Source organism: Streptomyces sp. 2P-4 (genome assembly GCF_030167965.1).
GTDB classification, from domain to species: domain Bacteria; phylum Actinomycetota; class Actinomycetes; order Streptomycetales; family Streptomycetaceae; genus Streptomyces; species Streptomyces globosus_A.
Genome location: NZ_CP095011.1, coordinates 3766750 through 3823022, shown reverse-complemented (window position 1 = coordinate 3823022; position 56273 = coordinate 3766750). Strand labels below are relative to the sequence as shown.

At 73.8% G+C, this 56273-nt stretch carries 53 protein-coding genes, 4 tRNA genes and 1 pseudogene (2 of these 58 only partly in view); 30 read left to right on the top strand and 28 right to left on the bottom strand.

The window, feature by feature from the left end:
* The 12 genes and pseudogenes from MUK52_RS16835 to MUK52_RS16780 all read left to right on the top strand — a co-directional run.
* A protein-coding gene (locus tag MUK52_RS16835; RefSeq protein WP_284577560.1) for a universal stress protein crosses the window boundary here: on the top strand, positions 1–295 show its end. The gene continues 650 nt to the left of window position 1, outside the view; the window shows 295 of its 945 coding nt (coding positions 651–945); the start codon falls outside the window, past its left edge; it ends in the stop codon at positions 293–295.
* Positions 296–406: 111 nt separating this feature from the next.
* Positions 407–601 carry a hypothetical protein gene (locus MUK52_RS16830; RefSeq protein ID WP_114058232.1) on the top strand — a complete coding sequence of 65 codons (195 nt, stop codon included), beginning with the start codon at positions 407–409 and terminating at the stop codon, positions 599–601.
* A 398-nt stretch (positions 602–999) separates the two neighbouring features.
* Entirely contained in the window at positions 1000–1545 is a 546-nt protein-coding gene (locus tag MUK52_RS16825) for a tRNA adenosine deaminase-associated protein (protein WP_114058233.1), read from the top strand.
* An 80-nt stretch (positions 1546–1625) separates the two neighbouring features.
* The gene (gene tadA / locus MUK52_RS16820) at positions 1626–2054 is read left to right on the top strand and encodes a tRNA adenosine(34) deaminase TadA (protein ID WP_114059017.1); all 429 of its coding nucleotides are present in this window, start codon (positions 1626–1628) and stop codon (positions 2052–2054) included.
* Positions 2055–2123: 69 nt separating this feature from the next.
* A tRNA-Ser gene (locus MUK52_RS16815) sits at positions 2124–2208 on the top strand.
* Positions 2209–2423: 215 nt separating this feature from the next.
* Complete coding sequence (locus MUK52_RS16810; protein WP_114058234.1) at positions 2424–2708, top strand: hypothetical protein; 285 nt, start codon at positions 2424–2426, stop codon at positions 2706–2708.
* A gap of 260 nt (positions 2709–2968) precedes the next feature.
* Entirely contained in the window at positions 2969–3130 is a 162-nt protein-coding gene (locus tag MUK52_RS16805; RefSeq protein ID WP_284577557.1) for a hypothetical protein, read from the top strand.
* Positions 3131–3368: 238 nt separating this feature from the next.
* Complete coding sequence (locus tag MUK52_RS16800; protein WP_114059018.1) at positions 3369–4232, top strand: RNA polymerase sigma factor SigF; 864 nt, start codon at positions 3369–3371, stop codon at positions 4230–4232.
* A 220-nt stretch (positions 4233–4452) separates the two neighbouring features.
* Positions 4453–5301: an RNA polymerase sigma factor SigF gene (locus MUK52_RS16795; protein ID WP_114058236.1), complete on the top strand. Its 849-nt coding sequence runs from the start codon at positions 4453–4455 to the stop codon at positions 5299–5301.
* Between the two features lie 109 nt (positions 5302–5410).
* Positions 5411–6250: a hypothetical protein gene (locus MUK52_RS16790; protein ID WP_162793318.1), complete on the top strand. Its 840-nt coding sequence runs from the start codon at positions 5411–5413 to the stop codon at positions 6248–6250.
* A 242-nt stretch (positions 6251–6492) separates the two neighbouring features.
* Entirely contained in the window at positions 6493–6948 is a 456-nt protein-coding gene (locus tag MUK52_RS16785; RefSeq protein ID WP_114058238.1) for a MarR family winged helix-turn-helix transcriptional regulator, read from the top strand.
* A gap of 104 nt (positions 6949–7052) precedes the next feature.
* Positions 7053–8549 (top strand): annotated as a pseudogene (locus tag MUK52_RS16780) (MDR family MFS transporter); the annotation flags it as partial.
* A 102-nt stretch (positions 8550–8651) separates the two neighbouring features.
* Here MUK52_RS16780 and MUK52_RS16775 read toward each other — a convergent pair.
* The 10 genes from MUK52_RS16775 to MUK52_RS16730 all read right to left on the bottom strand — a co-directional run bounded on the left by MUK52_RS16775 (position 8652) and on the right by MUK52_RS16730 (position 17553).
* A complete protein-coding gene (locus tag MUK52_RS16775) occupies positions 8652–10826 on the bottom strand; it encodes a glycosyltransferase family 39 protein (protein ID WP_284577546.1) in 2175 nt (724 codons plus the stop codon).
* On the bottom strand, positions 10823–12091 hold the full coding sequence (locus tag MUK52_RS16770) for a bifunctional glycosyltransferase family 2/GtrA family protein (RefSeq protein ID WP_284577544.1): 1269 nt from the start codon (positions 12089–12091) through the stop codon (positions 10823–10825). The genes MUK52_RS16775 and MUK52_RS16770 overlap by 4 nt, the downstream gene beginning before the upstream one ends.
* 25 nt (positions 12092–12116) lie before the next feature.
* The gene (locus tag MUK52_RS16765) at positions 12117–13724 is read right to left on the bottom strand and encodes a sensor histidine kinase (protein ID WP_284581718.1); all 1608 of its coding nucleotides are present in this window, start codon (positions 13722–13724) and stop codon (positions 12117–12119) included.
* A 44-nt stretch (positions 13725–13768) separates the two neighbouring features.
* Complete coding sequence (locus MUK52_RS16760) at positions 13769–14539, bottom strand: response regulator transcription factor (RefSeq protein WP_114058241.1); 771 nt, start codon at positions 14537–14539, stop codon at positions 13769–13771.
* Between the two features lie 100 nt (positions 14540–14639).
* Positions 14640–15560, bottom strand: coding sequence for an amidohydrolase family protein (locus MUK52_RS16755; RefSeq protein WP_114058242.1), 921 nt, complete (start codon positions 15558–15560; stop codon positions 14640–14642).
* Complete coding sequence (locus tag MUK52_RS16750; protein WP_246042745.1) at positions 15544–15882, bottom strand: antibiotic biosynthesis monooxygenase family protein; 339 nt, start codon at positions 15880–15882, stop codon at positions 15544–15546. Before MUK52_RS16750 ends, MUK52_RS16755 begins: the two co-directional genes overlap by 17 nt.
* Before the next feature lie 96 nt (positions 15883–15978).
* A complete protein-coding gene (locus MUK52_RS16745; protein ID WP_114058243.1) occupies positions 15979–16854 on the bottom strand; it encodes a DUF2797 domain-containing protein in 876 nt (291 codons plus the stop codon).
* Complete coding sequence (locus MUK52_RS16740) at positions 16851–16997, bottom strand: hypothetical protein (protein WP_246042746.1); 147 nt, start codon at positions 16995–16997, stop codon at positions 16851–16853. Before MUK52_RS16740 ends, MUK52_RS16745 begins: the two co-directional genes overlap by 4 nt.
* A 105-nt stretch (positions 16998–17102) precedes the next feature.
* A tRNA-Arg gene (locus MUK52_RS16735) sits at positions 17103–17175 on the bottom strand.
* Positions 17176–17462: 287 nt separating this feature from the next.
* Positions 17463–17553 (bottom strand) — tRNA-Ser (locus MUK52_RS16730).
* A gap of 201 nt (positions 17554–17754) precedes the next feature.
* On the opposite strand from MUK52_RS16730, the gene MUK52_RS16725 reads away from it, so the two are divergent.
* The 3 genes from MUK52_RS16725 (at position 17755) to MUK52_RS16715 (ending at position 22350) form a co-directional block, all read left to right on the top strand.
* Positions 17755–18180, top strand: coding sequence for an SSI family serine proteinase inhibitor (locus MUK52_RS16725; RefSeq protein WP_114058244.1), 426 nt, complete (start codon positions 17755–17757; stop codon positions 18178–18180).
* A gap of 119 nt (positions 18181–18299) precedes the next feature.
* Positions 18300–21761, top strand: a complete 3462-nt coding sequence (locus tag MUK52_RS16720) for a PAS domain-containing protein (RefSeq protein WP_284577539.1) — start codon at positions 18300–18302, stop codon at positions 21759–21761.
* 13 nt (positions 21762–21774) lie between these two features.
* Positions 21775–22350, top strand: coding sequence for an antibiotic biosynthesis monooxygenase (locus MUK52_RS16715; RefSeq protein ID WP_114058246.1), 576 nt, complete (start codon positions 21775–21777; stop codon positions 22348–22350).
* Positions 22351–22368: 18 nt separating this feature from the next.
* Here the strand turns inward: MUK52_RS16715 and MUK52_RS16710 are convergent, their stop codons facing one another.
* From MUK52_RS16710 to MUK52_RS16675, 8 genes are all read right to left on the bottom strand, one after another.
* Positions 22369–24018 (bottom strand): long-chain fatty acid--CoA ligase, encoded by a 1650-nt coding sequence (locus MUK52_RS16710; protein WP_284577535.1) that lies wholly within the window; start codon positions 24016–24018, stop codon positions 22369–22371.
* 292 nt (positions 24019–24310) lie between these two features.
* Entirely contained in the window at positions 24311–24844 is a 534-nt protein-coding gene (locus tag MUK52_RS16705) for a SigE family RNA polymerase sigma factor (RefSeq protein ID WP_114058248.1), read from the bottom strand.
* Positions 24845–24969: 125 nt separating this feature from the next.
* Positions 24970–26136 carry a lipid-transfer protein gene (locus MUK52_RS16700; RefSeq protein ID WP_114058249.1) on the bottom strand — a complete coding sequence of 389 codons (1167 nt, stop codon included), beginning with the start codon at positions 26134–26136 and terminating at the stop codon, positions 24970–24972.
* Positions 26133–26555, bottom strand: a complete 423-nt coding sequence (locus MUK52_RS16695) for a hotdog family protein (protein WP_114058250.1) — start codon at positions 26553–26555, stop codon at positions 26133–26135. The genes MUK52_RS16700 and MUK52_RS16695 overlap by 4 nt, the downstream gene beginning before the upstream one ends.
* On the bottom strand, positions 26552–27655 hold the full coding sequence (locus tag MUK52_RS16690) for an acyl-CoA dehydrogenase family protein (RefSeq protein ID WP_284577531.1): 1104 nt from the start codon (positions 27653–27655) through the stop codon (positions 26552–26554). Before MUK52_RS16690 ends, MUK52_RS16695 begins: the two co-directional genes overlap by 4 nt.
* Entirely contained in the window at positions 27655–28614 is a 960-nt protein-coding gene (locus MUK52_RS16685) for a bifunctional MaoC family dehydratase N-terminal/OB-fold nucleic acid binding domain-containing protein (protein ID WP_284577529.1), read from the bottom strand. Before MUK52_RS16685 ends, MUK52_RS16690 begins: the two co-directional genes overlap by 1 nt.
* Positions 28611–29768, bottom strand: a complete 1158-nt coding sequence (locus MUK52_RS16680; RefSeq protein WP_284577527.1) for an acyl-CoA dehydrogenase family protein — start codon at positions 29766–29768, stop codon at positions 28611–28613. The genes MUK52_RS16685 and MUK52_RS16680 overlap by 4 nt, the downstream gene beginning before the upstream one ends.
* A gap of 173 nt (positions 29769–29941) precedes the next feature.
* Positions 29942–30385, bottom strand: a complete 444-nt coding sequence (locus MUK52_RS16675) for a DUF6344 domain-containing protein (RefSeq protein ID WP_114058254.1) — start codon at positions 30383–30385, stop codon at positions 29942–29944.
* 409 nt (positions 30386–30794) lie between these two features.
* On the opposite strand from MUK52_RS16675, the gene MUK52_RS16670 reads away from it, so the two are divergent.
* A complete protein-coding gene (locus MUK52_RS16670; protein WP_114058255.1) occupies positions 30795–31079 on the top strand; it encodes a DUF1540 domain-containing protein in 285 nt (94 codons plus the stop codon).
* A gap of 110 nt (positions 31080–31189) precedes the next feature.
* Here the strand turns inward: MUK52_RS16670 and MUK52_RS16665 are convergent.
* The 6 genes from MUK52_RS16665 to MUK52_RS16640 form a co-directional block, all read right to left on the bottom strand.
* A tRNA-Ser gene (locus MUK52_RS16665) sits at positions 31190–31277 on the bottom strand.
* 39 nt (positions 31278–31316) lie between these two features.
* On the bottom strand, positions 31317–32285 hold the full coding sequence (locus tag MUK52_RS16660) for a trypsin-like serine peptidase (protein WP_114058256.1): 969 nt from the start codon (positions 32283–32285) through the stop codon (positions 31317–31319).
* 171 nt (positions 32286–32456) lie between these two features.
* A complete protein-coding gene (locus tag MUK52_RS16655; protein WP_114058257.1) occupies positions 32457–33515 on the bottom strand; it encodes a YeiH family protein in 1059 nt (352 codons plus the stop codon).
* Entirely contained in the window at positions 33515–34069 is a 555-nt protein-coding gene (locus tag MUK52_RS16650; RefSeq protein ID WP_284577521.1) for a cysteine dioxygenase family protein, read from the bottom strand. Before MUK52_RS16650 ends, MUK52_RS16655 begins: the two co-directional genes overlap by 1 nt.
* Before the next feature lie 114 nt (positions 34070–34183).
* A complete protein-coding gene (locus tag MUK52_RS16645; RefSeq protein WP_114058259.1) occupies positions 34184–35089 on the bottom strand; it encodes a LysR family transcriptional regulator in 906 nt (301 codons plus the stop codon).
* A gap of 115 nt (positions 35090–35204) precedes the next feature.
* Positions 35205–36773, bottom strand: a complete 1569-nt coding sequence (locus MUK52_RS16640; protein WP_114058260.1) for a S1C family serine protease — start codon at positions 36771–36773, stop codon at positions 35205–35207.
* Between the two features lie 252 nt (positions 36774–37025).
* Between MUK52_RS16640 and MUK52_RS16635 the strand changes: the two genes are divergently transcribed.
* The 3 genes from MUK52_RS16635 (at position 37026) to MUK52_RS16625 (ending at position 39615) form a co-directional block, all read left to right on the top strand.
* Positions 37026–37826 carry a glycerophosphodiester phosphodiesterase gene (locus MUK52_RS16635; RefSeq protein WP_284577518.1) on the top strand — a complete coding sequence of 267 codons (801 nt, stop codon included), beginning with the start codon at positions 37026–37028 and terminating at the stop codon, positions 37824–37826.
* Positions 37827–37911: 85 nt separating this feature from the next.
* Entirely contained in the window at positions 37912–38514 is a 603-nt protein-coding gene (locus MUK52_RS16630) for an ATP-binding protein (protein WP_114058262.1), read from the top strand.
* A gap of 126 nt (positions 38515–38640) precedes the next feature.
* Entirely contained in the window at positions 38641–39615 is a 975-nt protein-coding gene (locus MUK52_RS16625) for a DUF5926 family protein (RefSeq protein ID WP_284577515.1), read from the top strand.
* Between the two features lie 196 nt (positions 39616–39811).
* Here MUK52_RS16625 and MUK52_RS16620 read toward each other — a convergent pair whose 3' ends face one another.
* Entirely contained in the window at positions 39812–40429 is a 618-nt protein-coding gene (locus MUK52_RS16620; protein WP_284577513.1) for a hypothetical protein, read from the bottom strand.
* A 123-nt stretch (positions 40430–40552) separates the two neighbouring features.
* Entirely contained in the window at positions 40553–41302 is a 750-nt protein-coding gene (locus MUK52_RS16615) for a bifunctional DNA primase/polymerase (RefSeq protein WP_284577511.1), read from the bottom strand.
* 413 nt (positions 41303–41715) lie between these two features.
* Between MUK52_RS16615 and MUK52_RS16610 the strand changes: the two genes are divergently transcribed.
* Both MUK52_RS16610 and MUK52_RS16605 read left to right on the top strand, forming a co-directional pair.
* Positions 41716–43257: a PP2C family protein-serine/threonine phosphatase gene (locus MUK52_RS16610; protein WP_284577509.1), complete on the top strand. Its 1542-nt coding sequence runs from the start codon at positions 41716–41718 to the stop codon at positions 43255–43257.
* Between the two features lie 85 nt (positions 43258–43342).
* Positions 43343–44809, top strand: coding sequence for an aminopeptidase P family protein (locus MUK52_RS16605; protein ID WP_114058267.1), 1467 nt, complete (start codon positions 43343–43345; stop codon positions 44807–44809).
* A gap of 91 nt (positions 44810–44900) precedes the next feature.
* On the opposite strand, the gene MUK52_RS16600 is transcribed toward MUK52_RS16605, so the two are convergent.
* Positions 44901–45389, bottom strand: a complete 489-nt coding sequence (locus tag MUK52_RS16600; RefSeq protein WP_284577506.1) for an ATP-binding protein — start codon at positions 45387–45389, stop codon at positions 44901–44903.
* A gap of 216 nt (positions 45390–45605) precedes the next feature.
* Here MUK52_RS16600 and MUK52_RS16595 point away from each other — a divergent pair, with 216 nt between their 5' ends.
* The 9 genes from MUK52_RS16595 to MUK52_RS16555 all read left to right on the top strand — a co-directional run bounded on the left by MUK52_RS16595 (position 45606) and on the right by MUK52_RS16555 (position 55441).
* Positions 45606–46409: a hypothetical protein gene (locus MUK52_RS16595; protein WP_284577504.1), complete on the top strand. Its 804-nt coding sequence runs from the start codon at positions 45606–45608 to the stop codon at positions 46407–46409.
* 110 nt (positions 46410–46519) lie between these two features.
* Complete coding sequence (locus MUK52_RS16590) at positions 46520–47218, top strand: YcnI family copper-binding membrane protein (RefSeq protein WP_284577502.1); 699 nt, start codon at positions 46520–46522, stop codon at positions 47216–47218.
* A gap of 104 nt (positions 47219–47322) precedes the next feature.
* Positions 47323–47976, top strand: a complete 654-nt coding sequence (locus MUK52_RS16585) for an SCO family protein (RefSeq protein ID WP_114058271.1) — start codon at positions 47323–47325, stop codon at positions 47974–47976.
* A complete protein-coding gene (locus MUK52_RS16580; protein WP_114058272.1) occupies positions 47973–48491 on the top strand; it encodes a copper chaperone PCu(A)C in 519 nt (172 codons plus the stop codon). Before MUK52_RS16585 ends, MUK52_RS16580 begins: the two co-directional genes overlap by 4 nt.
* A gap of 23 nt (positions 48492–48514) precedes the next feature.
* A complete protein-coding gene (locus MUK52_RS16575) occupies positions 48515–50566 on the top strand; it encodes a copper resistance CopC/CopD family protein (RefSeq protein WP_284577497.1) in 2052 nt (683 codons plus the stop codon).
* Between the two features lie 5 nt (positions 50567–50571).
* Positions 50572–51837: an iron uptake transporter deferrochelatase/peroxidase subunit gene (efeB, locus tag MUK52_RS16570; RefSeq protein ID WP_114058274.1), complete on the top strand. Its 1266-nt coding sequence runs from the start codon at positions 50572–50574 to the stop codon at positions 51835–51837.
* Between the two features lie 59 nt (positions 51838–51896).
* Positions 51897–52832 (top strand): prephenate dehydratase, encoded by a 936-nt coding sequence (pheA, locus tag MUK52_RS16565; RefSeq protein WP_114058275.1) that lies wholly within the window; start codon positions 51897–51899, stop codon positions 52830–52832.
* Between the two features lie 522 nt (positions 52833–53354).
* Positions 53355–54632: a serine--tRNA ligase gene (gene serS / locus MUK52_RS16560; RefSeq protein WP_114058276.1), complete on the top strand. Its 1278-nt coding sequence runs from the start codon at positions 53355–53357 to the stop codon at positions 54630–54632.
* Positions 54629–55441, top strand: coding sequence for an HAD family hydrolase (locus MUK52_RS16555; RefSeq protein WP_114058277.1), 813 nt, complete (start codon positions 54629–54631; stop codon positions 55439–55441). Before serS ends, MUK52_RS16555 begins: the two co-directional genes overlap by 4 nt.
* Before the next feature lie 279 nt (positions 55442–55720).
* On the opposite strand, the gene MUK52_RS16550 is transcribed toward MUK52_RS16555, so the two are convergent.
* Positions 55721–56273, bottom strand: the 3' portion of a protein-coding gene (locus MUK52_RS16550) for an ABC transporter permease (RefSeq protein WP_284577493.1). The gene runs 167 nt beyond the window's last position; 553 of the gene's 720 nt are visible here — the last part of the coding sequence; the start codon falls outside the window, past its right edge — the gene reads right to left on this strand; its stop codon occupies positions 55721–55723.

The following is a 56273-nucleotide window of genomic DNA, read 5'->3' as shown; positions in this document are numbered from 1 at the left end:
CGCGGACGGCGCCGACACCGCGCCCGCCGAACGCGAGATGCTGCGCGCCCAGAGCCGGCGCCTGGCCCCGCACCGGGAGCGCGCGCCGGACACCGCAGTCGCCCAGGCCGCCGTACCCGGCGACGCGGCGGGCGGACTGGTCGAGGCCTCCCGGTCCGCGGCCCTCGTCGTGGTGGGCCGCCACCACCCGAGGCGCAGCGTCCGCGGCCTCGCGATCGGCTCCGTCGCGCACGCCGTACTGCACCACGCGCACGGCCCCGTGGCCGTCGTCCCGGCTCTCTCGGACGACGTCTGACCTGCACGGGGGTGGCGTCAAGGGGGCCTGCGGGGGGAAGGTGGGTGCGGAGGGGTTTCCTCCGCACGGGCGGAGGAGGAAGACCTGACCAGCCGGGGTGGGTGGTGGCCGATGCCCGACACGCAGCCGAGCCGAGACAGCGGCGAGGACGACGCGCCGGAAACCGCGGCGCAGCGCCGGGCGCGCCGCGCGCAGTTCCTGCGCGACCTGATGGAAGCGCGCGCCCTGCGCGACCGGGTCCAGCCCCGCCGGGCCCGCGCCGCGCGCATGCGCCAGCAGATGCGGATGCGCACATTCCGCTGGTGACGCGCGTGCCCTGGCGGTGACGCCTGCGGCCTGAGGGGCCCGTGTGACGCCCGTGACCACCGGGCGGATTTCGGCGCGCCCGCAGGCCCGCGGCACGGCCACGCGCGCGGGCGACCGCCGGTCGGCCGTACGCCGCGCACCCCCGGAACGCCCCCGGGACGCCCCCGCCGGGCGCCGGCCGCCCCGCGCCGCCGTGGCCGACGGGCCGCCCCGCGCCCGCCGCCGCGGGCGGCACGGCACGACGCAAGCGCGGAAGACCTCTCGCAAAGCCGCTGTTTCTGCCACGATGCCGATTGGGCGGGGCACGAAACGGCGAGCAGCACGGCCGTTCCAACCCTCCCCACCTCCGGCCGGGGGGACCTCCAACCGGCACGCCTATGACCAGTGGGAGAGTCACGGTGTACTTCGCCGCACTGCTCGCGCGCACCGAAGACGGGTGGGAAGCGAGCGACATGGAACTCGACGACGTCGAGTCCCTCAGCGATCTGATCGATCTCGCCCGTGCCGCCGCTGTCGACGACGACACGGTGGTCGCCCTCATCGAGCAGGAGGACGCCTGGTTCGGCGTCGTCCGCGTGGACGGCGAGGAGGACCCGCGGTACTTCGTCTCGAACGCCGCCGCCGCCTCCCGCAGCTCCTACGGCTCGATGCTGACCGACGAGCTGCTGGGCAGCGACGAGGAGGACGACGAACTCGACGAACTGGACCTTGACGGCACCGAGGACGGCGAGGAGGAGGCGATCACCGCGTACGGCGGGTCGGACGACGGGGACGACGGGCCCGGCTCCGGTGCGGAGCCGGTTCCGGCCGGGCCGCTCGGCGACCCCCGCCTGCTGGACGACCTCGGGGTGACCCACAAGCAGCTGATGACCCTCGACGGGGACGCGCTCTCGGAGATCGCCGAGTCCCTCGGCGCGACCGAGGTGCTGGAGGCAGTGCGCTAGTGACCACCGAGCACCACCCCCCGCACCCCTCCGCGCCAGGCCCCGCCCCCGATCCCGTACGGGACCCGTGGCGGGACCCCATGCGCCTGGCGCTGCGGGAAGCCGCACGGGCGGTGCCGGCCGGCGACGTGCCGGTCGGCGCCGTCGTGCTCGGCCCGGACGGGGAGCTGCTCGCCGCCGGGCACAACGAACGGGAGGCCGCCGGCGACCCGACAGCGCACGCCGAGGTGCTGGCGCTGCGCCGGGCGGCCGCCCGGCTGGGGGAATGGCGGCTTCCGGGGTGCACCCTGGTGGTGACCCTGGAGCCGTGCGTGATGTGCGCGGGCGCGCTCGTCCAGGCGCGGGTGGCGCGGGTCGTGTACGGCGCGGCGGACGAGAAGGCGGGCGCCGCCGGCTCCCTGTGGGACCTCGTTCGGGACCGCCGGCTCAACCACCGACCGGAAGTGGTCCGCGGGGTCCTGGCGGAGGAGTGCGCGCGGCAGCTGACGGACTTCTTCCGGCAGCTGTGAGGCCCCCCGGCGGGGCCGTCCCCGGAGCGGATTTCGGAACTGGGCCGACCTTGGGCTAGGATCTCTCTCGGTAGCGTGTCCGAGTGGCCGAAGGAGCTCGCCTCGAAAGCGAGTATGGGGCAACCCATCGGGGGTTCAAATCCCTCCGCTACCGCTCCGATCGAGAGCCTCGTCCCGCAAGGGCCGGGGCTCTCGGCGGTTTCCGGGGTGCGGAGCGCCTGGTGCCGGGGGATTCGTACGGGAGGACCTCGTACGGGAGCGCCTCTCAGCGGGTCCGCGGCCGCGGACCCCCGTACTCCGCACCGGTGAGCGCGGGACGCCCCCGGCGCCCCCCGCGTGACCGCACCGCCCGCCGGGCGTTGTCACGGCATGACCAAGACCCAGCGCATGCTCGCCGCCATCGCCCTCGCGGGGGCCGCCGCGGGACTCGCCGCACCCGCCGCCTCCGCCGCGCCCGTGGCGCCTCTCACCCTTCCGGACCTGCCGCGTCCCGCGGGGATGCCGGAGGGGGCCGTGCCGGGCTCCGTCCAGGAGATCGGCGGGCAGCTCAACGAGCTGAACCAGCTGAACCAGCTGGCGGAGCTCCCGAACCACCTGGAGCCCGTCGTCGCGCCCGTCGCGCCGGTACTCGGGCTGCTCGGCGCCATCCAGTAGCGCGCGGCGGGGCCGCGGGCCGGGACTCTTCCGGGGGAGGTGCGGTCCCGGGCCCGCGGCGGACCCGCCGGGCTGGGCCCGCCGGTCTCCTGCCGCAACCGGCGGACCCGCCTCCATCGTGCGGGGCCGCGCCCGAAGCACGGCGCGGCAAAAGGCCCGCGCGGCAGGGCCATTGGTCCCGAAGCCCAGACCGGCGCGCCGGGCCGACCGGATAGACTCACCCGACCTGGCAGGACCGGTTGGGGAGGCCGACACCGCTGATGGAGACCAAGAAGATGATCACGGGAGGGCTCGTCGTCTTCGTGCTCTTCGTGATCATCACGCAGCCGATCAAGGCCGCCGACATCGTGAAGATCGGCTTCCAGGGCATCTCGGACGCCGCCCACGGCATCGGGGCGTTCATGACCGAACTGGTGACCTGAAACCCGTAAGCCGAGGCAGCCCCGTCGGGCCGAACGGCCCCCCACTCCTACGGGTGGGGGTTTTTGTGTACCCCGCCCTCGTGGCAACTTCGCCAATAACGCCCCATTGTGCCCAACTTGCCCTCAACACGGCGATATACGGTGCTTGCATACAGTGCACATGTGTTGTGATGCTATGACCGCTTTTGACGGATAGTTGATGTGGTTGATCTGGTTGATCTGAAGGGGTGGCGTGACCGTGCCGGCCAGTACTGCGCCTCAGGTGCCACCCCAGCAGGACCCCCAGCAGGACCAGCAGCACGGCCAGGAGGAGGCTCCGGCGCCCCCCAGGCCGCAGAGCCGGGGCGCGGACACCCGGGCGCTCACCCAGGTCCTCTTCGGGCAGCTGAAGGGCCTCCAGCCGGGCAGTCGCGAGCACGAGCGGATCCGCGGGGCCCTCATCGAGGCGAACCTGCCGCTGGTGCGGTACGCGGCCGCCCGCTTCCGCAGCCGCAACGAGCCGATGGAGGACGTGGTGCAGGTCGGCACCATCGGCCTGATCAACGCCATCGACCGCTTCGACCCGGACCGCGGGGTGCAGTTCCCGACCTTCGCCATGCCGACCGTGGTGGGCGAGATCAAACGATACTTCCGCGACAACGTCCGCACCGTGCACGTGCCGCGCAGGCTCCACGAGCTGTGGGTCCAGGTCAACGCCGCCACCGAGGACCTCACCACCCTCCACGGCCGCACCCCCACGACTCCCGAGATCGCGGAACGGCTGCGGATCAGCGAGGACGAGGTGCTCTCCTGCATCGAGGCCGGACGCAGCTACCACGCCACCTCGCTGGAGGCCGCCCAGGAGGGCGACGGCCTGCCGGGCCTGCTCGACCGGCTCGGGTACGAGGACCCCGAGCTCGCCGGCGTCGAGCACCGCGACCTCGTCCGGCACCTGCTCGTGCAGCTGCCCGAGCGCGAGCAGCGGATCCTGCTGCTGCGCTACTACAACAACCTGACGCAGTCCCAGATCAGCGCGGAGCTCGGAGTCTCCCAGATGCACGTCTCCCGCCTGCTCGCCCGGAGCTTCGCTCGACTCCGATCCGCAAACAGGATCGAGGCGTAACCGGATCGGGTGGAGATCCGCCGCAGGTTTCCCGACAGAACCGGCGCAATCCGCTCTATCGCTGGAGATATATGTCGACTTGGCGCTACAGCGCGTTGCCGACATGTGACATTCTGCTTGAACCGCGTTTGCCGCAGCCCCGGCTCCGGTATTCAGGTTGAGGCTGCGTTCCTCCGACGGGCGCGCCGTCCGCGACCGTCCGCGACCTCAAGGGGGTGGCATGTCCGAAGACCAGGGCAGCTCCAAGGTGCTCACGCTCGTCAAGAGCGATGCGCCGACAGCACCCGCGGTGTCCCACCGCCCGGAAGCCATCGACACCCGCACCCTCTCCCGCTCCCTCTTCCAGCGACTCGCCGCCCTGGACCCGGACAGCCCCGACCGGGCCTACGTGCGCGACACGCTCATCGAGCTGAACCTCCCGCTCGTGCGGTACGCGGCCGCCCGCTTCCGCAGCCGCAACGAGCCGATGGAGGACATCGTCCAGGTCGGCACGATCGGCCTGATCAAGGCGATCGACCGGTTCGACTGCGAACGGGGCGTCGAGTTCCCGACGTTCGCGATGCCGACCGTCGTGGGCGAGATCAAACGATTCTTTAGGGACACCTCCTGGTCCGTGCGGGTCCCGCGGCGCCTCCAGGAGCTGCGCCTGGCGCTCACCAAGGCGAGCGACGAACTCGCGCAGCGGCTCGACCGCTCCCCGACCGTGCCCGAACTCGCCGCCGTACTGGGCGTGTCCGAGGAGGACGTCGTCGACGGGCTGGCCGTCGGCAACGCCTACACCGCCTCCTCGCTCGACTCGCCCTCCCCGGAGGACGAGGGCGGCGACGGCTCGCTCGCCGACCGGCTGGGGTACGAGGACACCGCGCTCGAAGGGGTCGAGTACCGCGAGTCCCTCAAGCCGCTGCTGGCCAAACTCCCGCCCCGCGAGCGGCAGATCATCATGCTGCGCTTCTTCGCCAACATGACGCAGTCGCAGATCGGCGAGGAGGTGGGCATCTCCCAGATGCACGTCTCCCGGCTGCTGACGCGCACCCTCGCACAGCTCCGCGTCGGACTGATCGGGGACTGACGCCTCGCGCGCGCGGCCGCCGGGTCCGGACTCCTTCCGGACGCGGCGGCCGCACACGCGTGCGTCGGCGGGGTTCACATATGACGGGGCATCAGCCACACTGCGGCGCGTGCCCGACGGATGCCCCAGGCCAGGAGCCGCCCTCGCCCGCCATCGCGCGCGCCGCCGTGCCGGCCGCCGCGCCCGCGCCTCCGGGCGCGCGCCGGACGTGCGGGCCGCGGGGCTGCTCGCCCTGTGCGCGGCCGCGGCCTGCCTGGCCGGCTGCGCCGCCGCCCCGGCCGGCGGGTACACGGCCGCCGGAGCCGCGGCGCCCGGGCCTGAGCGGCGCGCCGGCGACAACGTCGCCCCGCGGGGGCCGGTGGAGTTCCGGCAGCTCGGCGGCCCGCCCCCGGCGGGCGGACCGGCGCCCTCGGCCGGCACGCCCGCCGGCGGTCCGGACGGGCCGGGCGCCGGCAGGTCCGGGGGCGGCGTACCCGGCGGGGGCGCCGCACCACCCGGTGGGCGCGGCAGCCAGGCACCGCCCGCCCCGGGATCCTCCGAGCCGGCGCCGGGGAGCCCCCCGGACAGCACGCCCCCTCCGGCCCCGAGCGCCTCGCCGCCTCCTGCATCCCCGCCCGCGAGCGTGCCCGCGCCCGCGCCCGGACCGGCGTACGTCACCGTGGGCGAGCCCGTCCGCGCGCCGGCGGCGGACCGCTGGTGCGAGCAGGTGACCGTCCGCATCGCCAACACGGGCGGCACGGCGGTCCGTTCGGGGACGCTCACCTTCGAGACGCACGTCATCGGCGCCTTCGGCATCGACTGGGCCACGGTCAGGACCCGTCGGCCCCTGCCCGCGCCGCTGGCCGGCGGGACGGCGCGGACGCAGACGTACACGGTCTGCCTGGACGCCTGGCGGGTCCCCCTCGGCATGCACGTGGAGACCCGGCGGGTCACTGCCGCCTGGAGCTGAGCCGCCCTGACGGCGCCCGGTGCCGGTGTCCGCGTACCGTCAGCGCAGGACGGTCCAGAAGACCGCGGCGAACCGCGCGCGAGTGCCGCGGGTGCCGCCAGTGCGGTGAGGCTTCCCCGGCCCGCCGGCCGTCGCGGCTTTGGGGATTCCTTTACCGCCGGACCGTCCGAATTCATTTGCCTGTAGCAACCAACCGCTTCTATGGTTGCCTGGAGCAACGACACGCGGAGGAGGAGGGCCAGGTGCCGACGCAGACCGCCCCGGCGGACCGCTACGAGGAACTGGCCCGGCAGCTCGGCAGCATCGGCGCGGTCAAACGGGACCTCGGCCGCCTCCTCCCGCCGGACTGCCCCCCGGGCTCCGCGGCCGTCCTGACGATCCTCGACCGCCATGGAGAAATGCGGCTCAGCCGCCTCACCGACCTCATGGGCATCGACATCTCGGTGACCAGCCGCCACGTCGCCCATGTCGCCGACCGCGGCTGGATCACCCGGGACGCCGACCCCGGAGACGGCCGCTGCCGCATCCTGCGGCTCACGCCCGCGGGCGCCGCCCTCCTGGCCGAGATCGGCGCCCGGTACACCGGCGCGCTGGCCGGAGCCCTGGCCGACTGGTCCGCCCACGACGTGGACGCCCTGTGCTCGCTGCTGGCCCGACTCCGGACGAGCGTCCGAACAGGCCTCCGGCAGAGCCCCTAGACGAAGGAACCCCCATGACCACCACGACACCCGCCCGGGTGGAGGGAGGCGGCCCGTCGCAGGCCCCGTCCGGCCAGGCCCCCGCCGACGCCTCGGGCGTACCGATGACCCACCCGCAGATCATGAAGGCGCTCTCCGGGCTGATGCTCGGCATGTTCGTGGCGATCCTGTCCTCGACGATCGTCTCCAACGCGCTCCCCCAGATCATCAGCGAGCTCGGCGGCACCCAGTCCTCCTACACCTGGGTCGTCACCGCCGCCCTGCTGTCGATGACCGCCGCGACCCCCCTGTGGGGCAAGCTCGCCGACCTGTTCAGCAAGAAGCTGCTGGTGCAGCTGGCCCTCGTCGTCTACGTGCTCGGCTCGGTCGTCGCCGGGCTGTCCCAGAGCACCGGCATGCTCATCGCCTGCCGCGTCGTCCAGGGCATCGGCGTCGGCGGCCTGTCCGCCCTCGCGCAGATCGTGATGGCCGCCATGATCTCCCCGCGCGAGCGCGGCCGGTACAGCGGCTACCTCGGCGCCGTCTTCGCCGTCGCCACCGTCGGCGGCCCGCTGCTCGGCGGCGTCATCACCGACACCGACTGGCTGGGCTGGCGCTGGTGCTTCTACGTCGGCGTCCCCTTCGCCGTCATCGCACTCGTCGTCCTGCAGAAGACACTCCGGCTGCCCGTCGTCCGCCGCGCCGACGCCAAGGTCGACTGGCTCGGGGCGGTCCTCGTCAGCGGGGCCGTCTCGCTGCTGCTCATCTGGGTCACGCAGGCCGGCGACTCCTACGGCTGGGTCTCCTGGACCACCCTGGCCATGACCGGCGGCGCCGTCGTCCTCGCCCTGCTCTTCGTCCTCGCCGAAAGCCGCGCCGCCGACCCGGTCATCCCGCTGCGGCTCTTCCGGAACAAGACCATCGCCCTCGCCTCGGCCGCCTCCCTTTTCGTGGGCACGGCGATGTTCTCCGGCACCGTCTTCTTCAGCCAGTTCTTCCAGCTGGCCCGCGGTGAATCCCCCACGATGTCCGGCATCCTGACCATCCCGATGATCGGCGGGCTGTTCGTCTCCTCCACCGTCTCCGGCCAGGTGATCACCAAAACGGGCCGGTGGAAGGGGTGGATCGTCTCCGGCGGCGTGCTCCTGACCGCCGGCCTCGGACTCCTCGGCACCCTGCGCCACGACACACCGTACTGGCACATCGCCGTCTACATGGCGCTCACCGGGCTCGGCCTCGGCATGATGATGCAGAACCTCGTCCTCGCCACCCAGAACCAGGTGGCGCCCGGCGACCTCGGCGCGGCCAGCTCCGTCGTCACGTTCTTCCGCTCCCTCGGCGGCGCCGTCGGCGTCTCGGCGCTCGGCGCGCTCATGGCCCACCGGGTCAGCCACTACGTCGAGGAGGGGCTGGCCGCCCTCGGCCCGAAGGCGGCCGCGATGGGCCACGGCGGCACCGCCGGCGGCGGCATCCCCGACCTCGACGCCCTGCCCGCGCCGCTGCGCGCGGTCATCGAGTCCGCGTACGGGCACGGCGTGGGCGACGTGTTCCTCTACGCCGCCCCTTCGGCCCTCCTCGCGCTGCTCCTGGCGGTGTTCATCAAGGAGGTGGCGCTGAAGTCCGGCCCGGCGGAGCACGGTTCGGCGCCCTCCGTGCAGGAGTAGGGGCGCGGCAGAGGCTGCGACTGCGGCTGCGGCTGTGCATGCGGCTGCCGGGCGGCGGGATCAGGACGCGCCGGAGGCGGCGGTCGCGGGGGCGGTCAGGTCGTAGAAGACCGCTCCGCCCACCGTCGTGGCGGTGAAGTTGGCCTCCACCCACTCCGTGATCGCACTGCTGGTGGCGCCGCCGGGCCCGCCGCCGCGCCGCATCCCGGCCCCCTCGCCGGCGGCGGGGCCTGCGCTGCTCCCGATGAAGTAGTGGATCCTGCCGGACCGCACGTACTCCCGGAACTGCTCCAAGGTGGGCGAGGGATCGCTGCCGTTGAAGCCGCCGACCGGCATCACCGCTTCCCCGGAGGCCAGTTGGTAGCCCGCCGCGTTCTGGGCGCCCACGACGGCGGCTGCCCACGTGTACGCGCCCGCGCCCGCGCGCAGGGCCGCCACGGCCTCCCCGCTCGGCTTCGTCCCGTTCAGCAGGCCGCCCGCGCCCCCCGGGCCGCCGGGTCCGCCACCCCGCGGCCCGCCGGCGCCGCCCGCCGGGCCTCCGGGGCCTGCGGTCGCGCCGCCCGGGCCGCCGGGGAGCATCCGGCCGTCTGCCGTCCGCCCGTCCCGGCCCGGCATCCCGCCCGGCATACCTTGCACCGGGGCGCCCTGCGGGCCGGCGCCCTGCGGGAGGTCGGCGCCCTCGAAGGCCCTCCGCCCGCCGGGGCCCGCGCCGGCCACCGCCGGGCCGGCCTTCGGGATCGAGCCGGTGTGCGGGGACGCCACCGTGGCCAGGCAGTACGCGAACGGCCCGGCCAGTGCCGCGGCCAGCCCCAGCGCCGCCGCGGCCCGCGTGAACCTGCGGCCCTGCCGCGCACCCGCGAACAGCCCCGCGGCTGCCCCCAAGCCGGCGGCGAGCACGGCCCAGCGCAGCCACGGCAGGAAGTCCGGGGAACGCCCGAGCAGCACCCACGACCACCAGGCGGTCAGGGCGAGCGTGCCGGACAGGGCGGCCGCGGCCGCCGTACTGCCCCGCTCCTCCCACAGCAGCGCCACACCCATACCGACCAGCGCGGCCGTGAACGGGGCCAGGGCCACCGTGTAGTACTCGTGGAAGATGCCGCGCATCGAGCTGAAGACGGCCGCGGTGAGCAGCAGCGGACCGCCCCAGGCCAGGAAGGCGGCGCGCGCCGCGGACTCCACGGAGGCCGCCGGGCGGGCCGCCTTCCACGTGATCACCAGCCCGGCGGCGAGCATGGCCAGGGCAGCGGGCAGCAGCCAGGACGCCTGCCCGCCGACACCGGCAGAGAACAGCCGCTCGATGCCGGTCTCCCCCCAGCCGCCACCGCCGCCGGGGCGGCCGCCGCCGACGCTGCCGGTCTCGTTGCCGTTGATCCGGCCGAGGCCGTTGTAGCCGAGGGTCAGCTCCAGGAAGGAGTTGGTCTGCGAGCCGCCGATGTACGGGCGCGAGGAGGCGGGCCACAGCTCGACGACCGCCACCCACCAGCCGCCCGCCACCGCCATGGCCGCCCCCGCCGCCAGCAGCTGGCCGAGCCTGCGGCGCAGCCGGGCCGGGGCGCAGAGGGCGTACAGGAGGGCCAGCGGCGGCAGGATCACGAACGCCTGGAGGGTCTTCGTCAGGAAGGCGAGGCCCGCCACCGCCCCGGCGGCGACCAGCCAGCCGGTACGGGCGCCGTCGAGGGCGCGCAGCACGCAGTAGACGGTGGCGGTCAGCAGCAGCGTGAGCAGCGCGTCGGGGTTGTTGAAGCGGAACATCAGCGCGGCGACCGGGGTGAGGGCGAAGACGGTGCCGCTGAGCAGGGCGGCCGCCGGGCCGAAGTGGCGGCGGACCGCCGCGTACAGCACGGCGGTTGTGGCGACGCCCATCAGGGCCTGCGGCACGAGGAGCTGCCAGCTGCCCAGCCCGAACAGCCGGACGGACAGGGCCATCGGCCACAGTGCTGCCGGCGGCTTGTCCACGGTGATGGAGTTGCCGGCGTCCGAGGAGCCGAAGAAGAAGGCCTTCCAGCTCTCGCTTCCGGCCTGGGCGGCCGCCGAGTAGAAGGAGTTGGCGTAGCCGGAGGCCCCGAGGTTCCACAGCAGCAGCGCGGCGGTCGCCGCGAGCAGGGCTCCCAGGGCGGGGAGTTCCCATCGGGGGCGGGGGACGGCCGGGGCGGCGGTCCCCCGCCCGGCGGTGCTGTCAGGGGCGGCGGCCCGGTCGGAGGGCGGGGCGTGCAGGGGCGGTACGGCCGAGGTCATCGCAGGTGGTCCTTTGCAGCAGGGGTGCGCCGGTCGGGGAAGACCCAGGCGCGGAAGAGCAGGAACCGCAGAACGGTCGCGGCGAGGTTCGCCGTGACCAGCACGGCCAGTTCGGTGCCGTGCCCGGGGCGGGGGGCGGCGGCGCCGAGCGCGGCGAGTGAGCCGCTGGTCAGGGCCAGCCCGACGGCGAACACGACGAGGCCCTGCGCCTGCTGGCGCACGGCCCGCTCGCGGCCGCGCACCCCGAAGGTGAGCCGCCGGTTGGCGGCGGTGTTGGCGACCGCGGACAGCAGCAGCGCGGCCGCGTTCGCGGTCTGCGGCCCGGCGCCGGACCGGAGGAGGGTGTAGAGGGCGAGGTAGCAGAGGGTGGACAGGGCGCCGACGGTGCAGAAGCCGAGCAGCTGCCGGGCCAGCCCGCCCGGTACGCCGGGGAGGGCGCTGCGGTCGCGCGGGTCGTCGCCGAAGGGGCGGGCCAGCCGGTCCAGCGGCAGGGCGCCGGTGGCGAGCGCCCGGCCCACCCGCCACACGCCCTTCAGGTCCTCGACGGCGGTCCGGGTGATGTGGACGCTGGAGCGGGGGTCGTCCACCCAGTCGACCGGGACCTCGTGGATCCGCAGCCCGGCCCGTTCGGCGAGCACCAGCAGCTCGGTGTCGAAGAACCAGCCGGAGTCCTCCACCAGCGGCAGCAGCCGTTCGGCGACGTCGCGCCGGACGGCCTTGAACCCGCACTGGGCGTCGCTGAAGCGGGCCGCCAGGGAGGAGCGCAGCAGCAGGTTGTACGCGCGGGAGACGAGCTCCCGCTTCGCTCCGCGGACCACGCGGGAGGAGCGGGCCAGCCGGGTGCCGATGGCCAGGTCGGAGTGGCCTGAGACGAGCGGGGCGACCAGCGGCAGCAGCGCGTTGAGGTCGGTCGAGAGGTCGACGTCCATGTAGGCCAGCACGGGTGCGTCGGAGCGTGCCCATACGGTGCGCAGGGCGCGGCCCCGGCCCTTCTCCTCCAGCCGGACGCTGCGTACGCCGTCGAGGCGGGCGGCGAGGTCGGCCGCTATCCGGGGGGTGGCGTCGGTGCTGGCGTTGTCGGCGATCGTGATGCGGAAGGCATACGGGAACGTGCGGCCGAGGTGGTCGTGGAGCCTGCGCACGCACGGGCCCAGGTCCGTCTCCTCGTTGAAGACCGGGACCACCACGTCGAGGACGGGCCCTCCCGGCACGGGCGCGAGGTGCGTCCGTGCCGGGAGGGTGCCGGCGGGAGTGTCGGTTGGCATGCCCGAAGCCTGGCCGGGCGGGCTGTCACCGCTGTGTGGTGAGCCTGTGGCCCGTCTGTGAGTACGGTGCCGGGGCGGCCGGGACCTCGGCGGGCGCAGTCGTCGGCGTCCGGGGGTGGGGCTCGGGGGCAAGGGGCAGGACGACTTCGAAGCAGGTCCGGCCCGGGCGGCTCTCGACGGTGACGCGGCCGCCGTGTGCGGCGACGACGGCCGCGACGATGGCGAGCCCGAGGCCGGTGGAGCCCGCGGTCCGCGAGCGTGAGGCGTCGCCGCGCGCGAACCGCTCGAAGACGCGGGGCAGCAGCTCGGCGGGGATACCGGGGCCGTCGTCCTCGATCCGGAGGCGGACAGCAGGCTCCGGGCGGCCGGCTTTGGTGGATGTTTCACGTGAAACCGCCGGTGTTTCACGTGAAACACCGGCGGTGATGGTGGTTCCGGGCGGAGTGTGGGTGCGGGCATTGGCCAGCAGGTTGACCAGGACCTGCTGGAACCGGGCGGGGTCGGCCCGGACGGGGGCCGGCTCGTCGGGAAGGTCGAGGCGCCAGTGGTGCCCGGGCCCGGCCGCGCGGGCGTCGCCGACCGCGTCGATGACGAGGGGGGCCAGGTCGGTGTCGGCGAGGGAGAGCGGGCGGCCCGCGTCGAGCCGGGCCAGCAGGAGGAGGTCCTCGACGAGCCCGGTCATCCGGGTGGCCTCGCACTCGATGCGGTCCAGGGCGTGCCGGGTGTCCGGTCCGGGCTCCTCCCTGCCCCGCCGGGTGAGCTCCGCGTAGCCGCGGATGGAGGCGAGCGGAGTGCGCAGCTCATGGCTGGCGTCGGCGACGAACTGCCGGACCCGCATCTCGCTCTGCTGGCGGGCGGTGAGGGCGGAGGAGACGTGGCCCAGCATCCGGTTGAGCGCGGCGCCGACCTGGCCGACCTCGGTGCGGGGATCGGCCTCCGCGTCGGGCACCCGCTCGTGCAGGGCGGGCTCGCCGCTGTGCAGGGGCAGTTCCGAGACGCGGGTCGCGGTGGCGGCCACCCGCCGCAGCGGGCGCAGGGCGACGCCGACCATGGCCTGGCCGGCGAGGGAGGCCGCGATCAGACCGGCCAGGGTGACGCACACCTCGACCGCGACCAGGGTCCTCACGGTGGAGTCGACCTCGGCGAGCGGGTAGCCGAGGGCGATGCTGCCGTCGGGGGCGGCGAGGACGCGGTAGCCGCCGAGCCCCGGCAGGTCCAGGTCGGCGGGGGCGGTCCGCCCGGCCGCGGCCGCCTTGAGGGCGACGCGGGCGAGGGCGTCGGTCTGGGCCTGGGTGAGGGCACGCCGGTGGTCGGCGGCGGGCCCGCCGGATGCGGAGAGGTGGGCACCGCGGACGGTGCCGTCGGCGTCGGTGCGGATGCCGACGGCACCCAGCGGGGTTCCGGGCGCGACCACGAACCAGAGGGCGTCACGGCCGGGCTTTCCCGCGCCGGGCCCCTTGGGGCCGGCCATGTCGACGCTGCCCCTCAGCTGCTGGTCCACCTTGGCGACGAGGTAGGAGCGCAGGGCAAGAGTGGTGACGGTGCCGATGGCGGCGCCGACGACGGCGATCAGCGACACCGCGGAGACGACGAGCCGGGCCCGCAGCGACCAGGTGCGCCCGCGCCGCAGCAGGCGGCGGACCGGACCGCGGCCCGGCCCCGGGCGGGCCCGCCCCGTCACAGATCGGCCGGCTTGATCAGGTAGCCGGCACCGCGCCGGGTGTGGATCATCGGGGGCAGGCCGGGTCCACTCTCCAGCTTCCGGCGCAGGTAGGAGACGTACAGCTCGACGACGTTGGCCTGGCCGCCGAAATCGTACGACCACACCCGGTCCAGGATCTGCGCCTTGCTCAGCACCCGCCGCGGGTTGCGCATCAGGTAGCGCAGCAGCTCGAACTCGGTGGCGGTGAGGTGGATCTCCCGGCCGGCCCGCGACACCTCGTGGCTGTCCTCGTCCAGCAGCAGGTCGCCCACGCACAGCACGGAGCCGCCGCGGGCGGCCTGCGCGGCCCCCGAGCGGCGGACCAGGCCGCGCAGCCGGGCGACGACCTCCTCCAGGCTGAACGGCTTGGTGACGTAGTCGTCGCCGCCGGCGGTCAGACCCGCGATGCGGTCCTCGACCGAGTCCTTGGCGGTCAGGAACAGCACCGGGACCTGCGGGATCTCGCGCCTCAGGTGCCCCAGCACGGTCAGCCCGTCCATGTCGGGGAGCATGACGTCGAGGACGACGACGTCCGGCCGGAACTCCCGGGCGGCACGCACTGCACCCGCCCCGTCGCCGGCGCTGCGGACCTCGCAGCCCTCGTAGCGCATCGCCATGGAGAGCAGTTCGGACAGGGGCGCCTCGTCGTCGACGACGAGGACCCGGCAGGGCCCTCCGTCGGGCCGCACCAGGGCGGCGGAGTGACCGGTGGACGCGGACGCGGGGGAGGTGGTCGTCGCAGTCATGCGACCACCGTCCCGGCCGCCTCTGAGAGCGTTCTTGCCCCTGTCTGTGAATTCCCTGAGAAACTCCCGCGAGGCTCCTGCGGCCGTTGCCTCCGCGGCGTCAGCCCGCGCCGGGGCGGTCCGGCCGGCCCGGCGGGCCCGAGTGGTCCAGGGCGAAGAGGCGGGCCCCGTTGTCGTGGCAGACGGCGCGCAGCCAGCCGTCGCCGAGGCCGAGCCGCTCCAGGGAGTCGAGCTGGTGCTCGTACGGATAGGGGATGTTCGGGAAGTCCGTGCCGAGCAGGATCCGGTCGCCCAGGTCGGCGAGGCGCCCGAGGCCGCTCGGGGGGAAGACGCCGAACCGCTCCGAGAAGTCGGTGAAGGCCATGGTGGTGTCCAGGTACACGCCCGGGTACCGCTCGGCGAGGTCCAGGAAGTCGCCGTACTCGGGCATGCCCATGTGCGCGACGATCAGCGCCAGCCGGGGGTGGCGGGCCAGCAGGGCGGCGACGGGGCCCGGCCCGGTGTGCTTGCCCGGCACGGGCCCCGACCCGCAGTGCACGACGACGGGGATGCCCGCCTCGGCGAGCAGGCCCCACACCGGTTCGAGCAGCGCGTCGTTCGGGTCGTAGCCGCCCACCTGGAGGTGTGCCTTGAAGACACGGGCCCCGGCCTCGACGGCCTGCCGGACGTAGTCCCCGGCGCCTTGCTCGGGAAAGAACGTGGCCGTATGCAGGCAGTCGGGGGTGCGGGCGGCGAAGGAGGCCGACCAGGAGTTGAGCCAGGCGGCCATCTGCGGCTTGTGCGGGTAGAGCATGGAGGTGAACGCGCGGACGCCGAACTCCCGCAGCAGCTCGACCCGGCGGGCCTCCTCGTGCCGGTAGGTGATGGGCCATGCGACGCCGGTGAGCGGGCCCGCCGCGTCGAAGTAGTCCCACACCTTGGCCAGGACCCGTTCGGGCATGAAGTGCGTGTGCACGTCGACCAGTCCGGGCAGGCCGAGCCGCTCCCGGAAGGCGCGCACCGCGTCAGGCGTCGCGGTCAAACCCGTGGCTCCGCTCAACGGTCCCGACGTGCAGGGTGTAGCTCTCGTACCAGTCGCGGCGGCCCTGCTCCATGGCGGCCCGGTGCTCCTCCTCGCGGCGCCACCGGGCGAGCGCCTCGTGGTCGCGGAAGTAGGAGACGGTGATGCCGAGGCCGCCGGGCGTGCGGGCGGACTCGTATCCGAGGAAGCCGGGGACCTCCCGGACGAGCTCCGCCATGCGGGCGAGGGTCTCGGGGTAGCCGCTGTCGCCGGGCGTGCGGATGGAGGTGAACACGGCCATGACGTAAGGCGGTTGGAAAGCGGGTACAGGGGTGGCGGTCATGCCCCCACCCTCTGCGGCGGTGCGGCCCGTGTCCATGGGAAAAGGGGCCTGCGGGCGGAAGGGATCCAAGATTTGACCTTCCCGCCCCGGCTCCCGTCAGAAGAGCCCGTCCTGGCGGGCGCCGCCGCCGGACGGCACGGCAGCGACCGGCACGTCGGTGGTGCGGCCCGCGGCGGCGACGAGTTCCCAGCCGGCGAGCAGGCGGGTGTCCAGGACGAGCCCGTCGGAGAAGTGCAGGTCGGGGCCGGCCGCGGCGGCGAGCCGGCCGGCGACGGCCCCTCCGGACGCCATCGCGGTGACCACGCGGGCAGGATCGGGCAGTCCGTCCAGTGCGAACACCGTTCCGTGGTCGACGACTTCGCACGGCAGGCGCTCCAGCGACTGCGGCCAGCCCTCCAGAGCGGCCGCCTCCGCATGCAGCGCCGCAACCGCACCGGCCCGGTCGGCGGCCGCGGGCAGCCGGCTGCGGACGGCCCGCTTGCGGGCGTACGGGATCCGGTCGGGCACGCCCAGCGCGGCCCGCAGCAGCTCCTCGGTGCGCCGGCCCGCCATCAGCGGGCCGCGGCCGAGCCAGGACCACGCCACGGCCCCCTGCTCCAGGAGCCGGGCCGCACCCCGCTCCTCGGCCGTGATGCCGACCTTGACCAGCCCGGGCCCGAACCAGGCGAGGTAGACCCGGTAGGGGCGGGGATCGCCGGCGCGGGTGTCGGCGGCCACCGAGAACGACCGGTCCAGGCGGGCGCATTCGGGGCACTGGGCGTTACCGGCCGCGGCAGGAACGGCGGCGCCCGCCGGGCACGGCGTCCGCTTCCCGGCCCGCCGGACGCCGAGGCAGCTCCGCTCTCCGCGGGCGGCGAAGGCGAGCGCGGCCCCGTACAGGAGGGGGCTCGTCCGCTCACCGCGGCCGTCCGCGACCCAGCCGACGGCGGGCCGGCCTCCGCTCCAGCGGATCCCGGTGCACCGCCACGTCACAGCGGGACCGGCCGCTTGAAGAAGATCTCCGGCACGACCTCGCCGATGGCGCGCAGGCGGCAGAGGACGTCCCGGAGCCGCCCGGTCACGGCCGTGCGCACCACAACCAGGACGGAGGCACTGCCCCGGCCGATGTCGTCCACCTGGTGTCCCTCCCGCGGTCCCGCACACCCGACCGCCCTGCGCGCGCCGACGCTACATGATCAACGCAAGAGGCCCCCCGGTGAACCGGGGGGCCTCTTGGGCTGTGCACTCGGCAGGATTCGAACCTGCAACCTTCTGATCCGTAGTCAGATGCTCTATCCGTTAAGCTACGAGTGCTTGGGCTTCTCGGGGTTTTTCGCCCCGTTGGCCTTGCGAGAACAACAATACATGGACCTTGCCGGGACGCGAAATCCGTTAACCAAACAGGCTCTGACCTGCGGAAACACCCCGGAGGGCGATCATCCGGCCGGAGAGCCGGCCCGGGCGGGCCGGGTCGGTCCGCGGCTTCGGGCGCTTCCCGGGGGCCGGCCCGTGCAGCAGGCGGCCGCGTCCGGAAACAGCCGTCGGATGCGTCCGGAAAGCAGCGAAGCCCCGGTCCGTGAGGACCGGGGCTTCTGTGGCTGCGGAGGCGGAGGGATTTGAACCCTCGATGGGGGGTAAGCCCCAAACCGCATTAGCAGTGCGGCGCCATAGACCGGACTAGGCGACGCCTCCAGCACACCCCCGCAAGGAGGGTGCGTGCAGATGATGACACAGGCGCGGGGCCGGTCACCAATCCGCTCCCACGGTACTAGGACAGCCGGTCACAGGGCAAAGCCTTAATCACTCCCGGCACACGGCCGCAGCGGCCGTCACGCGCTCCGCGGGCCCGTCGTTGGTACCGGTGCACGACGTACGGACGACCTGGAGTGCCCCATGCTGCGACTCGCCGCCTTCGCCGTCACCTCCCTCCTGGCCACGACGGCCGCCGGCCCGCTGCCCCCGCTGCCCCTGAGCAGGCTGCTGAGCAGCCCCGACCGCCTCACCATCGCCGTGTCCGCCACCGGCAACCCGCGGGCGGAGGGGGAGTACGTCCTCGAATGCCGCCCCACGGGCGGGAACCACCCCGAGCGCGACCGGGCGTGCGCCCGCCTCGACCGCCTCGCCCAGGACGGCTCGGATCCGTTCGCCGCCGAGCCCGAGCGGCGGATGTGCACCCTGCAGGACGGCGGGCCGGCCACCGCCCGCATCACCGGAACGTGGCGCGGCCAGAAGGTGAATGCCTCGTTCCGGCGAACGAACGGATGCGAGATCGCCCGCTGGAACAACTTGGAACCTGTGCTTCCGGCGGGGCGCTCCTGACCTGCGACGATGCCGCGTGCCGGGGTGGCCGCCCCGACATCGGCCACCCCGCGGCGGGGCGGTGCCCTTAGACTCCTCCCGTGACATGCCGGTAGTCCTGGTCAGGGAGGAAGCTCGTCGTGAGCAGCAGGCCATCCCGGGGCGCTGCTCGCCTCGCAGCAATACTCGACGCGCTTCCGGACGCGCTGCTGCTGGTCAACGCCAACGGCACGGTCGTCAACGCGAATTCGATCGCCCTCGAGGTCATGGAGAGCCCCGGCACCGGCCTGGTGGGCCGCGGCGTGCTCGACCTCTTCCCCGACTTCGACTCCAAGCTGATCCCCGGCTCGATGCGCCGGCCCGGTGACGGAGAGGGCGGCCGCGCCAAGCCCAGGCGGATGGTCGCCCGCCGCACCGACGGCAGCGAGTTCCCCGTCGAGGTCACCCACGCCCACCTCGACGGCCGCGACGCCTACCGCGAGCCGCAGCCCGCGTACACCGGTGACGAGCTGCTGATGCTCGTCGTCCGGGATCTGTCCGAGACCGTGGACACCGAGGCCGAGCTCGCGCGGTCGCAGCGGCAGACCGAGATGATCCTGCGCGCCGCGGCCGAGGGCGTCGTCGGCACCGACACGGAGGGGCGGGTCGTCCTGGTCAACCCGGCGGCCGCCCAGATCCTGGGCTACCGGGCCACCGACCTCGGCAACCGGGAGCTGCACGCCCTGGTCCAGCACTCCCGCGCCGACGGCTCCCCGTTCCCCTTCGAGGAGTCGCCGCTCGCCGACACGCTGCGCAGCGGCCGCAAGCACCGCGTCCGCGGGCAGGTGCTGTGGAACAAGGCCGGGCAGCCGGTCTCCGTCGACCTCACCACCTCCCCCGTGCGCGACGGCGACATGCTCGTCGGCGCGGTCATGACCTTCACCGACCGCCGGCCCTTCGACGCCCTGGCCGCGCGCCACGCCCAGCTCGTCGCCGTCCTCGGCGAGTCCCTGCGCGGGCCGTTGGAGGAGCTGCGCGGCGAGCTGGCCACGCTGGCCGCCGACGACGGGGGCCAGCTGTGGCCCGAGGCGAACCAGCTGCTGCACCACCTGGCCGCCGGGTACTCCCGGATGACCGCTCTGGTGGACAACGTGCTCGGCTTCCAGCGCCTCGACGCGGGCAGCGAGAAGCTGAAGAAGAAGAACGTCCTCATGAACGGCGTCGTCGCGGCCGGCGTCGACGCGGCCGTCGAGCTGATCGGCCCGGGCCGGGTCCAGTTCGCCGTCCACGCGCCGACCATCGAGGCCGAGGTGGACGCGGACCGCGTCGCGACCGCGCTCGCCCACCTCGTGGCGGACGTCGCCGGGGTGGACGCCACCGGGAAGACCCCCCAGGGCAGCGGCTACGGCGACGCCACCATCGTGGTCGCCGCAGCGCAGCGGGGCGAGGTCGTCCGCATCGAGGTGCGCGGACCGTACGAGGGCGGCAGCCCCGTCCACGAGCCGATCGTGCGGGGCATCGTGACCGCGCACGGGGGCGTGCTCCAGACCGTCGAGGTCCCCGGGGCGCCGGGCGGTGCGTACGTACTGGAACTGCCGCTCGGGTCGGGTGCCGGGACGGTGACCCTGCCGGAGCCAGATCCGGAGCCCGATCCGGAACCCGGGCCCGAGCCGGAGCCGCAGGCCGGGCGGGGGACCGGGCGCCGCGGCCGCCGCGGGGTGGACGCCTTCCTGGAGGACCGGGACGAGCCCGCCGCGGGCGGGGCGCTCGCCCTGCCGTCCGGACGCCGCCGGGGCGGCGAGGCCCCGGCCGCGGACGCCGCCCCGGCCGGCCCTGCCGCTCTCGCGCAGTCCCCGGTGAACCCGGCCGGCCTGGGCACCGGCCGCCGCCGCGGCCGCGACGGCGACAACGGGCCCGAGGGCGGCGCCCGGCCCGTGCCCCCGCAGGGCGGCGCCATGCCCGCGCTGCCACCCGTGCCTGCCGTGCCGCCGGTTCCGGTGACCGAGCACCCGGCGGGCCGCCGCCGCGCCCTGGGCTCCGCGGCCGTCGCACGTCCCGACGGCCCCGTCCCGGCGACCGGCCCCGTCCCGGCGACCGGCCCCGTCCCCGCGACCGGCCTCGGGCCGGCCCTTCCGGGCGGGCCCGGCAGCGCACCGGCCGCCCCCGCCCGCCCTGTCGCACCCGAAGGCGGCTTCGCGCTGCCGCCCGGCCCGACGCCGTCGCCGGCACCGTCCGGCGCCCCCGGATTCCCGCCGCCGCCCGAGGGGGCGGCGGCCGCCGGCGCGAACGGCGATGCCGCGCAGGCTCCGAAGCCCGCCGCCGGGCCCGTTCCCGGCTCCGTCCCGGCCGGCGTGCCCGGGCCCGTACCGGCGCCTGCCGACGGCGACACTCCGGCCGGGCGGCGTGCCCGCCGTGCGCTCGGCACGCCCGGGGCCCCCTCCGGTGCCCCCGCCGAGCAGCCCGCCGCCGGTGCGGAGGCGGCCGTGCCGCCGACCGGGCGGCGGCGCCTCGCCGAGCCCCCTGCCCCGTCTACGTGGCCGGTGCCCGGTGCGCCGACCGCGACCGACGGCGACGACGCCTCCGGCCGGCCCGCCGTGCCCGGGGCGCGGCAGCCGCAGGACGCCTCCGCCGAGCCGGGCCGGCCCATCAGCGTGCGCGCCCTCGGCACCATCGGCCAGGGCATCGCCGTGGACCCCGCCGCCGCTGCCGGTACGGCGCCCGACGCTGCGGGCGGCTCCGGCCGCCGGCGCCGCCTCGCCGAGCCCGCCCCGCAGGGCCGCGCCTTCGCGATAGGGGCGCCCGAGGCGGGCGCCGCCGAGGGCCCCGAGCCGCTGGACGGTCCCGGCGGCGCCGTCGAGGTCGTCAACCGGCCCGTGCCGCCGCCCGTCGACGACGAGCTGCCGCCCGAGCCGCTGGACAACCCTCGCCGGCTGCTGGTCTGGCCCGCGCCCGACCCGCAGACGCAGCAGGCGCTCAGCGACCGCGGCTACCGCCCCGTCGTCGTCCACTCCCGTGAGGAAGTCGACGCGCAGATAGCGGCGTTCCCGGCCGCTCTGTTCGTGGACCCGCTGACCGGGCCGATCACCCGGACCGCCCTCCAGTCGCTGCGCTCCGCCGCGGTGGCCGCCGAGGTGCCCGTCCTGGTGACGGCCGGACTCGGCCACGCCTCGCGCGACGCAGCGTACGGGGCGGACCCGGCCGTGCTGCTGAAGGCACTCGCGCCGCGGGACAGCGAACAGCACCCCTCGCGGGTCCTGCTGATCGAGGAGCGCGACGAGATCGCCGCCGCACTGACGGCCGCGCTGGAACGGCGCGGGCTGCAGGTGGCACGGGCGGGCGCCGACACGGACGCCGCGGGGACGGCCGCCCGTACCCGGCCCAACCTGGTGGTCATGGACCTCATGCAGGTCCGGCGCCGGCGGGCCGGCATCGTGGACTGGCTGCGCGCGAACGGCATGCTCAGCCGGACCCCGATGGTCGTCTACACGGCTGCCGGCATCGAACCGGAGGCGCTGCCGCGGCTGGCGTCCGGGGAGAGCGTGCTCTTCCTCGCCGAGCGGGCCACCTCGGCGGACGTCCAGGGCCGCATCGTGGACCTGCTCGCCAAGATCGGCACGAACTAGCCATCCTGGCCCGATGGCCCTCACCGACACGTCCGAGCGCACCGTTCCCGCCGACAACGGGGAGGTGAGCCTCCTCATAGCCCGCCAGGTCGAACCGGGCTACGAGGAGGCCTTCGAGACGTGGGCGCGCGCGATCCTGGAAACCGCCGCGGCCTTCCCGGGGCACCTCGGGTACGGGCTGTTCCGCCCGTCGCGGGACGGCGCGCCCTGGTTCCTCGTGCACCGCTTCCGCGACCAGGAGGCATTCCGGCGCTGGCAGGACTCGCCGGAGCGGGCCGCGTTCTTCGCGAACTGCGAGGGGCACCGCCACACCGAGACGGCCCGGCGCGAACTGCACGGCATGGAAACCTGGTTCGCCGAACCGGGCACGACCCGGCCCGCTCCGCCTCGGTGGAAGATGGCGGTCAGCTCGGGGCTGGCCATCTTCCCCATCTCGCTCGCCGGCAACGTGCTGCTCGGGCCGTACCTGGTGGACCTGCACCTCGTACTGCGGACGGCCGCCTTCGCGGCCGTCTTCAGCACTCTCATGACCTACGTGGCCATGCCCGCCGTCAGCCGCCTGCTCCGGCCGTGGCTGACGCGGGCCTGACCCTCCCCCGCCGGCGGCTCAGCCCAGGGTGGTGACGTCGAGTTCGCCGTCCGCGTACTGCCTGCGGATCACCTTCTTGTCGAACTTGCCGACGCTGGTCTTCGGGACGGCCGGGACGGACGCCCAGCGCTCGGGCAGCTGCCATTTCGCGACGGAACCGGCGAGGAACTCCCGCAGCGCCGCGTAGTCGGCGGTGGCGCCCTCCTTGAGGACCACCGTGGCCAGCGGCCGCTCACCCCACTTGTCGTCGGGGACGGCGACGACCGCTGCCTCGGCGACCTCCGGGTGCGCCATCAGCGCGTTTTCCAGCTCCACGCTGGAGATCCATTCGCCGCCGGACTTGATGACGTCCTTGGCCCGGTCGGTCAGCGTGAGGAAGCCGTCCGGGCTGATCACGCCGACGTCGCCGGTCTTCAGCCAGCCGTCGGAGCTGAACTTGTCTGCGGGCCGGATCGGTTCACCGGACACACCGCCGTAGTAGGCGCCCGCGATCCAGGAGCCGCGCACCTCCAGCTCGCCCGCCGACGTCCCGTCCCACGGCAGGACGTCCCCGCCCGGACCGACCAGGCGGCCCTCGACGCCCGCCGGGAAGCGCCCCTGCGTGATCCGGTACGGCCACTCCTCCTCGGCGCTCAGCCCGGACGGCGGATGCGCCATGGTCCCCAGCGGGGAGGTCTCGGTCATGCCCCAGGCGTGGCAGAGGCGCACGCCCAGCTTGTCGTAGGCCTCCATCAGGGACGGCGGGCAGGCGGCGCCGCCAATCGTGACCTGGCGCATCGAGGACAGGTCCCGCGGGTTCGCCGCCACCTCCGCGAGAAGGCCCTGCCAGATGGTGGGGACGGCCGCCGCATGCGTGGGCCGCTCCCGCTCGATCATCTCGGCGAGCGGAGCGGGCTGGAGGAAGCGGTCCGGCATCAGCATGTTGATGCCGGTCATGAAGGTCGCATGCGGCAGTCCCCACGCGTTGACGTGGAACTGGGGAACGACGACAAGGCTCGTGTCCTTGTCCGTCAGCCCCATCGACTCGGTCATGTTCACCTGCATGGAGTGCAGGTAGACGGAGCGGTGCGAGTAGACGACGCCCTTCGGGTCCCCGGTGGTGCCGGAGGTGTAGCACATGGCAGCGGCCTGGCGCTCGTCCAACTCGGGCCAGTCGTAGTCGGCGGAGCGGCCTTCGAGGAGCTCCTCGTACTCGTGGACGCTCACGTCGAGCCCGTCGAGCGCGGACCGGTCGCCGATGCCGGAGACGACGACATGCTCGACGGTCGGCAGGTGGGGCAGCAGCGGTGCGAGCAGCGGCAGCAGCGTCCCGTTCACCAGCACGACCCGGTCGGCGGCGTGGTTGACGATGAAGACCAGCTGCTCGGCGGGAAGCCGCAGGTTGAGCGTGTGCAGGACCGCGCCCATGGACGGGATCGCGAAGTATGCCTCGACGTGCTCCGAGTTGTTCCACATCAGCGTCGCCACGCGGTCGTCCTGCCGGACGCCGAGCTCGTCCCTCAGAGCGTGGGCGAGGCGGCCGGCGCGGGCACCGATCTCGGCGAAGCTGCGGCGGTGCGGCTCCGCCTCCCCGGTCCAGGTCGTCACCTGGGACTTCCCGTGGATGGTCATCCCGTGGCGGAGTATCCGGCTGATGAGAAGCGGTACATCCTGCATCGTGCTCAGCAAAGCGTCCTCCCGTGGGCGCTGCGGCGCTGCGGCGGCTTCGAGTGCTGCCGATTCTGCGCACGTACCGCACGGCATGTCACTACCCGGAAGGGGCGAACACGGCGACCCGACGCTGTTGGCAAGCGCGTCATGGACGGGCGCACAGGCGGGAGGGCCGCGAACGGTGCACCGGCACAGGACGGCGGCCCGGAGGGCGGGTGTGCGGGGCCGTCGGTGTTTCACGTGAAACCGCCGGGCCGGGGAGGCCGTGTTTCACGTGAAACACCGACGGCACCGCGGGAGAGTGACGGGGTCAGCGGACCGGGACGAGCTCCGGGTCCTCGCGGAGCTTGACCAGGGCGCGGGAGACGGCGCTCTTGACCGTGCCGACCGAGACGCCCATCACATCCGCCGTCTGCGCCTCGGTCAGGTCCTCGTAGTAGCGCAGCACGACCATGGCGCGCTGCCGGTCCGGCAGCCGGGTCACAGCACGCCACATCGCGTCCCGCAGGGCCTGCGCCTCGGCCGGATCGGTGGCCGGCGGGGCCTCCGCCTCGGGGAGCTCGTCGCACACGAACTCGTCGACCTTGCGCTTGCGCCACTGCGACGTGCGGGTGTTCACCAGGGCCCGGCGGACGTAGCCGTCCAGGGCGCGGTGGTCCTCGATGCGGTCCCAGGCGGTGTACGTCTTGGCGAGGGCCGTCTGGAGGAGGTCCTCGGCGTCACACGGGTTCGGTGTGAGGGAGCGCGCAGTACGCAGCAGGGCCGTGCCCCGGCTCCGGACGTACGCCGAGAACGACGGGTACGGCGTCGGGTTCGAGGCGAGCGGGCACACAGGCGTGGTCATGTCTCCACGCTAGGAGCGGGTACGGCCGCACGGATCGGCCCCAGGTGCCGAAGGGGGATCCGCCTCAAGTTGTAGGGGTGGGGACGGCCCGACCTCCTGAAGGTGGACGGCCGCCCGGGCCCGGCTCACGCATCGGTGCCGAGGATCAGGCCGGAGGTCGGGACCCCGGTCCCGGCGGTGACCAGCACGCGGGCCGCTCCGGGGACCTGGTTGACGGAGCTGCCGCGCAGCTGGCGGACCGCTTCGGCGATGCCGTTCATGCCGTGCAGGTACGCCTCGCCCAGCTGGCCGCCGTGCGTGTTGAGCGGCAGCGCGCCGGCTGCCACGAAGTCGGCGGCCTCGCCGGGCTTGCAGAAGCCGAACTCCTCCAGCTGCATGAGCACGAACGGCGTGAAGTGGTCGTAGAGGACGGCCACGTCGATGTCCGCGGGCCGCAGCCCGCTGGTGCGCCACAGCTGGCGGGCGACCACGTCCATCTCGGGGAGGCCTGTGAGGTCGTCGCGGTAGAAGGAGGTCATGCCCTCTTGGCGGCGGCCTGCGCCTTGGGCTGCCGCGGTGATCACGGCGGGGCGGTGGCGCAGGTCGCGGGCCCGTTCGGCGGTGGTGACGACGACCGCCTGGCCGCCGTCCGTCTCCTGGCAGCAGTCCAGCAGCCGCAGCGGCTCGGCGATCCAGCGGGAGGCCGCGTGGTCGGCGAGGGTGATGGGCCTGCCGTGGAACCAGGCGGCCGGATTGTTTGCTGCGTTCCGGCGGGCGGTGACCGCGACGTGCCCGAAGGCCTCGGGGGTGAGACGGTGGACGTGCAGGTAGCGGCGGGCCGCCATGGCCACCCAGGAGGCCGGGGTGAGCAGTCCCCAGGGCAGGGACCAGCCGAGGGCGGCGCCCTCGGCCGACGGTTCCCGCTGCTGGACGCCCGAGCCGAAGCGGCGGCCGGAGCGCTCGTTGAAGGCGCGGTAGCAGACGACGACCTCGGCGATGCCGGCCGCGACGGCGAGGGCCGCCTGCTGGACCGTGGCGCAGGCGGCACCTCCGCCGTAGTGGATGCGGGAGAAGAAGGACAGCTCGCCGACGCCGGCGGCTTGGGCCACCGTGATCTCGGGGCTGCTGTCCATGGTGAAGGTGACCAGGCCGTCGACGTCGGCGGGGGTGAGTCCGGCGTCGTCGAGGGCGGCGTGCACGGCCTCGACGGCGAGTCGGAGCTCGCTGCGGCCGGAGTCCTTGGAGAACTCGGTCGCGCCGATGCCGGCGATGGCTGCGCGGCCGCCGAGCAGGTCACGGGTTCGCAGGCTCATGCCGCTCCTCCGGAGGCGCCGCCGGCCGACCGCGGCGGGGCAGAGAGGGCCACGGTGACATTGCCGGTGACGTGGCGGCCGATGCCGTTCGCGCCGACGACCCGGATCTCCAGCGTGTCCCCGTCCGCGGCGGTGACGGTCCCGGTCAGGGTCATGGTGTCGCCGGGGTGGTTGGGGGCGCCGAGGCGGATCGCGACCTTGCGGAGCACCGCTCCGGGGCCGAGCCGGTCGGTGATGTACCGGCCGACGAGTCCGTTGGTGGTGAGGATGTTCATGAAGATGTCCGGGGAGCCCTTCTCGCGTGCGAGGTGGGCGTCGTGGTGGACATCCTGGTAGTCGCGGGAGGCGATGGCCCCGGCGACGATCAGGGTGCGGGTGATCGGGATCTCCAGCGGGGCCAGCGTGTCGCCGACGTTCATGCGCGCTCCTCCCCGGCTGCACCGGCCCGGGACGTGCAGGCGCGGCCGGGGGCGGCTGCACGGCCGGGGCCGTCCTCGGAGCGGGCGAGGAGGGCGCCCAGTTCGGCGAGCAGTTCGCTGCCGCAGCCGAGGTAGGCGTCCAGCTGCCGCCCCCACAGGAAATGCCGGTGGACGGGGTGTTCCAGGTCGGCGCCGGCCCCGCCGTGCAGGTGCTGCCCGGCATGGACCACCCGCTTGCCTGCCTCCGAGGCCCACCAGGCCGCCGTGAGCGCGTGCCCGTCCGCCGGGAGGCCCTCGTCGATCCGCCAGGCCGCCTCGTACGCGGTGACCCGGATCGCCTCCGTCTCCATGTGGGCGTCCGCGGCACGCAGCAGCACGCCCTGCTTGGCGGACAGCGGCCGCCCGAACTGCTCGCGGGTGGATGTGTGTTCCACGGCGCGGGCCAGGGAGCCCGCGCACACCCCGGCCTGGAGGCCGGCGAACGCGGTACGGGCGGCCGCGAGGACCGCGGTGTACGCGTCCGGGCCGCCGAGCCGCTCCGCCCCGGCCCCGGACAGGGTGAGCCGCCCTGCAGACCAGGGGGCTGTCGTCTCCACAGGCCCGGTCTCCGCGCCGGGCGCGTCCGTCCGTACGAGCCACAGGGCCCGGTCGGCGTCCGGGACGAGGACATGGGTGGCGTCGCGCAGCCACGGCACCCAGGGGACGGTTCCGGTCAGCCGGCCGCCGGGGGCGGCCGTGACGCGGCCGCGGTCCGGGAGGGCCCCGGTGGCCACCGCCTCGCCCGTGCGGAGGGCGGGCAGCAGGCGCCGCCGCTGCTCGGGGGTGCCGTGCGCGGCGAGGGGGAGGATTCCGTAGGTGCAGGTGGCGGCGTACGGGACCTGGGCGGTGGTGCGGCCCTGCTCCTCCAGGACGAGGACGAGGCCGAGCAGGCCGGTGTCCTCGACGGCGGCGACCAGCCCGCAGTCGCAGAGCGCCTTCCACAGCTCGGCGTCGCTGCCGGAGCCGGCGGCGGCGAGCCGCTCGGGGGTGGACAGGTCGCGGAAGACACGGGCGGCGAGCGCGGCCGCGGCAGCCTGCTCCTCCCCGGGGCGGAAGTCCATCAGGCCTCGCTCCCTCCTCGGAAGACCGGCAGCTCCAGGTCCTCGTCGACCCGGAGGAACTCCAGGCGGACGGGCATGCCGATGCGGACCCGGTCGTGGGGGACGCCGGTGATGTTGGTGATCATCCTTACGCCTTCGGCGAGTTCGACGAGGGCGACCGCGTAGGGCGGGTCGAACGCCGGGAAGGGCGGCTGGTGCATGACGACGTAGCTGAAGACGGCGGCTTCCCCGCAGGCCTGCACGGTGTCCCACTCCAGGCTCGCGCAGGCGTTGCAGCCGGGCAGCCACGGGAAGCGCAGGGCGTTGCAGGAGGTGCAGCGCTGGATCAGGAGCCGGTGCTCGCGGACGCCGTCCCAGAAGCCCTGGTTGTCGCGGTTGACGACCGGCCGGGGGCGGCGGGCGCGGGCAGAGACGGGGGCAGCACGGGCGGCTTCGGGGGCAGGGGCAGGGGCGGCTGCCGGGGCGTACTTGAGGATCCGGAAGCGGTGGGTACCGGCGGGTTCGCCGTCGGCAAGCACGTCCATGCGGGTGGTCACGAAGTGGCCGCTGCCCAGGCGGGTGGTCTTGCGGGGGGACACGGATTCGATGACCGCGTCGAAGGTGACGGTGTCGCCGGGCCGCAGCGGGCGCAGGTACTCCTGTTCGCAGTCGGTGGCGACGACGGAGGTGCAGCCGACGGCGTCGAGGAGGGCGAGGAGCTCGTCCCAGGCGCCCGAGCGGCCGCCGTGCCCGGACAGGCCGCCCATCGTCCAGGCCTGCAGCATGGTGGGCGGGGCGACGGCGTCCGGCCCGGAGTAGTCCGGGTTGGTGTCGCCCATCGCCTCGCACCAGTGGCGGATCATCGCCGCGTTGACGGGGTCCTTCCCCCGGCCCCCGGCGACGGCGGGCCGGCCCTCGAAGGCCCTGAGGCGCGCCAGGAAGCCGTCCGCCTCCGGCCCGACGCCGTCCGCCGCAGTCACCGCTTCCCGCCCCGCATGCCGAGCCGCATCACGGCGACGATCTCGCGCTGCACCTCGCTGACCCCGCCGCCGAAGGTGTTGATCTGGGCAGCCCGGTTCAGCCGCTCGAGCTCGCCGCCGACGAAGGCGCCGGGCTCGCCGCCGCGCAGGAGGGCCTCCTCGCCGACGGCCTCCAGGCACATCCGGTACACCTCGACGGCCGTCTCGGTGCCGAAGAACTTGACGCCGGCGGCATCGCCCGGGGCGAGGGTGCCGGCCCCGACGTCCTGGACGAGCCGCCAGTTGAGCAGCCTGAGCGCGGCCAGCCGGGCATGGGCCTCCGCAAGCCGGGACTGCACCCACGGCCGGTCGGCGGGCCGCTCCCCGGTGGCCGGGTCGGCAGTGCAGGCGTACCGGAGCGCGGCCCCGAGGAGCTCCTCGGCCTGCATGCCGAGGGCGGCCAGGGCGACGCGCTCGTGGTTGAGCTGGTTGGTGATCAGCCGCCAGCCGCCGTTCTCGGGTCCGACGAGGTTCCCGGCGGGCACTCGCACGGAGTCGTAGTACGTGCACGTCGTCATCAGGCCGCCGACCGTCTCGACCGGTGTCCAGGAGAAGCCGGCGGCGGAGGTGGGGACCAGGATGATCGATATGCCCTCGTGCTTGGGCACGTCGGGATCGGTGCGGCAGGCGAGCCAGATCCAGTCGGCGTGCTGGGCGTTGGAGGTGAAGGCCTTCTGCCCGTCGATCACCCATCCGTCTCCGTCGCGGACGGCGCGGGTCTGCAGGGCGGCGAGGTCGGTACCGGCGCCGGGCTCGGTGTACCCGATCGCGAAGACGGCCTCGCCGGCGAGGATCCGGGGCAGGAACCGGTCCTTCTGCTCCTGGGTGCCGTACTTCATCAGGGTCGGCCCGACGGTGTTCAGGGTGACCATGGAGACGGGTGCCCCCGCCCGGCGGGCCTCGTCGAAGAACACGAACTGTTCGTCTGCGCCGCGGCCGCGACCGCCGTACTCGACGGGCCAGCCGATGCCGAGGAGGCCGTCGGATCCCATGCGCCGCAGCAGGGCGCGCCGGGCCTCCGGGTCCGCGGGAGGGCCGTCCGGCATGAGGTCCTGGAAGTAGGCGCGCAGCTCGGCGCGAAGCTGCAACTGCGCTGCTGTCGGAGCGAGGTGCACGGTGCAGGCCTCCCGGCATCACGACGTCCACGTAAACCTGACTGTCCGTCAGATTCACTGCGGCTGTCAAGCCTTGGAGACCCCCGTCGCCACCGCGGAAGCGAAGGGCCGCTCCGTCCGGAAACCCCACCGTCTCCCGGCCCGGCGGCCCCGCACACACCCGGCGGAACGCGCTACGCAGCCCGCGCGAACCCCTCCTGCCGCGCCCGCACGGCCGACGACCAGCGCACGGCCGGCACCTCGCCGGACGCACCGGCGACGGCGTCAGAACCGGCGGCCCCGCCCTCACCTGCGGAGAGAACCCCGACCCGCGCACCGGCTGTGGCACCGGCAGCGGACCGGCGGACCGAGGGGGACTTGCCGTGGGCCTCGGCCCGGATCCGCTGCTTGATCGTCGGAGGCAGCGCCGCACTCCGCACCCCCGCCGGCCACGCGCGCCGCACCACCGGGGCGGCCGCCTGGGCCGGAACCACCGGGGTGGCCCACACCCGCGCCTCACCGACGCGGACCCCGGCCGCGGCGGCCTTGCCGCGACGGAATCCGAGAGCGGCAAGCACCGCGAGGATCAGGGCGGTGAACACGGTCCACACGGAGCGGGCGGCAATGCGCTGAGCCATGACGGGGTGCCTCGTTTCGCGATGTTCCGACGGGCGGATCTGCATACATTCGACATGATGTGTCCGCAACCGCACGCCCGCCCCGCCCCGCGCCGATCGTCCGACAATCACCACCCGAACGCACCAAAGCACAAGAAAGGGGAAGCCACTCTGCGGGCTTCGGGCTGATCCCCGGCTCCAGCCGTGGGCCCCGTCTGACCGCTCGACCGAGGAGCGGAGGGCCCGTCTGACGGGTGCCTCAGGCCGGCCACTCCCGCCCCCGCGCACGCGCCGACTGATCCGATCGGCGGAGGTCCCACCGGCGTCGGCCCTGCCGCCGGAGGGGCCCGGCCCGCCGGCGCCATGCTCGGGGCCGTACCAGCGCTCGCCGGATGACGCGGCGCCCACACGCACGAGGAGCGGCTTCACCATGGACATGCCCGTCGTAAACCAGTGCTCGGTCGAGGATTGCGCCTACAACCGTGACAGCGCCTGTCACGCCCTGGCCATCACCGTGGGCGACACCCGCACGCCGCACTGCGACACCTTCTTCACCTCGTCCCGCAAGGGCGGAGACCCGGCCACCACCGGCCGCGTCGGCGCCTGCAAGGTCTCCGCATGTCGCCACAACAACAACTTCGAGTGCAACGCCCCCGGCATCTCGGTCGGCTACGTGCAGAGCGAGGTCGACTGCCTCACCTTCGCACCCGCCTGACCAGCCGGACGGCGACGTGGCAGACACGGAGCACGCTGAAGCAGCGCAAAAGCCAAAGGGCGCCCTCACAACCGAGGGCGCCCTTCCGGTCGGCAGCTCTTCCCGACCCGTGGCGGTGGGTGTGGGATTTGAACCCACGGTGGCTTGCGCCACGACGGTTTTCAAGACCGTTCCCTTAGGCCGCTCGGGCAACCCACCTGGCCGGTACAGAGTACCGGGAGGTGGGAGGCATCGGGGTCAGGAATTCTGGGCCTTGTCGTAGACGGCCTTGGCCTCGTTGCCGAAGTACGGGCCGAACATGCGGTTCGGCAGGAAGACGTAGCCGAAGCTGTTCACCGATACCTGGGTGCCCAGGCCGGTGGCCTCGTCGAAGTCCTGGAACCAGGGGCCGCCGCTGGAGCCGCCCGTCATGTTGCAGCCCAGGCTGTGGTCCTTGGTCAGCAGGAAGTCCTTGCCGCTGTTGCCGCTGCAGTAGACCAGCTTCGAGCCGTCGTACGGCGACGCCGCCGGGAAGCCGAAGGCATACATCCGCTTGTTGTAGCCGCCGTTGAACAGCAGGCCCTGGGCGCCGACGACCTGGCTGAGCTTCCGGCCGTTCAGCGGGGCGACGACGGCCAGGCCGACGTCCATGTTCATGTCCTCGCTCGCCGCCCACTGGTCCGTCGCGAAGGTCTGGGTGGCCGTCCACTGCCCGTAGGGCGCGTTTCCGTTGTCGTAGCCGGGGACGAAGATCCAGTTCGTGTGCCAGGAGCCCTGGTACTTCACGCAGTGGCCGGCGGTCATCACCGTGCTGCCGTTGGCGCTGGTCACGGAGTCGCCGGAGCAGGAGGCCGTCCGGTCGCCGAACGTGAAGAACACCCGGCCGGAGGTCTTCACCACCGCCCCGCCGCCCGTCCAGGGGCCGCCCGCCTGCGGGAAGGCGGTCGGCGAGACCGCGGGGAGCGCCGCAGAGGCGGGCGTCGGGGCGATCAGCGTGGGGCGGTCCGAGGTGGCGGCCGGGGTGTGCCGCACCGGCCCGGGCGCCGCCACCACGTCCAGCGGGACGGCGCTGCGCATCCGTTCGGCGGTCCAGAAGCCCTCGGTGTGCTGCTGGCGGAACGAGGCCGGGCCGTCGGCGGCCGCCGCGGGGGCGGCTCCCGTCAGGGCGCCCGCGATCAGGGCGCCTGCGGCCAGGAGGACGGATGCTGCCGTGCGATGACGATTCACGCAGACTCCTTCTGCCGTGCCCGGTCCGGCAGGGGCCGGGCAGGGTGGGGGTGAAGAGCTGTCGGTGCGGATCGGCCGCAGGGTCGCACGCGCGGCACGAGAAGTCAGGAGACAGTCGGAACGTTCGGTCGGATCCGGCCGGCATTTGGCCGACTCCCGCCCCTCCCCAGGTCATACGGTCAGCAGCACTCCTGCGTAGGAGACGCCCGCGACCACCACCCACGCAGCCAGCCCGAGAAGTGCAGCCCGGCCTCCGGTCCGCGCCATGGAGGGCAGGTCCACCGCACTCCCGAGCCCGAACAGGGCCGCGGCGAGCAGGAGTTCCTGTGCCGTGTGCGCCCAGTCCAGGGCCGCTGGGGGGAGGACACCGGTGGCGCGCAGCACGGCCGCCGCGAGGAAGCCGGCCACGAACAGGGGCACCGGGGCGGGCCTGCGCCCGGACGCCGTACGCGCTCCGCGGCGCCGGGCCCGCAGCGAGAACGCGACGGCGGCCACCAGCGGAGCCAGGAGCGCGACGCGCATCAGCTTGACGAGGACGGCTTCGCCGAGGGCGTCCGGGCCCGCGGTCTGCGCGGTGGCCACGACCTGGCCGACATCGTGGACGCTCGCGCCCACCCACCGCCCGAAGGCCTCGTCGGACAGCCCCAGGGGGTCCTGGAGGAGGGGGAGCACCGCGATGGCCAGCGTGCCGCACAGGGTCACGAGCGCGACGGATGCGGCGACGTCCTCCTCGTCGCTGCCCGACACCTGGCTCACCGCGCCGATCGCCGAGGCCCCGCATATCGAGTACCCCGTGGCGATCAGCAGCGGCTGGTCGCCGGGCAGGCCGAGCCTGCGGCCCAGCCACACCGTGCCGAGGAACGTGGCCGCGACCACGCCCGCCACCATGGCCACGGTGGCCCAGCCCAGCCGGAGCACCTGGTCCAGGCCGAGTCCCAGGCCGAGCAGCACGATGCCGATCCGCATCAGCCGCCGGCCGGCCAGCGAGAGCCCGGCCCGCGCGACTCCGCGCACGGTGTGCCGCAGGCCGGGGAGGTGGGCTGCGGCGATGCCGAGGACCACCGCCGCCGTCAGCATCGGTACGCCCGGCAGCAGCCGGTGCACACACCACGCCGCCCCGACGCCGCCCGCGGCCATGGCCAACCCCGGCCAAGAGGACGGCGTTTCACGTGAAACAATCCGGCCCCCGGATCCGTCTGCCGCCCGGACCGGACGGTGAAGCAGGGCCATCAGTCGACGGGGAGCGTGTAGACGCGGCGGACGCTGCTGCCGAGCCGGGCGACGTCGGCTCCGTAGACGTGGATCGAGATGGCCTTCGTGCCGCAGGAGTTGCGGACCTTGTGGATGTCCCCGGGCGGGGCGAACCCGCAGACGTCGCCCACACCGTTGACGACCGTCTCGGTGGGAACGAGGCGCGCGGAGGACGCCCCCGTGGCGGGTACGAGCCGGTAGCGGAGCTCGCCTTCCTGGCCCTGGTGGACCCCTGCCACGCACCAGGAGACGTGGTCGTGGATGGTCGTCTCCTGACCGGGCAGCCACACCAGCGCCACCACCGAGAAGCTGCCGTCCGGCTCGGCGTGCAGCACGTGCTGGCGGTAGCGTTCCGGGCTGCCCTCGCACTGCTCGGGGGTCAGCAGGTCGGGCGCACCCAGGTGCGGGGCCACGTGCTCGCACACCTGGTGGGCGGTCTGCTCCGGGGTGAGGCCCCGGTCGACGACGGTGCGTATCTCACGGACGAGGGCGGCCATCCTCGTGGTCGTGCGGGCCGGCGCGGTGGTGGTCATACAGGCAGCGTCGAGGCGCCGACCCATCACGTCCAACGACAGTTCTCACCCGAAAACCCAACCAGCGCTTATGGATCAGCCTGCCCTGCACCTCCGGTCGGGGACAGGGCTGCGTCAGCAGCCGACGCGGTTCGACGCCACCGCCTTGAGGGCGTCCAGGGCCACCGCCGTCGCGGGGATCCTCAGGTGGTCGCGGTAGACGTACGCGGCGATGTGGCGGCGGGCGGCCGGCTGGAGGGCGCGGCCGCAGACCCGGGTCAGGGAGAGTGACGGCAGCACCAGGGCGGGCATCATGGCGACGCCGAGCCCCTGCCCGACCATGCTCTGCACGACCAGGTTGTCGTCGGTGGCGAACCGGATGTCGGGGACGAACCCGAGCTCGGCGCACTCGTGCAGCAGGTTGGCCCGGCAGCGCGGACAGCCCGCGATCCAGCGCTCCTCCGCGAGGTCGGCGAGGTGGACGGCGCGGCGCCGGGCCAGCGGGTGCCCGGTGGGCAGCAGCACCGTGAGCTGGTCCTCCATCAGCCTGATCTCCGCCACCTCGTCCGGCAGCTCCTCGTGCAGGCCGGGGTAGGTGAAGGCCAGGGTGATGTCGCATTCGCCGCGCTCCAGCCGCCGCAGCGACTCCGGCGGCTCGCATTCGAGGAGTTCGACCTGGATGCCCGGGTGGTCCGTGGCCAGGCTGCTGAGGGCCTCCGGGACGAGTGTGGCGTTGGCGCTGGGGAAACCGCAGAGCCGTACCCGGCCCGTGCGCAGCCGGGCGTACGCCTTGAGTTGGGATTCCGCGGCGGTGAGGGTGCCGAGGATGGACTCGGCGTGCCGGGCGAGGGACTTCCCGGCCTCGGTGAGCTGCATGGTGCGGCCGACCCGGGTGAAGAGGGGAGTTCCGGCGGCCCGTTCGAGCGCTTTCATCTGCTGCGTGACCGCCGGCTGCGTGTACCCGAGGGCGCGGGCGGCTGCCGAGTAGCTGCCGGCGGCGACGACCTCGTGGAACGTGCGTATGTGCCGCGAATCGAACACAGCGAAAGCATAAGCGGACGTTGGGAGGGGCCGTAGGCGGATTCCCGCCCCCGGCCCCTCCCCATCCGGCCAGTCCCGGTCCGGCGGCCGGGCGCCTGCGCCGTGGGGTCGGCGCCTACTTGTCGCCGACGCGCGAGCCGAGCGTGATGTCCACAGTGGTCGGCTTGCCCTCGCGCAGGTAGGTCAGCTTCACCACGTCGCCCGGCTTGTGCGTCCAGATCTCGCTGATGAGGGTCGGGCCGCTGTCGATCGGCCGGTCTCCGAACCGGGTGATGATGTCGCCGGGCCGCAGGCCGGCCTTGCCCGCGGGGCCGTTGGGGTCGACGAGCTCGTTGGCCGGGGCGCCCTGCTCGGAGATCTTCGCGCCGTCGACCTTCGACTGGAGGTCGACGGAGACGGAGATCACCGGGTAGACCGGCTTGCCCGTCTTGATCAGCGACTCGGCGACGTTCTTCGCCTGGTTGATCGGGATCGCGAAGCCGAGGCCGATCGAGCCGGCCGGTGCGCCGAGGCCGCCGCCGCCCGCCGACTGGATCGCGGAGTTGATGCCGATCACCGCGCCGCGGCCGTCGAGCAGCGGGCCCCCGGAGTTGCCGGGGTTGATCGAGGCGTCCGTCTGGAGGGCGCTCATGTACGAGTTCTTGGCGCCGGAGCCGTCACCCGAGGCGACGGGGCGGTCCTTGGCGCTCACGATGCCGGTGGTGACCGTGTTGGACAGGCCGAAGGGCGCGCCGATCGCGATGGTCGCGTCGCCGACGGCGACCTTGTCCGAGTTGCCCAGCGGCAGCGGCTTCAGGCCGGCGGGCGGGTTCTTCAGCTTGATCACTGCCACGTCGTAGCCCTGGGCCCGGCCGACGACCTCGGCCTCGTACTTCTTGCCGTCGGAGAAGGTCGCGGAGAGCCGGCCGCCGTTGGCTGCCGAGGCCACCACGTGGTTGTTGGTGAGGATGTGGCCCTGCTGGTCGTAGACGAAGCCGGTGCCGGTGCCCCCCTCGCCGTCGCCGCCGCCCGCGGAGGCCTGGAGCGTGACGACGCTGGGCAGGGCGCCCGCCGCCAGGCCGGCGATGGAGCCCGGCTCGCGCTTGAGGTCCTTGGGCGTGTTGCCCGCGGTGATCGTCGTCGAGCCGAAGCCGTTGTCGTTGCGCTCGGCGGCCCAGTAGCCGACACCGCCGCCGACACCGCCCGCGAGGAGGGCCGCCGCGAGCACCGCGGCGACCAGGCCGCCCTTGCCGGGGCGCTTGGCCGGTGCGGCGCCGTCCTGCGGGAAGGCGCCCCAGCCGGCGCCGTGCCCGCCGCCCGCTCCGTACGCGGGGACCGCGGGCGGCGGGGGCGGCCAGCCGCCCGCTCCGTGCGCGGCCTCGCCCGGGTGCGGGGCGGGGGTCTGCGGGTAGGCGTACGCGGCCGCAGCCGGGGCCTGGGGCGGTGCGGGCGGAATCGGCCGGGTGTGCTCGGTGCCGGGGGCGGAGGCCGGCGGCATCTGCTGGGTCGCCGGCTCGGCGGCGGGCTTGGCGGTCGCCGCGGCCGGCGGGGCGTCCGCGGGGGCCGCGGACGGGGGCGCGGGGTGTGCCGCGGGCGCGCCGGGCGCCGATGCGGCAGGCGTCTCGGAAGCGGGAGCCGCCGCCGGGGGTGCCGACGGGGCCGCAGGGGGCGTCGGGGCCGGCGTGCCCTCGTTCTCGGTGCTCACAGCGCTCTCTCCTCGTCACACACGACTTCACACTGGTGGTACGGCCCGACTGAACGTTCGACGCGCCACACAAGTTCCTGGGTCAAGCGTTCCCCATGACCCGTCAGAGCACTGTAAGCCGGACCTGTGCGTCTCCCCCATCCTTTATGCCCGGCATTTCGGGCGCACCCCCAGCCCCCGCCGCCGCAGCTCGGCAGCGCGTCCACGGCACCGCCCCCGCACCGCCGGCCTCCGCGGTGGCACCATGACCCGGTGACCCACGCAACGCCGCCGCCCATCCAGGTCGTCGCCCACCGGGGCGCCTCCGAGGACGCCCCCGAGCACACCCTGGCCGCGTACCGGAAGGCGATCGAGGACGGCGCGGACGCCCTGGAGTGCGATGTCCGCCTCACCGCCGACGGCCACCTGGTCCTCGTCCACGACCGCCGGGTCAACCGCACCTCCAACGGACGCGGCGCGGTATCCGCCCTGGAGCTCGCCGATCTCGCCGCCCTCGACTTCGGCTCCTGGAAGGACCGCGAGGAATCGCCCGACTGGGTGGCCGACCCCGAGCGGACGTCCGTCCTCACCCTGGAGCGGCTGCTGGAGCTCGTCGCCGACGCGGGCCGCCCGGTCCAGCTCGCCATCGAGACCAAGCACCCGACGCGCTGGGCCGGACAGGTGGAGGAGCGCCTCCTCTTCCTCCTCAAGCGCTTCGGACTGGACGCGCCGCCCGCCGAGGGCCCGCATTCCGTCCGCGTCATGAGCTTCTCGGCACGCTCCCTCCACCGGGTGCGGGCGGCTGCCCCGACGGTTCCGACGGTGTACCTGATGCGGTTCGTCACCCCCCGCATGCGCGACGGGCGCCTGCCGGCGGGTGTGCGGATCGCGGGCCCGGGCATGCGGATCGTGCGCAACAACCCGGGCTTCATCCGCAGGCTCCAGGACGCCGGGCACCCCGTCCACGTCTGGACGGTGAACGAGCCGGACGACGTTCAGCTCTGCGCTGATCTGGGTGTGGAGGCCATCATCACCAACCGGCCGCGGCAGGTTCTGTCACAACTCGGGCGCTGACGTCCCTGTTTGCCCACCCGTCGCCGGAGTCACGCCGGTAACGGGGAGTGCCCCGGCGCATCCCCTCCGCAACCACTCGTCATGAATGCGTCAGAGGGCTCCCCGCCGCCGGTTTCCGGCCCGGGCAGGGGGGGCATCCAGACCTTGGCGTGGGGCTAAGGAGGTTCCGGGGGTGGCGTTGGTGGTGGCACAGGAAGTGCCCACGTCGTCGTGCATGGACGTACTCCATGGTCCTGCGGGCGTGAGCGAGGCGCGGCACCGGATGCGCGAGGAGCTGCGCATCAGCGGAGTGCCCGACACCGTCGTGGACGACGCCGTGCTGATCCTCTCCGAACTGCTCAGCAACGCCTGCCGCCACGGCCGGCCGCTGGACACGGCCGGAGCCGGGGACGGCGGGGTCCGCGCCGCGTGGCGCGTCGACGGGGCCGGGAGGCTGACGGTAGAGGTGACGGACGGGGGCGGGCCGACGCGGCCGCTGCCGTCGACCCCCTCGGTCACGGCGCACGGCGGCCGGGGGCTGAACATCATCAGCGCCCTCTCGACGGACTGGGGCGTCAGGGACGGGGCAGCGGGCGAGGTCACCGTGTGGGTGATCGTCGCGTGCGGGCCGCGTCACGACGATTTCGCTACGCGCGTTGCGGCGCCGGTCCTCGACTTCTCGACGGCCTTCGACGATCTGGCTCCCTGACGCGGCTCTGCCGGGAGCGCGCACCGACCGCGCCCCCGGCCGCACCCGCCGGGCCACGGCGGTACGAGCGGCTAGGCTCACGCCCAGACGCAACAGCCGTACCGCCGCACCCGGGAGACACCCACGATGGCCAAGAAGCGCCCCGCAGCCAAGACTGCAAAGCCGCAGCTCCAGAACGGCGAGATCCCGGTCGTGGGCGCGCGCGAGCCCTGCCCCTGCGGCTCCGGCCGCCGGTACAAGGCCTGCCACGGTGCGGCCGCCTCGCACTCCGCGACCGCACACGTGCAGCGCCCCTTCGAGGGGCTCCCCGGGGAGTGCGACTGGGTCGCGCTGCGCGAACTCGTCCCGGCGGCGACCGTTCCACTGTCGCTCAAGGGCGGGCTGCCCGAAGGCGTGCCCTCCGTCACGCTGGTGACCGTGCTGCCCATGGCGTGGCCGGCACTGCGCCGTGAGGACGGCTCCGTCCTGCTCGGCCTCCAGAACGACGCCAGCAGCGGCGACCTCTCCCGCGAGATGGCCGACACGCTGGAGCGCGCGATCGCCACGGAGCCCGGCAATCCGGTCGCCGCGCGCCGGGTTCCCGCCGAGGGTCCGCGACTCCAGGACGTCCTGGACACCGACGGCGTTTTCGAGCCGGTTGTGCACAGCGGCTTCGAATTCTGGATTCCGGATGCGGAGGGCGCCCAGAACGCCTCCGCCGAGATCGCCGCCTCCCTGGAGCGCGCCAACGCCGCCGCCATCCCGACGGTCAAGCTGGCCGGCGTCGAGGCCGCGTACTGGTGCGAGACCCCGGACAAGAACCACCTGCGCTGGGTCATGCCGCACCCCGAGGAGAAGCTGCTCGACGCCCTGGCCCGGCTGCACGCGGCAGGCACCTCCTCACTCGGCGAGGGCACCCGGCTCGTCGGCTCCTTCCGCGCCCACGGGCTCGTCGTCCCCGTCTGGGACCTGCCCACCGGAGTGTCCGCGGAGGACGTCGAGAAGCCGGCCGCCGAATTCGCGGAGCGCCTGGCCGCGGCCCTCGCGTCGGACGCCCCGCTGACCTCGGACGAGCGCCGCGCGCGCGGCGGGCTCACCAACCGCCAGGTGACCCTCAGCTGATCGCCCGGCCCGACCGGGGACGGGCCGTGCAGGGTTGGTGACCGGTGTCACAACTCCCGCTAATCGCCTGCGAATCGGTGTCTGAATATCAGAGATCGAATTTGCGAACAGGCGATCTCTTGTTACGGTTCTTGTAGCCCGGTCGCTGGTGCATCCCCCGTCGCCAGCGACCGGGCCCTTCCATTTCCGCTGCGGGTCAACGGCCCTGCGCCTCCGGTGCGTTGCTCCCAGACCGCAGCAGCAGCTCCCCTTCGTCATCCGGAACTGCAAACTCCGCAACGGCCGAGTACGCGTCCTGCGGCCCCGCCGACGCCTCCCTCGGGGTCTCGCACAGCCCCGGCTCGTCTCCCGCCCCGACCGTGCAGCGGATCTGCACCGTCCGCCCGGCGGGCCCCATCACCGTCAGGACGGCGTCCAGCGCGCGCCCGCTCGTGTTGCGGTAGTAGGTGCGCCCCCAGGTCCGCCCCTCGGCGGCGAGCACGCATGTCTGCGCCTCCAGCCCCTGCGGCGCGGTGAGTTCGGGCCCGCACGCCGATTCCGTACGGGGCTGCTCGGCCGGCCCCGGGCGGGCCGGCTCGCCCGGGCGCACCGCGGCACCGGCCGGCGCGGGCGCCGGCCCCTTCCCTTCGGCGGACGCTGCGGGGGATTCCCGGGCGGTGCCGCCGGAAGGGCCGGCAATGCCGAGGGTGGAGAGCAGCCCACCGCCTTTTCCGTCGTCACGACCGGCGAAATCCGGTCCGGCGATCGCACCCGCCAAGGGGAGCGACAGGATGATCAGCACACCGGCGCCGATACCGATCAAGCGGAGATTCATTCGCCGAAGATAGCGACGCGGGAATGGGGCGTGGAGATCCCCGCGCCCAATTCACCGGGAATCCCGCCGCCCCGGCACCCGTACGGGTGACCCGGGTACGGGCGTCCTTCCGGAGCGGGTCCGTCAGTACGCGAGACGGCTGCCGCCGCCCGAGGCCCCGCTGCTCGCCTCGACCAGGGCGTCCACGACGGCCTCGACGTCCGGCAGCCACGGCTCGCCGGTCGCTGCGGGCTCCCGCTCCCAGCGCACCCGCCCGCCGCCGGAGGCGGGGGAGGGCGGCAGCAGCAGGTAGCCGCCCTCCCCGTGGAAGCGCAGCGCGGACGGGACGTGGTCCTTGGCGTAGAGCAGTTCACCGAGCCGCTCCAGCGAGTACGGGGCCACCAGCAGCGACCACCGCGTGGGCGTGGCCGCGACCGGGCCCAGCCGCACGCCCTGCCCCTCCAGCCGTGCCACGGCCCGTGCGGCCGCGGCGGCGGGCAGGCTCACCGCGCACGGCGCGCTGCCGCCGGTGGCCAGCAGGAGCGGGGCGCCGGGCCGCCGGGTCCACCACCAGGCCACCATCCGCGGGTCGGTGGTGGCGGCGAGCAGCCCCGGGTCGAAGGGGTGCGCTCCCGGTACGGGGCAGTCCGGATCGGGGCACCCGCACCGGGCGGCCGGGGGCACCGGTCCGGCGGAGCCCTCCGGGGTCGCGGAGGCCGCGGAGGCCGCGGAGACGGCTGACACCGCGGCACCGGGCGGGCCGGCTGGGCCGACGCCGGGAGCGCCGACCGGAGCGCAGGTCACGGCCGGGTCGTCGCGCTGCACCGGGGCGGACCGGAGGTTTGTCAGGCGGTTGCGGATCCGCTGGAGACGCCTTCCGAGGATCTCGCGCATGTGCGCTCGTTCCTTTCCGTTGAACGCCGAGGGCCTGATCACACCACGCAAGCGGTGTCTCACCACACGTACACGTTTCGCGCCACTGTCCGCCAGAAGCGGGTTCACACGGTTCGTGCACTTTTGTTACGGGTTCATGGAACGTCCGGCCGGGGGCGGGAGGAACGCGGCCCCGTGCCGGTACCGAGACCGGCTGCCTCCGTTAAGGACGGCGGCCCCTGGCGGGCGGTTCCCGGCGGTTGCCGGGCTGCGCCAACTGGCCCCGGGGAACACCGACTACGTACCCGGAGCCTCTTCCACGTCCGACCAGTCGATCGCAAAAACCGTCCTGTTCCCGCTTTTTCCAGCCAAGTTCTAGCCTTGACCGGACAGTGAGTTGCAGCCTCACGGACACCAGGATTCCCACCGGGACAATGCTGGACATCGATCCTCGTGTGCGTGTAGATGTGGATTCCTTGATGGCGGCGCAGCACGATCTGGGGGTTTGCGATGCTATACGGCGTATCGCACCAGGCGGAAAGGCGGACGCCATGAGCGCCCCCCATCCGCCGAAAGTGGCCGGAATCGATCCGGCAGCCGCAGCGGTCCCGCACACTACGGCGGCTGCACCGGCCCAAACCCCCGCCGCGCCGGCCGCGGCATCCGCCCCGAGCACGCTGGTGCAGGACCGGCTCGTCGGCATGGTCTCCGACCTGACCACCCTCCACGAGCTCACCGAACGCCTCGCCCGCACGGCCGGCCTGGACTCGGCGCTCCGCGAGCTGGTGCGCGCCGGGGCAGCGCTCGTCGGCGCCCGCCGCGGCCTGATCGCGCTGGAGCCGTCCGACGGGCTCGGCCCCGCCACCACGGTCGGCCTCGGGCTCGGACGCGCCGAGCTCGGACACATCGAGACGGTGCCGCGCGCCGCCACCCCCTACGGCCGGATCCTCGACGGGCTCCCCGACGCCCACGGCGGCTCCGAGGTGCTGCCCGAGCCCGACGCCGCACCCGGCACCGGCGGCTACGGCGCACCGGCCGACCCCCGGCACCGCGAGGTCGCGGCCCGGCTCGGCTACGCCGCCAGCTACGCGCTGCCGCTGACCGCCGAGGCGACCGGGCGGCTCGGTGCGGTCGTCTGGCTCTACGACGAGCAGGCCGAGCCGAGCGACCGCCAGCGCGACCTCGTCGGCCTCTACGTCCGCCACGCCGCCGAGCACCTCGCCCGTGTACTCGACGCGGAGCGCTCGCGCACCAGCCTCGCCACCGTCGCCGAGGAACTGCTGCCCAGCCGGCTTCCCCGCGTACCCGGGGTGGGGCTCGCCGCCCGCCACCTCACCTCGCCGCGCGGCGGGGGCGACTGGTACGACGCCCTCCCGCTGCCCGAGGGGGCGCTCGGCCTGGCGGTCGGCTCTGTGACCGGCTCGGGGCCCAGCGCCGTCGCCGCGATGGGCAGGCTGCGCGCTTCGCTGCGCGCGTACGCGGTCATGGAGGGAGAGGACCCCGTCGCGGTCCTCTCCGACCTCGAACTGCTGCTGCGGCTGACCGAGCCCGCCCGCTGCGCGACCGCCCTCTTCGCCTACTGCGAGCCCGCCCGGCGCAAGATCGTGCTGGCGGGGGCGGGGCACGCCCCGCCGCTGGTCGTGGGCGAGCGCCGCACGGAGTTCGTCGAGACCTCGCTGTCCGCGCCGCTGGGGATGCTCTCCTGCTGGGAGGCGCCCAGTGTGGAGTTCGAGCCCGCGCCAGGAGAAACGGTGCTGCTGTACACCGACGGGCTGCTGCGGCGCACCGGCGACCCGATGGACCGGGCGTACGCGCGGCTCCACGCCGCGGCCGCCGGAGCGCCCCGGGCGGTCCGCCAGGACCCGGGCGCGCTGTGCGAGCACGTCCTGCAGACAGTGGTGCCCGCGGGCGACCCGGCGGTGACCGCGGCGGGCGCCGAGGAGGACATCGTCCTACTGGCCGCCCGCTTTGACTGATTTGTCACAGTCGTCTCTGCGTCTTCCCCTCGCACATACGATGGAAGCGGTCCCAACCCGGTCCTGTCGTAGCTGAGGAGAAGACGTGGCTGACGAGCTCACCCCGGAGACCCCGGAAGAAGAGCAGCCCAAGCAGACGCACAAGCAGCGCAAGAACGGGCTGTACCCGGGAGTCAGCGACGAACTCGCCGAGAGCATGCGCACCGGCTGGGCGGACACCGAGCTGCACGGCCTCGAGCCGATCGCGCAGGCCGCCCACACCGCCGCCCGCCGCGCCGCGCTGTCCGAGCGCTTCCCCGGCGACCGCATCGTCGTGCCCGCCGGCCGGCTGAAGACCCGCTCGAACGACACCGAGTACCCCTTCCGCGCCTCGACCGAGTACGCGTACCTCACCGGCGACCAGACCGAGAACGGCGTCCTGGTCCTGGAGCCCTCCGGCGACAGCGGCCACACCGCCGCCGTCTACCTGCTGCCCCGCTCCAACCGGGAGAACGGCGAGTTCTGGCTGTCCGGCCAGGGCGAGCTCTGGGTCGGCCGCCGGCACTCCCTCGCCGAGGCCGAGCAGCTCCTCGGCATCCCCGCCAAGGACGTCCGCGACCTCCCCGAGGCCCTCGCCGAGGCCACCGGTCCGGTGCGCGTGGTCCGCGGCCACGACGCAGTCGTCGAGAAGGCCCTGACCGACAAGGTCACCGCCGAGCGCGACGAGGAGCTGCGCGTCTACCTCTCCGAGGCCCGCGCGGTGAAGGACGACTTCGAGATCGGCGAGCTCCAGAAGGCCGTCGACTCCACCGTCCGCGGCTTCGAGGACGTCGTGAAGGTCCTCGACAAGGCGGAGGCCACTTCCGAGCGCTACATCGAGGGCACCTTCTTCCTGCGCGCCCGCGTCGAGGGCAACGACGTCGGCTACGGCTCCATCTGCGCCGCCGGCCCGCACGCCTGCACCCTGCACTGGGTCCGCAACGACGGCCCGGTCCGCTCCGGCGACCTGCTCCTGCTCGACGCCGGCGTGGAGACCCACTCCCTCTACACGGCCGACGTCACGCGCACCCTGCCGATCAGCGGCACGTACAGCGACATCCAGCGCAAGGTCTACGACGCCGTGTACGAGGCCCAGGAAGCCGGCATCGCGGCCGTCCGGCCGGGCGCGAAGTTCCGCGACTTCCACGACGCCGCGCAGCACGTCCTCGCCGAGAAGCTCGTCGAGTGGGGCCTGCTGGAGGGCCCGGTCGAGCGCGTCCTGGAGCTGGGCCTCCAGCGCCGCTGGACCCTGCACGGCACCGGCCACATGCTCGGCATGGACGTCCACGACTGCGCCGCCGCGCGCACCGAGGCCTACGTCGACGGGACGCTGGAGCCGGGCATGTGCCTGACCGTCGAGCCGGGCCTGTACTTCCAGGCCGACGACCTGACCGTGCCCGAGGAGTACCGCGGCATCGGCGTCCGCATCGAGGACGACATCCTCGTCACCGAGGACGGCAACCGGAACCTGTCGGCCGGGCTGCCGCGCGCCTCCGCCGAGGTCGAGGCCTGGATGGCGGGCCTCAAGGGCTGACGGCGGCCGGCCCGGCAGGATGCTGCCGACCGGCTGCGCCGCATTCCCGCCGGAGGGCGGGGCCCCGCACGGGGCCCCGCCCTCCGGCGCGTCACGACACCTGGAGCAGGGCCGCCCCGTCGCGCCACTTGAGGATCTTGTCGAAGCTGACCACCGCGCCGCGGCCCGGCCGGTTGCGGAACCGGACGTGGTCGGCGAGCTCCTCGATCAGCCACAGTCCGCGGCCGCTCTCGCCGACGACGCCCTCGCCGGCCGCGGGGGCGGACGCCGCCGCCCGCGCCCGCCGGGACAGCGCCGCCGGGCCCGGCTCCGGGAAGCCCGGACCCGAGTCGGTGACCTCGATGCGGCAGCAGTCGCCGTCCAGGTAGGCGGTGACCCGGTAGTCACCGCACGGTTCCGCGGCCGGGGCCGGGCCCCCGTGCTCCACCGCGTTCGCGCAGGCCTCGCTGAGCGCCACCGACAGCTCGTAGGAGATGTCCGGGTCCACCCCCGCGGTCTCCATCGTCCTCAGCAGCAAACGCCGGGCGAGCGGCACGCTCGCGGCTTCGCGCCTCAACTGGAGAGACCACCAGATGCTCATACCGTTACCTATTGCCTCCCCCGCCGGGCCGTAAGCCACCAGCGCCCCGCGCAGCCCTCATTCGGCCGATGCGGCACGCCGGAACCGGCGTGTATGCGGCGGAAAGGCCGCACCCAGGGCCGGACACGTCCGGTGAAGCCGACGCACAACGGGCACGGGCGACCTTCCGGACCTGCCGTACGGGCGTGCGGAGGGCAGTGCGATGATGGCCCGGCCATGACTGTCCCGCAGACGACGCCCGCCGGAGCCGGCCTCCGGCTGATCCGGGCCGCGGTCTTCACCGCGGTCTGCGTCGTGCTGTCCGCGGTCGGTCACGCCCTCGCGTCCTGCGCGGCGGTCCCCTGGTGGGCCCTGGCCGTCGCGTTCGCAGGAGTCTTCGCCGTCGCCGCACCGCTCGCCGGGCGGCGTCGCTCACTGCCGGGCCTCGCCGCCGCACTCGCCGGCGGACAGCTCGGGCTGCACGCCGTCTTCGGGCTCGCCCAGCACGGAACCGCCGCGCAGGCGGCCGACGCCGATGCCGCGCTCAGCGAACTCGCCGCCCGGCTCGTCTGCGGCGGCAATGCGGTCCCGCTCGGCCCCGAGGACGCCCGCCGGATCCTGGAGGCCGCCGGCCTCGACCCGGCCGCACTCGCGGCGCAGGCCGCGGCCTCGGCGCACGCGGGCCACGCCGGCCTGGCGGAGTCCGCCGCCGCCCCGGCCTCCGGCCTGGTCAACCCCGGCATGACCGCTGCGCACCTGCTCGCCGCGCTCGCCGCCGGCTGGCTCCTCGGGCGCGGCGACGCCGCCCTGTTCCGGCTCGTCGAGCTGTCCCGCGGCTCCGCCGCGGCCGGCCCCGTGCGGGCGCTGTGCGCCGCGCTGGCGTTCGTACGGGCGCTCGGCGCCGGGCTCGCGGCCGCGCCCGCCGCCGGTCCGCGGGTCCGGCGGACCGCCGCCGATCCGGCCGCGCACACCGGCCGGGAGGCGCTGCACCACACGGTGGTCAGGCGCGGGCCGCCGGCCGCCTACGCCCTCGCAGCCTGACGCGGCACCCTCCCCGGCCCGGAGCACGGAAAGCACGGAGGCAGCGGTGCCGCGGTACGCCGCGCGCCCGCGCGCGGAGCCACCGTCATCCCGCCTCCTGGAGTCCTCACATGAAGAGCTCACGCGTCTCCGCCGCCGCCGTCCTCGCCGCCGGCGCCGTCCTCGTCCTGTCCGGGCCCGCCTTCGCGCACGTCACCGTGCAGCCGGGCGACGCCCCCAAGGGCGGCTTCGCCACCCTTGAGTTCAAGGTGCCGAACGAGCGCGACAACGCCTCCACCACGCAGGTCGAGGTCAACTTCCCCGCCGACCAGCCGCTGTCCTCCGTCATGCCGCAGGACGTGCCCGGTTGGACCGTCACGGTCGAGAAGAGCAAGCTCGCCAAGCCGCTGACGGTGCACGGCAAGCAGATCGACGAGGCCGTCACGAAGGTGACGTGGAGCGGCGGCAAGATCGAGCCGGGGAAGTTCCAGCAGTTCCCGGTGTCCGTCGGCAAGCTGCCGGACAAGGCCGACCGGATGGTCTTCAAGGCGATCCAGACGTACGACAACAACGAGGTCGTCCGCTGGATCGAGGAGGCCAAGGAGGGCGCTCCCGAGCCGCAGACCCCGGCACCCGTCCTCAAGCTGACCGCCGCCAAGGCTGCCGACGCCCACCACGACGACGCCAAGAAGCCTGCCGACCCCGGCCACACCGAGGCGGCCGCCGGGAAGGGCTCGGACACCACCGCGCGCGTCCTCGGCGTCACCGGCATCGTGATCGGCGTCGCCGGCGTCGCCTTCGGCGTGACGGCCCGCCGCCGCACCTCCTGATCCCCCGGGCCGCACCGGCCCGCCCGGATCGTCCGCAGCATGCGCGCATCCGGACCCCGTCCGGCTGCGCGTCACCAACCCGCCCCCAGTTCCAGGGAACCCCCATGCGCACCACTCGTGTGACGGCCGCCGCCCTCGCGGCGGCGGCCGCGCTCACGCTCTCCGCCTGCGGCGGTGAGCCGACCGCCCGGACCGACGCGGTCACCCAGATCTCCGGCCAGGCCAAGACGGGGACCGCGACGGTCCTCGACCGGCCCTTCGACAAGCCGGAACTCGTCCTGACGGACACCACCGGCAAGCCGTGGAACCTGCGTGAGCAGACCAAGGGCAAGCCGACGCTGATCTACTTCGGCTACACCAACTGCCCCGACGTGTGCCCGCTGACGATGAGCAACATCGCCGTCGCCCGGAAGGCGCTGCCCCAGGCCGACCAGGAGAACCTGCGGGTCGTCTTCGTCACCACCGACCCCGAACGGGACACCCCCGAATCGCTCGGCGCGTGGCTCAAGGCCCAGGACCCGTCCTTCGTCGGGCTTACCGGGGACTTCGCCACCATCCAGGCCGCGGCCCGCACGCTCGGCATCGGTATCGACCCCGCCAAGAAGGAGTCCGACGGCAGCGTCGTCTCCATGCACGGCGCCCAGGTCATCGCCTTCTCCCCCAAGACGGACGAGGGCTACCTCCTCTACGGGGAGAACACGACCGTCGACACCTACACCGCAGACCTGCCGAAGATCGCCAAGGGAGAGAACCCGTGACCGCCCGCACCACCCGCACCCTCGCCGCCGCCCTCTCCCTGGCAGCCGCACTGGCCATATCCGGCTGCTCCTCGGACTCCGGCTCCTCGTCCGATTCCGGGGCGGGAGCAGGTGCCGGCGCACCGGCCGCGGAGAAGCCGAAGCTGTCGGTCAGCGGCGCCTTCATGCCGGAGCCGGTCAACGACAAGATGGCCGGCGGCTTCATGGTCATCAAGAACGACTCGAAGACCGCGGACAAGCTCGTCTCCGCCACCAGCGCGCTCTCGGACGACCTCCAGATCCACGAGACCAAGGACCAGAAGATGCAGCAGGTCCCGTCCATGGACGTCCCCGCTAACGGCGAGCTCAGGTTGGAGCGCGGCGCCAACCACATCATGTTCATGGGCCTGAAGCAGAAGCCGAAGGTCGGCGACAAGATCACCGTCGAGCTGCGCTTCGAGAAGGCCGACCCGGTCAAGGTCGAGCTGGACGTGAAGGAACGGACGTACCAGGCCCAGCACGCCACCGCCCACTGACGGATCCGAGGGACCGATACGCCATGACGGCCACCGCCCCCGCCCCACCCCCGGCCCGTGTCCGCGCCGCGGCAGTACTGCCGCGGCTCGCGCTGGTCCTCGCAGCACTGCTGGCACTCCTGTCCGCCGCGGCCGGCCCGGCCTCGGCGCACGCCGCACTCACTGCGAGCGACCCCGGGGAGGGGGCGGTGGTCGCCACCGCGCCCGCCCAGGTCACCCTCTCCTTCTCGGAGAAGGTCGCCCTGGGCGACGACTCCATCCGCGTCCTGGACCCCCGGGGCAAGCGGGTGGACACCGGGGAGATCCGGGACATGTGCAGCGGGTCGACCATCCGGTACGGCACCGCGCTCCACCCGGGCCTGCCCGACGGCACGTACACCGTGGCCTGGCAGGCCGTCTCCGCCGACAGCCACCCCATCGCGGGGGCGTTCACCTTCTCCATCGGCGCCCCCTCGGAGACGACGGTGGCGCTGCCCGTGGCGAACGCGGGCGGCGGCCCCGTCGGCACCGCCTATGCGCTCGCCCGGTACGCCGCCTATGCCGGCTTCACCGTCCTCGCCGGCTCCTGCGCCTTCATCCTGGCGTGCTGGCGGCGGGGTGCCGCCGCGCGCCCGATGCAGAAGCTCGTCCTGCGCGCGTGGGTCGTGCTCACCGCCGCCACGCTGGTGGTGCTGGTGCTGCGCCACCCGTACACCGGGTCGGGGAACTTCGCCGACGTCTTCGACCTCGCCGGGCTCAAGGCGGTCCTGGAGACCAAGACCGGCGCCGCTCTCGTCTCCCGGCTGCTCCTGTTGGGGGCCGCCGCCCTCTTCATCGCCGTCCTGTTCGGCGCGTTCGCCCGCCGGCAGTCCGCCGCCCCGGAGGGCGGGGCCGACGCCCGGGAGGCGGCCGCCGGGAAGGGGGACGGGAAGGAGGACAGCAAGCACGCCGCGGACCTGTTCTTCGGCCTCGCCGTCGCGGGCAGCGTCTTCGCCGCGGGCATCGCCGCGACATGGGCGCTGTCGGAGCACGCCTCCACCGGCCTGCAAAGCGGCATCGCGATGCCGGTCGACATCCTGCACCTGCTGGCCGCGGCTACCTGGCTGGGCGGGCTCACCGCGCTGCTCGTCGCGCTGTACACCGTGCCGGACATGGAGCGGGAGGCCGTGCGCCGGTTCTCCCGGATCGCCTTTGCGGCAGTCGTCGTGCTGGCCGCGACCGGGGCCTACCAGTCGTGGCGCCAGCTCGGCAGCTGGCAGGCCCTGACCGGTACCAGCTACGGGCAGCTGCTGATCATCAAGGGCGGCCTGGTGCCCGTCCTCGTCGGGATCGCCTACCTCTCGCGGCGCTGGACCGCGCGGCTGGGGGAGGCACCGGCGGTGTCGGCCGAAGCGGACGAGCCGACAGCGGCAACGGCAACGGCAACGGCAGCAGAGACGGCCGCGGTTTCACGTGAAACGTCCGTCTCGGTGGGTGTTTCACGTGAAACACCCACCGCGGGGGCGGACACGCCCGAGAATCCAGCGCGCGCCGCGCAGCTCGCCCGACAGCGGGCAGCACGCGAGAAGGCGCTCCGGCGGCAGGCCCGGGACGCCGACCCGGCACGGGCGGGCCTGCGCCGCTCCGTGCTGGCCGAGGCGGCGGTGGCTGTCGCGGTCCTCGCCGTGACCACCGTGCTGACGAGCACGGAGCCGGGCCGGGTCGCCATCCAGGACGCGGGCCGCAACGGCGCTTCCTCGCCCGCCGTGCCCAACCGGGCCGTGAAGGTCACTCTGCCGTTCGACACGGGAGGCACGAACGGCAAGGGCTCCGTCCGGCTGGAGCTGGACCCGGGGCGGACCGGCTCCAACACCCTCCACGTGTGGGCCGAGTCACCGGACGGCGCGCCGCTCGACCTGCCCGAGGTCAAGGTGGCCTTCACCCTCCCGGCCAAGGAGGTCGGCCCGCTGCCGGCCTCGGCCGACCGGGCGGACCCGGGGCACTGGAGCGCTCCCGGCGTCCAGCTGCCACTGGCCGGAGAGTGGCGCATCGACGTGACCGTCCGAACCTCCGAGATCGATCAGACGACCGTGCAGAAGACAGTGAAGATCGGCTGAACAGCGTGACCGAGAGCAACACCGACATCGAGATCTCCCGCCGCCGGCTGCTCGGCACCGTCGGCGCGGCGGGCGCCACCGGGCTCGCGCTGGGCGCCACGGGCGGCGCGCTGGTGCAGTCCGCCATCGCCGCCACCCCGTCCGGCGGCACCGGCAGCCTTTCCGCCGTGGGCGCCGCCCGGGTCGCCTTCCACGGCGAGCGCCAGGCGGGCATCACCACCCCCCTGCAGGCCAAGGGGCACGTGTTGGCCTTCGACCTGGCCCCTGGGGCCGGGCGGAAGGAGGCGGCCGCGCTGATGCGCCGCTGGTCCGAGACCGCCCGCCGGCTGATGGCGGGCGAGACCGCGGCCACGGCGGACACCGGGATCGCCCTGGACGCAGGGCCGTGCTCGCTGACCGTGACCTTCGGTTTCGGGCACTCCTTCTTCGAGCGCACAGGGCTCACCGCCCGCCGGCCTGCGGCCCTCGATCCGCTGCCGGACTTCTCCTCCGACCGGCTGGACCCGCAGCGCAGCAACGGCGACCTGTGGGTGCAGATCGGCGCCGACGACGGCCTCGTGGCATTCCACGCCCTCCGCGCGATCCAGAAGGACGCCGGGGACGCGGCCAGGGTGCGCTGGCAGATGGACGGCTTCAACCGGTCGCCCGGCGCGACCGCCTCGCCGATGACCTCCCGCAACCTGATGGGCCAGGTCGACGGCACCAACAATCCGAAGCCCTCGGAGGCGGACTTCGAGAAGCGGATCTTCGTGCCCGCCGCGGGGCCGGGGCCGGCGGAGCACGCGTGGATGGGCGGGGGTTCGTACGCGGTCGTCCGCCGCATCCGGATGCTGCTCGACGAGTGGGACAAGCAGTCCCTCGCCCAGCAGGAGCAGGTCATCGGGCGCAACAAAGCCACCGGCGCTCCTCTGACGGGCGGTTCGGAGACAACCGCACTGGACCTGGACAAGATCGGCCCCGACGGCAAGGCAGTCATCCCGGCCAACGCGCACGCCCGCATCTCCGCCCCGGCGCAGAACGGCGGGGCGGCGATGCTGCGCAGGCCGTTCTCCTTCCACGACGGCACAGCCGAAGACGGGGCGCCCGACGCCGGGCTCCTCTTCATCTGCTGGCAGGCGGACCCGCTGCGCGGGTTCGTCCCGGTGCAGCGCAAGCTCGACCGCGGGGACGCCCTGTCGGCGTTCATCCGGCACGAATCCAGCGGGCTGTACGCAGTCCCGCCCGGCCCGCGGGACGGCGAGTACGTGGGCCAGCGGCTGCTCGAAGGGTGAAGGTGCCCGAAGGGTGAACGGAGCCCCGCGGGGCGGGTGCCCGGCATTAGGCTGACCGCATGTCGGCCACCCGCTTCACGTATCTCGGTCCCGAGGGCACCTTCACCGAGGCCGCCCTCCGCACGCTGCCGGAAGCCGCGACCCGGGAGCTCGTCCCGATGGTCTCCGTGGCATCCGCCCTGGACGCCGTGCGCAACGGGGAGGCGGCGGCCGCCCTTGTCCCGATCGAGAACTCGGTGGAGGGCGGGGTGACCGCCACCCTGGACGAGCTGGCCTCCGGCGAGCCGCTGATGATCTACCGCGAGGTGCTGCTGCCCATCGCGTTCGCCCTGCTTGTACGGCCGGGTACGGCCCTGTCGGACGTCAAGACGGTCACCGGGCACCCGGTCGCGCAGCCGCAGGTGCGCAACTGGCTGCGGGCGAACCTGCCGGACGCCGTGTGGGAGTCGGCCGCGTCGAACGCGGACGGGGCGCGGCTGGTGCAGGAGGGCCGCTTCGACGCGGCGTTCGCGGGTGAGTTCGCCGCCGCCACGTACGGGCTGGTGCCGCTCGTCACGGAGATCCACGACGCGGAGAACGCCGAGACGCGGTTCGTGCTGGTGGGCCGGCCGGCCCGGCCCGCCGCGCCGACGGGCGCCGACAAGACCTCGGTGGTGCTGTGGCTGGGGGACGACCACCCCGGTGCGCTGCTGGAACTCCTCCAGGAATTCTCGGTGCGCGGGGTGAACCTGATGCTGATCCAGTCGCGGCCGACGGGCGAGGGCATCGGGAACTACTGCTTCGCCGTCGACGCCGAGGGCCACATCTCCGACCGCAGGGTGAGCGAGGCGCTCATGGGTCTGAAGCGGACCTGTCCGCAGGTCCGCTTCCTGGGCTCCTACCCGAGGGCGGGCGTCACCCGCAGTGACGTCCGGGCGCCGCGGCCGGGAACCTCGGACGGCGACTTCACCGCGGCGTCGGACTGGCTGACGCGGTGCCTCGACGGCCGGGCGTAGCGGCCTCCACTGCCCACAGAGTTATCCACAGGCCCGGGGGAGGGCCTGTGGACTAGTCGACACTTCCGGCGCCCCGGGTCGACTTGTCGGCCTTCGGGAAGGGGTTTCGCGCAGGAGAGCAGGAGATGAACGGCGTCATCCCCGTATCACGAATCAACTCTTTGGGGCGAGCCATTCCCACCCGAATGAGTGTGTGAGGGCGGTTTGAACCGGGATTCGCCGGGAGGGCGCAGTGGGCGGGATTGATCTAATTCCGTGTCCACAGATACGGCGCACACCCTGTGGACAACCCTGTGGGCTGCGGCTTCCCTGTGGACAATCGGCCGTCGCCGGCACCCCGGACGCTGTCCGGATGCTGGGATTCACCCCCTTTCCCGGAATGGCCGGGTTTTATCGGGCGCGGAGCGGCCGACGACTTCCGGCCACGGGTACAGAGTTTTCCATTCGTTGCAATTAGGACATAGCGACACGCAGCGTGATATCGGTGTGAGGCAGGGAAGCTCAGGCCGGTAGCCTGGTGGGGTGATTGACCTCCGGCTGCTCCGTGAAGACCCCGACCGTGTCCGCGCCTCGCAGCGCGCCCGTGGAGAAGACGTCGAACTCGTCGACGCCGTGCTCTCCGCCGACGAGCGCCGCAGGTCGTCCGGCATGCGCTTCGACGAACTGCGCAACGAGCAGAAGTCGCTCGGCAGGCTCATCCCCAAGGCCTCCCCGGAGGAGCGGGCGGAGCTGCTGAAGCGCGCGGAGCAGCTCAAGGCGGACGTCAAGGCCGCAGAGGCCGAGCAGAACGAGGCGGACGAGACCGCCCGCGCCCTGCTGCTCAAGCTCGGCAACGTCGTCCACCCGGACGTGCCCGTCGGCGGCGAGGACGACTTCACCGTCCTGGAGACCCACGGCACCATCCGCGACTTCGCCGCCGAGGGCTTCGAGCCGAAGGACCACTTGGAGCTCGGCGAGCTGCTCGGCGCCATCGACGTCGAGCGCGGCGCCAAGGTGTCCGGCTCGCGCTTCTACTACCTGACCGGCGTGGGTGCCCTGCTGGAGCTGGCCCTCGTCAACGCGGCCATCGCGCAGGCCACCGAGGCCGGCTTCATCCCCATGCTGACCCCCGCCCTGGTGCGTCCGCGTGCCATGGAGGGCACCGGCTTCCTCGGCCAGGCCGCAGAGAACGTCTACCACCTGGAGAAGGACGACTACTACCTGGTCGGCACCTCCGAGGTGCCCCTCGCCGCGTACCACATGGACGAGATCGTCGAGGCGGAGAAGCTGCCGCTGCGGTACGCCGGCTTCTCCCCGTGCTTCCGCCGCGAGGCCGGGACCTACGGCAAGGACACCCGCGGCATCTTCCGCGTCCACCAGTTCGACAAGGTCGAGATGTTCTCGTACGTCGCCCCGGAGGAGGCCGAGGCCGAGCACGCGCGGCTCCTCGCCTGGGAGAAGCAGTGGCTGACCAGCCTCGAGCTGCCCTTCCAGGTCATCGACGTCGCCACCGGCGACCTCGGCGCGTCGGCCTCGCGCAAGTTCGACTGCGAGGCCTGGATTCCCACCCAGGGCAAGTACCGCGAGCTGACGTCCGCCTCCAACTGCGACGGCTTCCAGGCCCGCCGGCTGTCGATCCGCGTCCGCGACGGCAAGAAGACCCAGCCGCTCGCCACCCTGAACGGCACGCTGTGCGCCGTGCCGCGCACCATCGTCGCCCTCCTGGAGAACCACCAGCAGGCCGACGGCTCCGTGCGCGTCCCCGCGGTGCTCCGCCCCTACCTGGGCGGTCGCGAGGTCCTGGAGCCGATCACCAAGTGAGCCCGGCCCCGTTCCCCTACCAGCTCGTCGCGACCGATCTCGACGGCACGCTGCTGCGTGGCGACGGCACCGTGTCGGAACGCACCCGGGAAGCCCTCGCCGCGGCCACCGCGGCGGGGGCCGTCCACATCGTCGTCACGGGCCGCGGCGTGGCCTGGACCCGCCACATCCTCGACGACCTCGGCTACCGGGGCATCGCCGTGTGCGGGCAGGGGGCCCAGGTCTACGACGCCGGAGCGCACCGGCTGCTGACGTCCGTGACGCTGGACCGGCAGCTGGCCGGCCTGGCCCTGGCGAAGCTGGAGGCCGAGGTGGGCCCGCTGGCGCTCGCCGCGAGCCGCGACGGGGTCGACGGCGACGTGCTGTTCGGGCCCGGCTACCGGGTGCAGGAGGGCCTGCCTGCCCTGTACCTGGAGGACACGGCGGCGGTGTGGTCGGCCCCGCTGAACAAGCTGTACATCCAGCACCCCGAACTCGGCGACGACGCCCTGGTCGACGCGGCCCGCCGGACGGTGGGTTCGCTCGTGGACGTCGTGATGGCCGGGCCGGGAATAGTGGAGATACTGCCGCTCGGGCTGACGAAGGCGACCGGGCTCTCACTGGCCGCGCGCCGACTGGGGGTCAAGGCCGCCGGCACCATCGCCTTCGGCGACATGCCCAACGACGTCCCCATGTTCGGCTGGGCGGCGCACGGCGTGGCAATGGCCAACGCCCATCCGGAGCTGAAGGCGGTGGCCGACGAGGTGACGACCTCCCACGAGGAGGACGGCATCGCGGTGGTGCTGGAGCGCCTGCTCGGCGCCGCGTAGGACCCGTCCCGCCGACCGCGCCCCAGGCACGGCGCGCGCAGGCCCGGACACGGAAGCGGTCCGGGGCGGCCCGCACCTGACGGTGCGCTCGAAGTGGCCGCCCCGGACCTTTTGTTGCTCCCCGCACGGCTCACTCTGCCCGGGGCCGGAGTCCCGTACCAGTGATTTTCCGCCGCTGCGGCCGGCCCCGGGCCCCGCCGGATCCGCATCGCGTTTCACGTGAAACATGCGGTGGTTTCACGTGAAACATGCGGTGCCTGGGGGCCCGTCCGCCGGTGGCTACTCCTCGCCGGCCAGCGTGAGCCGGCGCAGCTTCTGCCCCGCGTAGACGGTGGCGCCGACCGTGACGGCCACGAGGAGCGCGACCGCGGTGGGCAGGCCGACGGTCGCGTCGACGTAGCCCTCTCCGGCCACCTTCTCGGCCAGGGCCAGCGCCCACTGCTGGATGCTGAGGGTCTTGGCGCCCGAGACCAGGCTGCCGAACAGCGACTCCCAGATCAGGGCGTACACGAGGCCGAAGACGACCGCGTGCCGGCTGACCGTGCCCAGCAGCAGGAACAGCGCGCTGTAGGCGATGGAGGCGACCAGTGCGGCGATCGTGTAGGCGACCGCGATCTGCTGGCCGTTGTTGTTGAGGATGAAGCCGGCGATCAGCGTGGGGATCGCCGAGAAGGCCATCGTGACGGCGATCGCGACGATCAGCTTGGTCATGATGATCGTCGGCCGCTTCACGGGCTTCGAGAGCAGGTAGACGATCGAGCCGTCGTCGATCTCCGGTCCGATCGCTCCGGTGCCGGCGATCACGCCGATCAGGGGGACCATGGTGGCCAGC

Bases quoted from the DNA above. Each gene is read 5' to 3' on its own strand.
- pheA (WP_114058275.1), top strand. From the start codon at position 51,897: ATGTCGGCCACCCGCTTCACGTATCTCGGTCCCGAGGGCACCTTCACC.
- MUK52_RS16610 (WP_284577509.1), top strand. From the start codon at position 41,716: ATGCTGGACATCGATCCTCGTGTGCGTGTAGATGTGGATTCCTTGATG.
- MUK52_RS16705 (WP_114058248.1), bottom strand. From the start codon at position 24,844: ATGACCACGCCTGTGTGCCCGCTCGCCTCGAACCCGACGCCGTACCCG.
- MUK52_RS16575 (WP_284577497.1), top strand. From the start codon at position 48,515: ATGACGGCCACCGCCCCCGCCCCACCCCCGGCCCGTGTCCGCGCCGCG.
- MUK52_RS16625 (WP_284577515.1), top strand. From the start codon at position 38,641: ATGGCCAAGAAGCGCCCCGCAGCCAAGACTGCAAAGCCGCAGCTCCAG.
- MUK52_RS16585 (WP_114058271.1), top strand. From the start codon at position 47,323: ATGCGCACCACTCGTGTGACGGCCGCCGCCCTCGCGGCGGCGGCCGCG.
- MUK52_RS16775 (WP_284577546.1), bottom strand. From the start codon at position 10,826: ATGACCTCGGCCGTACCGCCCCTGCACGCCCCGCCCTCCGACCGGGCC.
- MUK52_RS16670 (WP_114058255.1), top strand. From the start codon at position 30,795: ATGGACATGCCCGTCGTAAACCAGTGCTCGGTCGAGGATTGCGCCTAC.
- MUK52_RS16810 (WP_114058234.1), top strand. From the start codon at position 2,424: ATGACCAAGACCCAGCGCATGCTCGCCGCCATCGCCCTCGCGGGGGCC.
- MUK52_RS16700 (WP_114058249.1), bottom strand. From the start codon at position 26,136: ATGAGCCTGCGAACCCGTGACCTGCTCGGCGGCCGCGCAGCCATCGCC.
- MUK52_RS16760 (WP_114058241.1), bottom strand. From the start codon at position 14,539: ATGACTGCGACGACCACCTCCCCCGCGTCCGCGTCCACCGGTCACTCC.
- MUK52_RS16695 (WP_114058250.1), bottom strand. From the start codon at position 26,555: ATGAACGTCGGCGACACGCTGGCCCCGCTGGAGATCCCGATCACCCGC.
- MUK52_RS16600 (WP_284577506.1), bottom strand. From the start codon at position 45,389: ATGAGCATCTGGTGGTCTCTCCAGTTGAGGCGCGAAGCCGCGAGCGTG.
- MUK52_RS16770 (WP_284577544.1), bottom strand. From the start codon at position 12,091: ATGCCAACCGACACTCCCGCCGGCACCCTCCCGGCACGGACGCACCTC.
- MUK52_RS16590 (WP_284577502.1), top strand. From the start codon at position 46,520: ATGAAGAGCTCACGCGTCTCCGCCGCCGCCGTCCTCGCCGCCGGCGCC.
- MUK52_RS16650 (WP_284577521.1), bottom strand. From the start codon at position 34,069: ATGACCACCACCGCGCCGGCCCGCACGACCACGAGGATGGCCGCCCTC.
- MUK52_RS16690 (WP_284577531.1), bottom strand. From the start codon at position 27,655: ATGGACTTCCGCCCCGGGGAGGAGCAGGCTGCCGCGGCCGCGCTCGCC.
- tadA (WP_114059017.1), top strand. From the start codon at position 1,626: ATGCGCCTGGCGCTGCGGGAAGCCGCACGGGCGGTGCCGGCCGGCGAC.
- MUK52_RS16595 (WP_284577504.1), top strand. From the start codon at position 45,606: ATGACTGTCCCGCAGACGACGCCCGCCGGAGCCGGCCTCCGGCTGATC.
- MUK52_RS16830 (WP_114058232.1), top strand. From the start codon at position 407: ATGCCCGACACGCAGCCGAGCCGAGACAGCGGCGAGGACGACGCGCCG.
- MUK52_RS16725 (WP_114058244.1), top strand. From the start codon at position 17,755: ATGCTGCGACTCGCCGCCTTCGCCGTCACCTCCCTCCTGGCCACGACG.
- MUK52_RS16630 (WP_114058262.1), top strand. From the start codon at position 37,912: ATGCGTCAGAGGGCTCCCCGCCGCCGGTTTCCGGCCCGGGCAGGGGGG.
- MUK52_RS16620 (WP_284577513.1), bottom strand. From the start codon at position 40,429: ATGAATCTCCGCTTGATCGGTATCGGCGCCGGTGTGCTGATCATCCTG.
- MUK52_RS16615 (WP_284577511.1), bottom strand. From the start codon at position 41,302: ATGCGCGAGATCCTCGGAAGGCGTCTCCAGCGGATCCGCAACCGCCTG.
- MUK52_RS16715 (WP_114058246.1), top strand. From the start codon at position 21,775: ATGGCCCTCACCGACACGTCCGAGCGCACCGTTCCCGCCGACAACGGG.
- MUK52_RS16655 (WP_114058257.1), bottom strand. From the start codon at position 33,515: ATGGCCCTGCTTCACCGTCCGGTCCGGGCGGCAGACGGATCCGGGGGC.
- MUK52_RS16805 (WP_284577557.1), top strand. From the start codon at position 2,969: ATGGAGACCAAGAAGATGATCACGGGAGGGCTCGTCGTCTTCGTGCTC.
- MUK52_RS16675 (WP_114058254.1), bottom strand. From the start codon at position 30,385: ATGGCTCAGCGCATTGCCGCCCGCTCCGTGTGGACCGTGTTCACCGCC.
- MUK52_RS16795 (WP_114058236.1), top strand. From the start codon at position 4,453: ATGTCCGAAGACCAGGGCAGCTCCAAGGTGCTCACGCTCGTCAAGAGC.
- MUK52_RS16750 (WP_246042745.1), bottom strand. From the start codon at position 15,882: ATGACCGCCACCCCTGTACCCGCTTTCCAACCGCCTTACGTCATGGCC.